The following is a 57,671-nucleotide window of genomic DNA, read 5'->3' as shown; positions in this document are numbered from 1 at the left end:
GCCCAGGAGTCGTGCCAGTTCTGGTCTTCGGTGATCTCGCCGAACTGACCGGCCAGCAGCGGCTGCACGCCGGAGTTCTTGACGGTGATCTTTTCCAGCTGGCTCCAGCGGGTCCAGGTGCTACCGGCGTAAACGTTCCAGCGGTCGTTGATCGCCTGAGTGACCGAGAAGTCCACGGATTCAGGGGTGGTGATCTTCAGCGAAGCGTCGTACTTCTGCTGGGCGCCCAGGCCGACGGCGCCCAATACGCCGTAGTTGACCTTGGTGTTGCCTTCGAGCTTGTAATCGACTTTCGAGTGATAGGTCAGACCCAGACGAGTGGTGTCAGTGGCTTGTACCAGCACGCCGATGTTATAGCCCAGTGCGGTGTCGTCACCCTTGATCTTGACCTTGCCGTCCGGCGCAGCCTGAGTGATCGACAGGTTGGATTCCAGCGTGCCGTCGATGCGGTTGATGGTCGGACCGAAACCGATCGACACCACGTCGTTGAACTTGTAGCTGACAGTCGGCTGGAAGGTGATGACTTGTACTTCGGATTTGCTGCCGAAGTAACGGCCGGCAAAGCCTTTTTCGTAGTCGGTAATCAGGCCGAACGGCACGTATACGCCGAGGCCGAATGCCCAATGCTCGTCGATCGGTTTGACGTAGAAGCCCATAGGTACGGAGGTGAAGGGCACCATGTCGCCTTTGTTGCTGCCGCCGTTAGGGCTGGAGCTGGCGTCGCTGATATCGGTTTTGGCATCGAGGAATGCAACACCACCGGTGACCTGTTCGCGCGTGAGGCGCGACATGCCGGCAGGGTTGCCATAAACAGTGCTTGCATCGTCGGCAGAAGAGGATCGCCCAGCGTAACCAGTGCCCATCCCGCTGATACTGTGTTCGTTGATGGCAAAGCCAGCTGCGAAGATCTGGGTGGATGCCATGGTAACGGCGAGGCTAAGGGTGGTTTTGAGCATGACTTTTTTCATTATTAGAACTCCTGGTGATCACCGGGGCGAAAATTACCAACATTTTCGTTCCAGCGCTATAGTCCCTATGGCTTGAGTTAGAGCGGTTTTGTAGGACAATCCGACCAGATTGGCGACCTGTTGAGCGATCTTCTAAAACTCGCCAGTTAACACGCGACCTGATTCACCGGTGAAACACAGGTTTGCCAGGCGTAGGTGAAGTCGCGCAGACGACCTTGCGGCTGGAAGGTCTGACGCCAGATTCGCGCCATGCCCAGCAGATCGTCGGGTTCGGGGAGGGTGGGGTGTCGTTCTTCCACCAGCAGCCAGGCAATGGCGGTGGCGTAACGCAGGTTGACGGTCAATTCCAGGTGCGGGCCACTGAGAAAGGCATGTTGGCTGGCCAAGCCGCGAACCAGGCTGGCACGCTCCGGATCGAGCGCCAGATAATGATCCCAAAGGGCCTGGTGACGGTGCTCGGCAATCCGGTAGAGGCCGTGGCCACGGCGGTCATGCAAGGCGGAACCGAGGGCGGACTGGCTGGCCGCTATCCCCAGCAGCAGGGATTCGGCGGTTGCGCAGTGACGTCCCAGATAAATCAGTGTGGGACGGATCACGTAGCGACACAGTTCGCTGGCAGCGATACCCATAATGCCCTCGATTCTTGTAATGGGGCGGCGAAACCTGAAGGGGCTTTGGCAGCGGTGATTCGACTCAGGCTCGCCGGAAGCGGATCAAGCTGCTTGAGTTGAAGTGTAGTGTCATATTCGCGACGTAAAGGCCTGTTTTTAAAATATTTCCGCCAGCGAGCCACAAGCGTTATATCCGAAGGTGCTTAGGCGTGAAGGGCTAAAAGCGAAATATCGGGCAATAAAAAACCCCGCATTGTGTGCGGGGCTTTTGCTTTTGCAGCCTTTTCGGCTCTCAGGCAATCAAGGCCTGACGCGTACGATCAATAATGGCCTGCAGCGGTTCGGCGCTGGAGTACTGATCAGGGTACAGACGCTCGCTGTGGCGAGCGATCCCGTGTTCATTGACCACGGTGAAGCTGAAGCAGCCTTTGCGAGCGGCCATGATCAGGCAGTTCATTGGGGCAAAAGCGTTGGTTAGGGTGCGAATGGCATCCTGAGTCTGGATTTGAGTAGACATAGTTATTAGGTGTTCCTACAAATGACACGGATAAGAACCGTGCAACGTTAAAACGTTCCAGTAATGTCGACCACCATTGGTCGAACAAAGAACCCGACTGGAACAAAGCAGCCAGTTTGAAGCGCTGATAAGTTGGCGCGCTTGGGCTGGCAGGTAGGTACTTAGGAGGACAGGCAACACATCGAGGGCAAAGGTTCTGGGCCCGGGGTGAAGATCCTGATCAATTTGCAGGTTGGTTCGGTCAGAGTAAGTGCTCTTCGCAACACCCTTTGCATTCATTCAAAGGCAGTGTCGGCGCAAGATTTACCTGGAAACCATCGAGGGGTCGTTCCCGCTTTTTTCGGTGAAGGGCTTCTGGGAAGAAGGTTGACCGTGGGGATGTGTTCGACCGGAATTGACTTTCAGCTTGGTACTAACGCCGCGGATAGTAACGGAACGTCCTGGGCAATGCAAACCCGGCGGCAAAAAAGTTTCGGTCGGTGGCGCGGATTACGGGTGGCAGGGCTGGCCCCTTCGCGAGCAGGCTCGCACAGTAGGACTGGGGCCGATTGTGGGAGCGAGGCTGATCGCGAAGAAACCATCCGTCGCCACAAAAGCGTGCAGCCATGTCCATCGCCAATCCGCTTGTCCCCAGCTCGAGGCGCAAAACGAGCCAAAAAAGCGCATCGATATAACCGGGTAACAGGTACTTGTGCACATTAGTTGCGCAGGACGTAACCTCACTGTCATATCAATCCTGACCTCGATGGCTGCCTGCATCAAAAGTTTAAGTCAATGAAAAATATCGTCTTTTTTTGTTGGTGAAAAAATCGTCAGTTTGACTGCGAGCCCCATTCCACAAGGCTTTGCGGAGGTTCGGGAGCGGTTGTCCACTGAGTTATCCACAGCTTCTGTGGATTGTCCCTAGCGCTTGCTCTAGGACGGGCGTGCCGGGTTTTTTTCGACTTTACCTGTACGAAAAAGAGAGTAGAGTGGCGCGCCTTCCGATCTGTCCCACAGTGTTTTATGAAGTTTCGCTCAGTATCAGACTCTGTTACCTCCGAACACCCTCGTGTTACCCCTCCCAAGCGATTTTCCGTGCGTGTGGCCGAATGGCTGCTCGACAGCCCGCGCCTGGGCGATAGCCGTAATGCCAAGCATCTGGCGGGGCGTCTGCTCAAGCAACCGGCGCGCGAAGGCGTCGTCGCCGCGCAAAGTCGTCTCGGCCAATTGATGTGCCGCGAGTGCGGCAATGCCCGGGATCGGCGCATCGGGCAGGATCTGCTGCGCCAGGCCGCGCGCGCGGGCGACCGGCGTGCACAACGGGAACTCGGTCTGCTCGAAGACTGAGCTGTCCAACGCCCCACGCCTTGGTTAACCTTCAGGCTTTATCGGATCGGCAGGAGTGGCTATGGCTATGGACTTGACCAGCGTGTTGCTGGGGCTGGCGGGCGCGGGATTGCCGCTGCTGGCGCTGGCCTGGCAACTGCAGCGGCGGGCCAGCGACCGGCAAGCCGAGGTCGCCTTGCTCGAAGAGCGCCTGGCCATGGCGCAACTGGCGCAGGACGGGCTCAACGCCCAGCTTGAGGCCGGCCGCGATGAAATCGTCGACCTCGGCCAGGCCAATGCCGCCAAACAGGCTGAGCTTGCCGCCCTGCGCCGCGAAGTCGAGCTGCTGCAGATCGAGCGCGATGACGCCCGCGACGCTTCCCACGCGTGGAACATCGAGCGCGCCAACAAGGAAGCCGAATTGCGGCGTCTCGACGCCCAGGCTGCGTCACTCAATGCCGAACTGCGCGAGCAACAGGAAAGCCATCAACAACGTCTCAACGACCTGCAAGGCTCGCGCGACGAGCTGCGCGCGCAGTTCGCCGAGCTGGCGGGGAAGATCTTCGATGAGCGTGAACAGCGCTTTGCCGAAACCAGTCAACAGCGCCTCGGGCAGTTGCTCGATCCGCTGAAGGAACGCATCCAGTCCTTCGAAAAACGTGTGGAAGAAAGCTATCAGGCCGAAGCCCGCGAGCGCTTCTCGCTGGCCAAGGAGCTGGAGCGCCTGCAAGCGCTTAACTTGCGCCTGAGTGATGAGGCGACCAACCTGACCCGCGCCCTCAAGGGCCAGAAGACCCAAGGCAACTGGGGTGAACTGATCCTTGAGCGGGTGTTGGAACACGCGGGGCTGGAGAAGGGCCGTGAGTACCAGACTCAGGTCAACCTCAAGGGGCCGGACGGCGAGCGCTTCCAGCCGGATGTGATCATTTACCTGCCGGGCGATAAGCAGGTAGTGGTCGACTCCAAGGTCAGCCTTACGGCATATCAGCAGTACGTCGCCGCTGAAGACGACACCCTCGGCCAGATCGCGATCAAGCAGCACGTGCTGTCGCTGCGCAGCCACGTCAAAGGTCTGGCCGGCAAGGATTACAAACGTCTGGAAGGGTTGCACAGCCTCGATTTCGTCTTGCTGTTCGTGCCGATCGAAGCGGCGTTTTCCGCCGCATTGCAGGCTGAGCCTTCGCTGTTTCAGGAAGCATTCGACCGCAACATCGTGATCGTCAGTCCGACTACGTTGCTGGCAACGTTACGGGTGATCGACAGCCTGTGGAAGCAGGAGCGGCAAAGCCAGAACGCCCGGGAAATCGCCGAGCGGGCCGGGTGGCTGTACGACAAGTTCGTGCTGTTCATTCAGGATCTGGACGAAGTCGGCAATCGCCTGCAACAGCTGGACAAGGCCTACAGTTCGGCGCGCAACAAGCTCACGGAAGGGCGCGGCAACCTGGTCAGCCGCAGTGAGCAGCTCAAGTTGCTCGGGGCACGGGCGAGCAAGAGTCTGCCGGCGGATCTGCTGGAGCGGGCGATGACCGATGTCGATGGGCTGGTCGAACTGCCGGAATAAACTCGATTCTGTGGCGAGGGAGCTTGCTCCCGCTGGGGGGGCGAAGCACCCCTTGAGTCTGAATCCCCGATTGGCTTGATTCACCGTTTCGCGACTGCTGCGCAGTCGAGCGGGAGCAAGCTCCCTCGCCACAGGGGGGATTGTTACAGCGGCACATACCGACTCAACAACGCCCGCAACGCCGCCGGTTTCACCGGTTTGGCCAGATAATCCAGCCCCGCCGCATGCACCTGCGCCACCGTCTCCGGGCGGCCATCGGCACTGATCACCACCCCCGGCACTGGCTCACCCAATTTGGTGCGCAACCACGCCATCAGCTCGGTTCCCGTGTCGCCATGGTCGAGGTGATAGTCGACCAATGCCAGTTGCGGCCGCACGCCCTCGTTCAGCAACGCCGCACATTCCTCACGATTGCGCGCCGTCCACACCTGACAGCCCCAGCGGGTCAGCAGGCTGTTCATGCCAATCAAAATGCTGTCTTCGTTGTCGATGCACAGCACCTGCGCACCGCTGAGCAGCTTGCCGTTCAACTCCACCGCAGCATTCGTCGGCACCGACTGCGCCCGGGCCAGCGGCACACTGACACTGAACACGCTGCCGTGCCCCGGCCACGAACGTACGCGCAGGGTATGGCCGAGCACGCGACATAAACCGTCGGCAATCGCCAGGCCCAGCCCGAGGCCTTTTTCGGCGCGGGTCTGATGGCTGTCGAGGCGTTTGAACTCCTCGAAAATCACTTGTTGTTTGTCTGCCGGAATCCCCGGCCCGCGATCCCACACTTCCAGACACAGTTCGCCGCCACGTCGGCGCACGCCCAGCAACACTGGCCCTTTGGCGTAACGGAAAGCGTTGGTGAGGAAGTTCTGCAGAATCCGTCGCAGCAGCTTGATGTCGCTGTCGATGCGCAACTGGCTACCGCGCACACGGAACCTCAGGCCTTGTTCCTGGGCCAGCGCCTTGAATTCGGCGCCGAGCGTATCGAACAGCTCATTGAGCGCGAACGGCTTGCGATCGGGGTTGATCTTGCCGTTTTCCAGGCGGGAAATATCCAGCAGGTCGCTGATCAGGTCTTCCGCCGAACGCAGCGAGCTGTCGAGGTGTTGCACCAGTTGCTGCGCCTCGCTGCTCAAGCCGTCTTCCTGATGGGAGAGGGCGGCAGAGAACAAGCGAGCGGCGTTCAACGGCTGCATCAGGTCATGACTGACGGCGGCGAGGAAGCGGGTTTTCGACTGGTTGGCGGCCTCGGCATGGCCCTTGGCTTCGGTCAGCGCGACGTTGAGCTGTGACAACTCCTGCGTACGCTCGCTGACCCGTTGCTCCAGACCTTCGTTGGCCTCGGTCAGCGCCTGCTCGGCTTCGCGGAACGCGGTGATGTCGGTGAAACTCATGACGAAACCGCCACCGGGCATCGGGTTGCCGATCAGCTCGATCACCCGGCCATTGGGGAACAGGCGTTCGGACGTGTGCGCGCGGCCCTGACGCATCCAATGCAGACGCCGGGCGACGTGGACTTCTGCCTCACCGGGGCCGCACAGGCCACGTTCGGCGTTGTAGCGAATGATGTCGGCAATCGGTCGGCCGACGCTGATCAAACCGTCCGGGTAGTTGAACAGCTCCAGATAGCGGCGGTTCCAGGCCACCAGTTTCAGCGACTGGTCGACCACGCTGATGCCCTGGGTAATGTTCTCAATCGCGCCTTGCAGCAGGGCACGGTTGAACTGCAGGACTTCCGAGGCTTCGTCAGCGATACGGACGACGTCCTCCAGCTGCATTTCCCGACCTTCAATCGCAGCTTTCACTACCGCGCGCGTCGACGAAGCGCCGAGCACACCGGCCAGCAAGCGTTCGGTGTGGGCGATCCATTCGCCATCGGCGTTCTGGTTCGGGTTGAAGCCTTTGCCTTGGCGGTAGGCGAAACGAATGAAGCTCTGCCGCGCGCGTTCCTCACCGACAAAGCGCGCCGCCAGTTGCAGCAAATCATCGATCTGCACCGCCAGCATCGAACGCGCACTCGGCCGCGCGCTGATTTCCTGACCGATGAAGCGCCCGGCCTGCCAGTGTTCCGAAACCCGCGTGCGCGACAGCACCGAGACCCAGGCGAACAACGTGAAGTTGCCCGCCAGCGACAGCACCACGCCTTGGGTCAGTGGCGTGATCGGCAGGTTCAGCGGGTTGCTGTGCAGCCACGCCAGACCGGGAAAAGTGTTCAGCGACCAGCCGAGGCTGTGAGCGGCAATCGGCAGGATCAGCGTGTAGAACCAAAGGAACGTACCGGCCGCCAAGCCGGCGAACACCCCACGGCGGTTGGCCTGTTTCCAGTACAGCGCGCCGAGCATCGCCGGGGCCAGTTGGGTGACGGCGGCGAAGGCGATCTGGCCGATGGTCGCCAGGCTCGCGGTGGAACCGAGCAAGCGGTAGCTGACGTAGGCCAGCAACAGAATCAGCACGATGCTCACGCGGCGCACCGAGAGCATCCACTGGCGGAACACTTCGAACGGGCGCTCGGCGTTGTTGCGCCGCAGCAGCCACGGCAACAGCATGTCGTTGGAAACCATGGTCGACAGTGCCACGCTGGCCACAATCACCATGCCGGTGGCCGCCGACGCACCGCCGATGAACGCCAGCAACGCCAATGCCGGATGGGCCTGGGCCAACGGCAGGCTGATCACGAACGAGTCGGGCAACACGTGACTCGGCAGCATCATCTGCCCGGCGAGGGCGATCGGCACCACGAACAGCGCGGCCAGCGCCAGATACGCCGGGAACACCCACTTGGCCAGGCGCAGATCCTGCGGGTCGATGTTCTCCACCACGGTGACGTGAAACTGTCGCGGCAGGCAGATGATCGCCATCATCGCCACCCCGGTCTGCACCACCATCGATGGCCAGTTGATGGTTTCTTTCCAGTATTGCTCAAGCCGTGGTGCGAGCATCGCCTGGTTGAACAGGTCGTCGAAACCGTCGTACAGCCCGTAGGTCACGAAGGCGCCAACGGCGAGAAAGGCGAACAGCTTGACCAGCGATTCAAAGGCAATCGCCAGCACCATGCCGCGGTGGTGCTCGGTGGCATCGAGGTTGCGCGTACCGAAGACGATGGTGAACAGCGCCAGTACCAGCGACACGATCAGCGCGGTGTCCTGGGCGCGGGTGCCCATGGCGTCGGCGCCGGCGCCGATCAGCAAGTTCACGCCGAGGACGATGCCTTTGAGTTGCAGGGCGATGTAGGGCAGGACGCCAACCAGACAGATCAGCGCCACCACCACCGCCAGCGATTGCGATTTGCCGTAGCGCGCGGCGATGAAGTCGGCAATCGAGGTGATGTTCTCCTGCTTGCTGATCATCACCATTTTCTGCAGGACCCACGGCGCGCCCAGCAACAACAGGATCGGCCCGAGATAGATCGGCAGGAATGACCACAGCTGTTCCGCCGCCTGACCGACCGCGCCGAAGAACGTCCAGCTGGTGCAATAAACCGCCAGCGACAGGCTGTACACCCACGCGCGCATCCGCGGCGGCAACGGCGTGCTGCGACGGTCGCCGTAGAAGGCGATGGCGAACATGATGGCCATATAGGCGAGGGCGACGGCGGCGATCAGCCCGGTGGACAACGACATGCAACACTCCCGACAAAAGACTCCCCGGCAGTCCTGCCCGGGCGGACAGTCTCGCATGAGTATGGCGGTTAGTCAGTGTCGACCAAGGTCGTGGCGTGGCGGGGTGTCGCAGGTTTGAAACCGGGTGGTTTTTGGGGTGACCGGTCAGGCCCCATCGCTGGCAAGCCAGCTCCCACAAGGATCTCCAGTGGGCACAGATTTTGTGAACACCACAGACCCTGTGGGAGCTGGCTTGCCAGCGATAGCGTCAGTCCTGTTTCAAAGCAATATCGATTAGTCGATGCAGTTCATCCACCTCCAGCGCCGCCGCCGAAAACAGAATCCGGAACACCACCGGCGCCACCACCAGATTGATCAACCGATCAATGCTCGGCGCCGACTCGTCAGGGTGGCGCTCGATGATGGTCTGCAACTGCCCACCAAGAATCGTCACGCAGTACCCCGGCGTGGCGCTGGCCTGCACGTCGCGCATCATGTTGCGCCCCGGTTCTGAACTCATTTCGTCCAGATATTGCTCGGCCCAGGCGCGGATGTCACCGCGCAGGTCACCGGTCACCGCCGGTTCGCTGTCGGGGCGCATGCGGGCGAGGGCGACGTCGGCGAGCAGCGCCGCCAGATCCCCCCAGCGCCGATAGATGGTCGACGGCGTGACCCCGGCCCGCGCCGCAATTTGCGGGACGGTCACCGTGCTGCGCTCCTGTTCTTGCAGAAGCGCGCGGACTGCCGAATGAATCGACTCTTGCACCCGGGCACTGCGGCCGCCGGGGCGTAAACCTTCTTTAATAGCCATGTGTCAGACCTTAACACAAAGAATTTGCTTTAAGCCAAAGCCGAGAGCACACTCCGCAAAAGCAAAAAATTAGCTTTTGCGGAGTGTGCCCATGACCAGCCTTGCTTCCAACCGTGGCAGCCTGATTTTTCTGGCGATCACCTTATTGAGTTTTCTCGCCGCTTCCACAGCGCCGACACCGTTGTATCACCTGTATCAAGATCAACTGCACTTCTCGGCAGCGGTGCTGACCCTGATTTTCGGCGTGTATGCGCTGAGTCTGCTGGCGGCGCTGTTGACGGTCGGATCGCTGTCCGATCACCTGGGACGCAAACCGGTGATTTTCACTGCCGTGCTGCTCAATGCGCTGGCAATGCTGCTGTTTATCAGCGCCGACAGTGTTGCCTGGCTGATCAGCGCCCGCGTGCTGCAGGGTTTTGCCACCGGCATGGCCACCGCTGTTTTGAGCGCGACACTGCTCGACACCGATCGCCAGCAAGGGCCGTTGATCAACAGCGTCGCACCGTTGCTCGGCATGGCGCTGGGCAGCATGGGCTGCGGCTTGCTGGCCGAATTCGCCCCGGCGCCGTTGCAGTTGACCTACTGGCTGCTGCTGGCGCTGTTTGTGTTGCAGGCGGTGTATGTCTGGCGTCTGCCGGAAAGCGTCACTCCACAAGCCGGGGCCTGGGCTTCGCTGCGGCCGACCTTGCATGTGCCGGTTCAGGCGCGTTCGACCTTGTGGCGTGTGCTGCCGCTGAACACCGCAACCTGGGCCCTCGGCGGCTTTTTTGCCTCACTGGCGCCGTCGCTGGTGCGCACCGCCACCGGCTCGACTTCGAACCTGATCGGCGGCGCTACCGTCTCGGCGTTGACCGTGACCGGGGCGCTGATGATCTTCACTTTGCGCAATCGTCCCGCCGGCAAAGCCCTGCAAATCGGCGCCAGTCTGCTGCCTGTCGGCGTGCTGCTGATTCTGCTTGGTGTGCACAGTGCCAGTCTGGCGCTGTTTTTCCTCGGCACACTGGTCGCTGGTTGCGGCTTTGGTTCGGGTTTCCTCGGCGCGGTGCGCAGCCTGGTGCCGTTGGCCCTGGCGCATGAACGGGCCGGTTTGATGTCGGCGTATTACGCGCTGAGTTATCTGGCGTTCTGCTTGCCGGCGTTGCTGGCCGGGCATTTGACCCGCACTTACGGTTTGCTGGTGACCACTGACGGCTACGGTGCCGGATTGATCTTCCTGGCCGTCGCCGCGCTGTTGCTCAGCCTGCGCCCGCAAACGGTCAAGGCTTGCAGCGCTCCATAAACGTCGGGCTTTCAGTTACCTTTGACCGGCATTCTTTTCACGGATCGACAGATGAAGATTATCCGCAGCAAGTCGTTCACCGCCGAGCGTGCCTGGGGGGCGCTGGACATCGCCAACATGAACGGCATCACCACGCGCCTGCACTGGACTGATCAGCCATATAAATGGCACATCAACGACGGCGAGGAAGTGTTTGTGGTGCTCGATGGTCAAGTGCAGATGCACTATCGCGACCAAGGTGAAGTAAAGCAGGTGCTGCTTGCGGTCGGTGACATCTTCTACGCCTCGGTCGGCACCGAGCACGTGGCGCATCCGCAGGGTGCGGCGCGGATTCTGGTGATTGAAAGCGAAGGCAGTGTCTAGACTATTATCTGTAAAGTAGATAACAGATAGAGAAATTACCCGTTATATAGATATTCGATTAGGTTCTACCATGGACTCAACCTCACCTGAGGACAGGAGTTCATGATGACTTGCCCCAACATTGCCAAACCCGGCATCAAGCCGTTCCGCCAACTTCAGCATCCGCGTGAAGTGATCCGTCAATTCACCCCGAACTGGTTCGCCGCGACCATGGGCACTGGCGTGCTTGCCCTGGCGCTGGCGCAATTGCCGGTGGCGATCCCAGGGTTGCACGCGGTGGCCGAAGGTTTGTGGCTGTTCAACATTCTGTTGTTCACCTTGTTTACCTTCGCCTATGCCGCGCGCTGGATTTTATTCTTCGATGAAGCGCGGCGGATCTTCGGTCACTCCACGGTATCGATGTTCTTTGGCACCATTCCCATGGGTTTGGCGACCATCATCAACGGTTTTCTGCTGTTCGGTCTGCCACGCTGGGGCGATGGGGTGATTCATCTTGCCGAGGTGCTGTGGTGGCTCGACGTGGCCATGTCGCTGGCCTGTGGCGTGTTGATTCCGTACATGATGTTTACCCGCCAGGAACACAGCATCGACCAGATGACCGCGGTCTGGCTGCTGCCGGTGGTCGCTGCAGAAGTGGCAGCGGCCAGCGGCGGCTTGCTCGCGCCGCATCTGGTCGATGCCCACGCGCAACTGGTGGTGCTGACCACCAGTTACGTGCTCTGGGCATTTTCCCTGCCGGTGGCGTTCAGCATTCTGACCATCCTGTTGCTGCGCATGGCCCTGCATAAACTGCCCCACGAAAACATGGCCGCCTCAAGCTGGCTGGCCCTTGGCCCGATCGGCACTGGTGCGTTGGGCATGTTGCTGCTGGGCGCTGATGCACCGGCGATCTTCTCCGCCAACGGCCTGCCGGGCATCGGTGAAATCGCTGCGGGCCTGGGGCTGGTCGCCGGTATCACCCTGTGGGGCTTCGGCTTGTGGTGGATGTTGATGGCGCTGCTGATCACCGCGCGTTACCTGCGTGACGGCATCCCGTTCAACCTCGGCTGGTGGGGTTTTACCTTCCCGCTGGGCGTGTATTCACTGGCGACCCTCAAGCTCGCCAGCACGCTGAACCTCGGTTTTTTCAGCGTTGTGGGCTGCGTGCTGGTGACGTTGCTGGCGGTGATGTGGCTGATCGTCGGTAAACGCACCGTGCAAGGCGCTTGGCGCGGCGAGTTGTTTGTCTCACCTTGTATTGCAGGGTTGAAGAAATAACCTGAAAAGTTTAGGTAAGGTGTGGCCTGGATCGCCGATCGAGATTCCAATAAGCAGATCCAGGCCATTCTCTACCGACCTCAGGGAAACACGGAAGATGAGTCACCCCTCACAGTTCAACCTGCTTCGCACTCGGCGCTTTCTGCCGTTTTTCATCACACAGTCGCTGGGCGCGTTCAACGACAACGTGTTCAAGCAGTCGCTGATCCTCGCCATTCTGTATCGGCTGACCATCGAAGGTGACCGTTCGATCTGGGTCAACCTGTGTGCGCTGCTGTTTATCCTGCCATTCTTCCTGTTTTCGGCGCTGGCCGGGCAGTTCGGGGAAAAATTCGCCAAGGACGCGCTTATCCGTCTGATCAAACTCGCGGAAATCGCGATCATGGTCGTAGGATCGATCGGCTTTCTATTCGATCACCTGTCGCTGATGCTGGTGGCGCTGTTTGCCATGGGCACGCATTCAGCGCTGTTCGGGCCGGTGAAGTATTCGATCCTGCCGCAGGCGTTGCGCGAGGATGAACTGGTCGGCGGCAATGGTCTGGTGGAGATGGGCACGTTCCTGGCGATTCTCGCCGGGACCATCGGCGCCGGGATCATCATGTCCTCGACCCATTACGCGCCACTGGTTTCGACCGCGATTGTCGGCATTGCCGTGCTGGGTTATCTCGCCAGTCGCAGCATTCCGCGCGCGGCGGCGGCCTCGCCGGAAATGCGCCTGAACTGGAACATCTTCAGCCAGTCCTGGGCCACGCTGAAACTCGGTCTGGGCCAGACGCCGGCGGTGTCGCGCTCGATTGTCGGCAACTCGTGGTTTTGGTTTGTCGGGGCGATTTACCTGACGCAGATCCCGGCCTACGCCAAGGAGTGGATGCACGGCGACGAAACCGTGGTGACGCTGATTCTCACCGTGTTTTCGGTGGGCATTGCGCTGGGTTCGATGCTTTGCGAGAAGCTCTCGGGGCGCAAGGTCGAGATCGGCCTGGTGCCATTCGGTTCGTTCGGTCTGACCGTGTTTGGCCTGCTGCTGTGGTGGCATTCCGGCGGTATCCCGGAAAGTGTCAGCGGCCACAGCTGGATTGAAGTGCTGGGCTTTGTGCACACCTGGGCGGTGCTGGTGGACATTCTCGGCCTCGGCATTTTTGGCGGCTTCTATATTGTGCCGCTGTACGCCTTGATCCAGTCGCGCACCGCCGAGAACGAGCGGGCGCGGGTGATTGCCGCGAACAACATTCTCAACGCGCTGTTCATGGTGGTCTCGGCGATCGTTTCGATCGTGTTGCTGAGTGTGGTCAAACTGTCGATTCCGCAGCTGTTCCTGGTGGTGTCGCTGCTGAACATCGGCGTCAACGCCTACATCTTCAAGATCGTCCCCGAGTTCAGCATGCGTTTCATGATCTGGCTGCTCAGCCATTCCATGTACCGTGTCGAGCACCGTAATCTCGAAGCGATCCCGGACGAGGGCGCGGCGTTGCTGGTGTGCAACCACGTGTCGTTCGTCGATGCACTGCTGATTGGCGGCGCGGTGCGTCGGCCGATTCGCTTTGTCATGTACTACAAAATCTACAACCTGCCAGTGCTGAACTTTATCTTTCGCACGGCGGGGACGATTCCGATTGCCGGACGCAACGAAGACATCCAGATCTACGAAAAAGCCTTCACCCGGATTGCCCAGTATCTGAAGGACGGTGAGCTGGTGTGCATCTTCCCCGAAGGCAAGTTGACCACCGATGGCGAGATCAACGAGTTCAAGGGCGGACTGACGCGGATTCTCGAAGAAACCCCGGTGCCGGTGATTCCGCTGGCGTTGCAGGGGTTGTGGGGGAGTTTCTTCAGCCGCGATCCGAACAAGGGGCTGTTCAAGCGGTTGTGGTCGCGGGTGACGTTGGTGGCGGGTTCGGCGGTTGAGGTTGACGCGGCGGAACCGGCCAAATTGCAGGGGATGGTGGGGGCGTTGCGCGGGGCCGTCAGATAATCGGTGATAGTGCTGGCCTCATCGCTGGCAAGCCAGCTCCCACAGGTTTTCTGGATTTACACAAGATTTGTGTTCACCGGAGATCCCTGTGGGAGCTGGCTTGCCAGCGATGGGGCCAGTGGCTTAAGCGCTGACCTTCAGACCAATCAACCCGGTAATGATCAACGCCACACTGGCCAGCCGAATCAACGCCATCGACTCGCCAAACAGAATGATCCCGGCAATCACCGTGCCCACGGCACCGACGCCGGTCCAGATCGCATAAGCCGTACCCAGCGGCAATTCCTTCATTGCAAGACCCAGCAGGCCAAGGCTGATGGCCATCGCCGCAACGGTCAGTACGGTGGGGAGCGGGCGGGTGAAGCCGTCGGTGTATTTCAGGCCGACGGCCCAGCCGACTTCGAACAGGCCGGCGAAAAACAGAATGATCCAGGACATAAGAGACCTCCATCGATTGACGGGGCCGTCCCCAGATTGATAACTCGATCGAGCCGCAGGGTCGTCCCCGCGTTGCGCAATATATTGACGAGCATCAATCCGGGGATCAAGTTCGCGCTCAATCGGCAGCCTGTTGAGCTGCCGTTGCGCGGTCTTCTTTCTCGCTCATCCGGCGGAAATATGTCGACAGCAGTGCCCCGGAAATGTTGTGCCAGACGCTGAACAGCGCACTCGGCACTGCCGCCAGCGGCGAGAAGTGCGCACTCGCCAGCGCCGCACCCAGTCCCGAGTTCTGCATGCCGACTTCCAGCGCCAGCGACTTGCGCTGCGCCAAGGGCAAGTTGAACAGGCGTCCGGTGAAGTAACCCAGCAAGTAGCCGAAGCTGTTGTGCAGCATCACCACGGCCATGATCAGCAGCCCGGATTCGGCGATCTTCGCCTGACTGGCGGCCACCACGGCGGTGACGATGATCACGATGCTGACCACCGACACCAGCGGCAACACATCCACCGCGTGGCGCACCTTGTCGCCGAGCAGGCGTTGCGCAACCACGCCGAGCACGATCGGCAGCAGCACCACTTGCAGGATCGACCAGAACAATTCCATGAACGACACCGGCAACCATGCCGAGGCCAGCAGCCAGATCAGCGCCGGGGTCAGCAGCGGGGCGAGGAGGGTGGTGACGGCGGCAATCGCCACCGACAGCGCCAGATCGCCGCGTGCCAGCCAGGTCATGACGTTGGAAGAGGTGCCGCTTGGGCAGCAGCCGACCAGAATCACCCCGACCGCGATTTCCGGCGGCAGGTGGAAGATCTGGCAGAGCAACCACGCCACACCGGGCATGATCACGAAATGTGCGACCACGCCCAAAGCCACGCGCCACGGATGGCGGGCAACGGCGGCGAAGTCGTCGAGTTTGAGGGTCAGGCCCATGCCGAACATCACCAGCCCCAGCAGCGGCACGATCGCGCCTTTGAGACCGAGAACCACGCCGGTTGCAGGAACGCGATCACGGCGAAAATCAGAACCCAGTAAGCGAAGGTGTTGCCGACAAAGCGGCTCAGTGCAGCCAGTGCGCGCATGGCGTGTTCCTTATTATGTGAAAGCGTTAGGAAGCTAAGCATACGGTGCCAGCAAAAAGATCGCAGCCTTCGGCAGCTCCTACAGGAAAACACATTCCAAATGTAGGAGCTGCCGAAGGCTGCGATCTTTGCTTTTCAGGCACCCTCTATAAGAAGAAGGTGCGTGCAAGGGGTTTAGATCCCCTGCGGAGTCTCTTCACCGCCCAACGCTTCCACCAGCGCCGGCAGGAAGTCGCCAAAGGTCAGCATCATCAGGGTGAAGCTGGCGTCCAGTTGGCCCAGAGCTTCGTCGCCGCCGTCCTGTTCCGCCTGATCCTGCAGCAGGTCTTCGAACTTCAGGCGTTTGACGGTCATCTTGTCGTCGAGCATGAACGACAGTTTGTCCTGCCAGGCCAGCGACAACTGGGTGACCACTTTGCCAGTGCTCAGGTGCAACTGGATTTCTTCGCTGGTCAGGTCCTGACGCTTGCAACGCACGATGCCACCGTCTTCGTGGGTGTCGCGCAGTTCGCACTCGTCCAGAACGAAGAAGTCCGGGGCCGCTTGCTGGGTGGTGACCCACTCGGTCATCACCGCGGTCGGCGCGGTTTTCACGGTCAGCGGACGCACGGGCAGGGTGCCTAGCACTTCACGCATTGTGGAGAGCAGGTCTTCGGCGCGTTTCGGGCTGGCCGAGTTCACCAGAATCAAGCCCTGTTTCGGCGCGATGGCGGCGAAGGTCGACGAGCGACGGATAAAGGCGCGCGGCAGGAACGCCTGAATGATTTCATCCTTGATCTGGTCGCGTTCCTTCTTATAGACCTTGCGCATCTGCTCCGCTTCGATCTCTTCGACCTTTTCCTTGACCGCGTCGCGTACGACGCTGCCCGGCAGAATGCGTTCTTCTTTACGTGCAGCGATCAGCAGGAAATCACCGCTGACGTGCACCAGTGGAGCATCTTCGCCTTTGCCGAATGGCGCGACGAAACCGTAGGTGGTCAACTCCTGGCTTGCACATGGACGCGCCAGTTTGGTGGCCAGTGCAGTTTCCAGCGCCTCGGCATCGACAGGCAGGTCTGGGGTCAGGCGATAGATAAGCAGGTTTTTGAACCACATGGGGTGAGTCTCTCCTTTATACAAAGGGGGGCATTATTGTCTTCGCCGGGTCATAGGCCAACCCTTCTCTAAGCCTTTGGAAGGCCTGAGAAAATTAATTAAAAAAGTGCTTGCCAGAGGTTGGGTCGCTCCGTAGAATGCGCGCCACACCGAAGCGAAGGGTGATTAGCTCAGCTGGGAGAGCGTCTGCCTTACAAGCAGAATGTCGGCGGTTCGATCCCGTCATCACCCACCATTCGTTTCAAGCGTTTCGCGCAGCGGTAGTTCAGTCGGTTAGAATACCGGCCTGTCACGCCGGGGGTCGCGGGTTCGAGTCCCGTCCGCTGCGCCATATTCGGTCACCTGGACCCACTGAACGCCAGGTCACCACAGAAAGCCCGCCTAGTGCGGGCTTTTTGCTGTCTGCGATTTGATAATTTCTGCAATGCCTCTGTGGTGAGGGGATTTATCCCCGATATCCTGCGCAGCAGGCCCAAAGTCTTCAAGCTGGGGCTGCTTCGCATCCCATCGGGGATAAATCCCCTCACCACAAATCATCTCCTCGTCTCCTCACTGTTCGGCATTGCGGCTGTGCCGATAGTCGCTCACCGCCTCATACACCGCTTTACGCAAGCGGTTGATCCCGCCAATCGGTCGGTGCGCTTCGATGCCAAACCACGGATTGAACGACAGGTTGTCGCATTCGAGATTCAATGCCGGCGTGTCGAAGTCCTGCGCAGGCAAGGTGATCCGCGCCACGCTTTCAAACGATGAATCCTGCTCGCGCCATTCGATGCTGGTGTCCTCAATGGGCATGTACTTGTTCGCATCCTGACGCTGAATCTGCAGCACAAAACACGCCGGCACCCGGTCCGTGGACAATTGCTGGTTCAACGCACTGCGCAGGAAATTCGGCAGGTCGTGATTTTGTGGGGGCAGGGTGTAGGCCGGGCAGTTGTCCGGATCCGGCGCAACGCGAAACTTGGCATTGGCCTCGCCAAATTTGTAAGGCGATACCGAAAAGTAGGTGGTCGCGGTCGGACTGTTCGGGGGTGGCGACAGGGTTGCCAGGGCGATGAACAAATGGCGGATCTGCCAGCTGCGAGGATCCCAGCCGGGGAAAAACGCCATGATCTTTTTGCCGTCAGCCTGAGCGGCCACATTCTGACGATACTCGGCGACATCGCTGACAAAGAAATTCGGGTGGCTGAACATCACGAAGTCTTGCTCGTGGCGCTCCTGACGGTCGGCGAGCAATGGTTTGCCGGGCACATCGAGCAGTTTGATCGCCATGCCCCGAGCGTCGCGGATGCTGTCGAACTGCGGGTAGGCGTTGCCATTGGACAGGCGAATCATCGCCTGCCAGGTTTTGCCCGGTTCGCTGAACACCCCTTGGCGCAGCGCTGCTGCCAGTTCCGGCAACACTGTCACTTCGGCTTTCACGCAACCATGGGCCTTGGCATGCGCGTCACGCAGGTAGCGAGTGCCTTCGCGGTGTTGATCGACGATGCGTACGGCGGTCTGGATCACGTCCTGGGTCATCGCCGCTTCACCGGCGGGAATCTGTTCCTGCGTCGACACCGGGCCGCGGTGTTGCCAGGCGAACCATGCGCAGGCAAAGGCCCAGCCCAGCAGACCGATCACCAATAAAGCCAGCAGGGTTTTGCCCAGCAGTCGTCCCAGCCACAGCCAGATGCGGGCGAGAAGGGATGGTTTTTTATACGAGTTGATCATCATGGCAATTGCGCCTCCAGCGGTCCGCCCAGCACTTTCAGGTACTCCAGCAAGGCCCAGCGTTCTTCTGGTTGCAGCAGTCGACCGATCACGCCATTACCCCGTTCGCCAGCGCGGAATTCATGGCCGCTGTTGTGGTTGCCGGTGATCCGCGTGTCGAACAAAAAGCCGTTGGTGAAGGCTTCGGTGCGATAGCCCAGATGGCGCGGGTCGTATTCGAACGTGCCTTTATAGAAGGTGGTGGCGCGTTCATCCTGCGGCGACAGCAACTGATAAAGGCTCGGCACCGAACCGTTGTGCAGAAACGGCGCGGTGGCCCAGACACCGGCCAATGGTCTGGCCTTGTAGGCAAGTTTTTCGCGTACGCCGATCGGCAGGCCGAAACCATCGAGTTGCGGTTTCTCCTGCGGGGTAACGCCCGCCTCGCGATAGGCGCGGTTTTCGACGAACGCGGTGACGTAGGCCAGGCCCTTGGCCACCGATAACTGGCTCAGATTCAGTGGTTCGGTGGGCGTCGGATGCAGTTTCACATCCATCTGCTCAAGCTCTTTCAGGTCCCATTGCAGCGGCGTCAGGTCGAAACGGTGGTTGGCAATGTTGGTCGCGGCATTCGGGTCGGTGCCGATCACCTCCACCGGCAGCATGTGCAAATGCTGCACCCAGCGCTCGCCCTCCTGAGTCTGGCGTGGCACGTGGCAACCAGCGCAGTTTTCGGCAAACAGCGCTCGCCCCTTGGCGGCCAGCGGTTTGTCGATAGCACCCAGCACATCCTCCGGCCAGGCGGGTGGTTGCAGGCGTTGCAGGGTTTCTTCGATCTTGTGCAGATCACGCACGCGCACACTGGACGCATATCGTGCATCGCCCTGCAGTGGCTGGCCGTTGCTGTCGAAGAAATTCAACGTGGCGCCGACGCCCAGCGCTTCACCGATGTTGCGCGCCATCGGTTGCTGCGCCGAGCCGTTCCATTGCACCCAGTCGAAGGTCCACATGTCCCACAGCTGCGGGTAGTCCACGGGAGCGTCGGCCACGCGGTAGTTGGCAGGGGAGATCGCGTCGCCGAAGGTGGCGTTGGCGATGCGGCCGAAGGCATCGGTGCGTCCCGGGCCTTCCTCGGTCGGGTAGAGGCCGCGATGAGTGTCGTTCCAGGCGACTTTGAGGAAGGTGTTCAGCGACTCCTTGAAGTCCTTGCGCAGTTGCTCGTGGCGCAGGTCGTAGTCGTTGCCCAGCACAGTGCGAGCGAAACGTTCGAATTTCCACGGGTTGTAGTAGGTCGAGGTCAGACTGGCGACCAAGGCCTGTCCGAAACTGCCACCGCGCAACGTAGGAACGCTGGAAGGCAGAACATGTTGCGCCGAACCGCCGTCAATCCGCACGGCCTGGCCGTTGAAGCGCAATTCGCCGGTGTGGCAGGCGGCGCAGGTGATATCGAGAAATTGTTCGGTGCCGCCGGGGTTCTGATGGCGGGTGAAGCCAACCGGCAGATTGCCCGGGTTGTTGGGCGTGGCTTTGTGTTGAGGATCCACCAGAAAACCGAAGCGTGCGAGGTATTCCGGGGACGCGAAACGCTGCTGTGAGAAGGGCAGTTCCAGCGCCTCGAACCATTCATAACGCAGGCCTTTGACCTGTGTGCCCTGCGGCGTGAAGTAGTAAGTCTGGCGTTCCTCCTCACTCCACTGCTGCAGGTAATGCACCTGTCGGGCCGGGGTATAGAAGGGCAGTTTCGGGTTGGCGACGTAGTACAGAATCACGGCCAGGACCAAGCCCAGCAGTACCACGATCAGAGTCAGCACACGGAATAAGAGGCGCAAGATAAACATCCTTGTCGAGTTGTTGCGCTGTTATGCCTCAGCTGTTGCAGGTGCGGCAAGTGGCCATTACGCCAACTGTCGTAGGAAGTCCCACCAGTCCTTGTCAGCTCCAGATGACAGAAGCTTCATCGTCCCTAGGCCCGAATGCGTTTTAATCCCTGAACTTATCAGACATTTCCTGCTCTCATGCCGGTAGCCATTGGTCGTGGCGGCCTGATAAGCTCGCGGCTTTACTCGATTGCCCTTTCGGCGCATGAACAAGGAAATAGCATGAAACAGCATCGGTTGGCGGCGGCGGTAGCCCTGGTTAGCCTGGTCCTCGCGGGTTGTGATTCGCAGACCAGCGTAGAGCTGAAAACCCCGGCGCAAAAAGCTTCCTACGGTATCGGCCTGAATATGGGCAAGAGCCTTGCTCAGGAAGGCATGGATGATCTGGACTCCAAAGCGGTAGCCCAGGGCATCGAAGATGCCGTCGGCAAGAAAGAACAGAAGCTGAAAGATGAAGAACTGGTCGAAGCCTTCGCCGCACTGCAAAAGCGTGCTGAAGAGCGTATGGCCAAGATGAGCGAAGAGTCGGCAGCCGCTGGCAAGAAATTCCTCGAAGAAAACGGCAAGAAGCCTGGTGTCACCACCACTGCTTCCGGTCTGCAGTACGAAGTGGTCAAGAAAGCCGACGGTCCACAGCCCAAGCCTACCGACGTCGTGACCGTTCACTACACCGGCAAGCTGACCAACGGCACCGTGTTCGACAGCTCGGTTGAACGTGGCAGCCCGATCGATCTGCCGGTCAGCGGCGTGATCCCGGGTTGGGTTGAAGGTCTGCAACTGATGCACGTTGGCGAGAAGTACAAACTGTACATCCCTAGCGATCTGGCTTACGGCGCGCAATCGCCAAGCCCGGCAATCCCGGCCAACTCGGTTCTGGTTTTCGACCTGGAACTGCTGGCCATCAAGGATCCAGCCAAAGAAGACGCTGCCGCCAAGTAATCGGCTGTAGCTTCGAAGACAACGCCTCGCTTATGCGGGGCGTTGTTGCATCTGGACAATGCTGGCGGTAAACAGAGCGAACGGATGGCGCTTACAGCAGTCCTAGAGATTGAGGCCGCCAGCGCTAGACGTCCTGAGCCGCCAAGTCAATGAAATATTGGGGTTTTTTATGTGAGTAAAAAACGCCCGATCTGAGCGCGGCCCTTATAAAACGGGGCTTTCAGCGCTGAAATGCAGCTCTGTTCACAAGGTTATCCACAATTTGTGTGGATAACATTTCAACGGGAGAAATAGATGAAAGCGCCGTGGAATTTCGCCCGATTTCTGCCCCTCGCCGGTCGATTGCTGGCGCGTGGGCGTCTGCCGACCCTGTTGTTCGCCGTGGCGAGCAAAGGAGCGGCGCAAGGCAATCGGCTTGGCAAACTCAAGGATGATCTGCGTTTGCTCCAGGCGTTGTGTCTGGCTTACTGGCGTGGCGAATACCGGACGATCAGCCCGAAAGCCATCGTCTCGGTGGTGGCGGGTCTGATGTACTTCCTCAGCCCGGTGGATGCGATTCCGGATTTCATCCCTGTGTTCGGTATGCTCGATGACATCGCCGTTCTGGCCTGGCTGATGAAAACCCTCGATGATGAGCTCAATGCTTTTCGGCTCTGGCGCAACCGGCAGCAGCCGGAAAAACTCGCGGTGGTCGAGCGCCTGCCCGACACCCCCGAGCAACTTCAGCTTCAGGGCCCGAAAAAGCCCTGATTCACTCCGCCTGCAGACAGATAGATACCCCCCGCGACCTTGGCCGCTGTTAGGATTACACTTCTAGGGAAAAGTGCCGACTCGCTAAGTGTTGTTGTCCTACGGGGTAGTCATGGATATTCAGATAATTGCACGCGATGGCGAACCCGAGTATGCGGTTCTGCCATGGGTCCAGTATCAGGCTCTACTGAAAGCAGCAGGCATCAACGAAACACCGCAGCAGCAGGCGCCAACGCCCGCTGTCGCAACGCCGGACCCGATTCTTCCAGGTCTGGATCAACTACGCAGTTTGCGCGAAGGGAAGGGCATCGCCATTGAGGCGCTGGCCCGCACGGTAGGCATCAGCCCGTCTTATCTGGCCATGATTGAAAGTGGCGAGCGTCAGCCTGACGCCGCGATTCGCCGCAGCCTGGCCTGGGAACTGACGGTGCCCGGTTGGAGGGATGAATCGTGAGCGTACGCATCAGTCGTCAACATTGGGACGGATTGCTGGGGGAGCTGGATCAGGCGCGCAGGCAGCGCCATCTGTTGACCTATCGAGCCTTGCTCGAACGTTTGCAACTGCCGACGCCGGCGATGCAGACGCTGACCGCGGCACTTGAGCATCTGGCCGCACTCGACGCCAAGGCTGAACAGCCATTGCGCAGTTCGCTGGTGATCAGCCAGGGTGCCAGCCGTTTGCCACGTACCGGTTTTTTTGAGTGTGTCGAACGTCTGGGGCGCTTTTCCGGGCCATCCGATGGTGTCGCGGCTGCCTCCTGGCATGCGTCGGAAGTGGTCAGGGTGTTCGAATACGAGTACCCGGAATCGGCGGAAGCCTGAGTGTTCTTACGACTCAAGGCGTCGGCAAATTACTGGTTGGCCCGTAGGCTGTTTCACTGGTCGTGGTTTGTCAGCCAGCCCAGAGGCTGGCGCTGGCTCGAAGGGCAGTTTGCGCGCATGGCCAATCTCGGCGATGTCGGCGCGCAAAGCTTTTATGGGCACATTCTGACGTTTCGCGGGGTTGGCCTGGGTGCCCGCGAAGAGGGTGTGCGGCTGTTGCGTCTGGCGGCGCTCGCCGGTGATGGCAAAGCGGCTTATCAGGTCGGCGTGATCAGCTTGGCCGGTACTCCGAGCAAGGCGCCGGATCCGACCGAAGCGGCGCGCTGGTGGACGCTGGCGGCCAAGGCCGGTCACCCGTTGGCCGAGCTCAAACTCAAAGAGTTGAGCGATCGGGATTAAACCCGGTAAAGCATTTTGTATCGCTCGATAAACGTGGCGTGAGGGAAACCTCACGCCACGTTTGCGTTTATCGGTATACGTTTTGTAGTAATTGGTCTTTTGCAGATTAGTCCTACAGCAAACGCCTACTCGCCTGACTTCTTTCCTGATTGATCCCCCGCAAAGTCCCCGCGCCTAATTTTTGCGCGAGGGAACGCTCATGTTTGACCCGGTTTTTCATTCCACCCCGCATCGTCGCGTGCGCTGATGGAAGCCGTCAGCCGTATCGAGCAGGAACTCGACAGCTTCCCCGACTCCCTCAGCCTCTATCGCCAGCAGCTTGAGTATTGGTTCAGCAAAGCGGCCGACCAGGTCAGCCACGCGGCGGACCTGCCGTCGCTGATGGGCATGGAGCGGGTCATCCGCTTCGGTGATCGCGTCACCGCGGTCAGCACGGGTGACAGTGAGTTTTCCTCCAGCGTCGTGCAGTGCCCGAAAAGCGGGGTGCTGGCGATCGAGAGCAAATTCGAGTCGGTGTATGACATTCCACTGGGCGACATCGTGGTCGATGTGGTGGCGGTGGGTGATGGCCAAATCTCCCCCGTCGCACTTGATGCGCAAGGCCGGGGAACATTCGCCGGTACGCCAGGCAAGTTCTATCGCGTGCAGGTGCACAGCGACGTTACCCCGGAGCAGATCGAGGCGCTGTTCCAGTCCTACGACGGCTTGACTGGAAAGCTGGATGACTGGCTGCGCAGCGAATGGCAGGAGTTCAAGCCGCAGTGGTCACAGTCGGTGGCGACGGCGGCGGGCAACGGCATGCTCGCCGGGAGCTGGGCGGCGATCGAGGGGGTGTGGGACAGCCTCGGCATGCTGTCGGAGATTCTCAAGGATCCAGGGGCATTTGCCGATCGCCTTGGAAGCGGTGCGGCCGATCTGATCCGCCTCGCAGAATCAGCTCCGGACGTCATGCAGAAGCTGCAGTTGCTGGTCAGCGATGAGGCGGCGCTGTGTTTGCTGCTGCGCAGTGCGAGTCTCTGGCTGGAGATGCTGCCACCCAGCCAGATCGCCGGCAAAACCGCTGAAACGGCGTCGATGATGATCGTGCAGGTGCTGATCGATGTGCTGATCGGCGTTGTGTTGACATTCGTCGGGGCCGGCGCCGGGATCGCTTATCTGACGCTACGCCTGGCGGATCGCGCTGCCCAGCTTCTTTCGGTTGTGAAGCGCCTGGTCAAGGCGATGTTCGGCATCGTCAACACGTTCATCCATTACGTCGACCAGTACAAAACTGTCGCCGCGCGGGGCATTGCCGCCGGGGTGAAAAAGGGCCGCATGCAATTGCGCTGGGATGCGAAACGCAATGCCGCCCTGAAGAAAAACGAGCATCACGATAACGCTCCCGATCAAGCGAAAAACCCCAACGGTGACAGCGCCGATTGCGCGCCGCTGACCTGTACCAACGGCTGTCCGGTGTCGATGGTCACCGGTGAAGAATTGCTGACCCTGACGGATGGCACGCTCGATGGGCGCCTGCCGTTCGAGTTCACCCGCTTGTACCGCACCAGCGCGGTGGAGATCGATGTCGGGCTGGGGTTTGGCTGGAGCCATTCACTGGCGCATCGGCTGGAGTTCGATGGCGATGCGGTGATCTGGGTCGATCACGAGAACCGCCGTACGCGGTTTCCGTTGCCCAGTGTGGAGCGGCCGCAGATTCATAACAGCCTGTCGCGGGCGGCGATTTTTCTCGGGGATGAACCGGAAGAACTGATTCTCGCGCTGGCGGGGGATGTGGCGCGGTTTTATCACTTTCGCGCCGGGCGGTTGGTCGCGGTCAGTGATGGGTATGGCAATCGTCTGACGGTGCATCGCGATTTTTCCGAGCGTGTGCAGCGCTTGGACAATGGCGCCGGGCGCTCGCTGTTGTTGCGCTATGACCGGGCGCATCTGGTGGCAGTTGATTACCAGGTGTTCGAGGCTGATGGCTGGCGCACCGAGCAAACGCTGGTCAGTTATTGCTACGACGCCCGTCAGCGTTTGTTGGCCGCGACCAACGCCGTCGGTGACAGCGAACGTTACGACTACGACGACCAGCACGTCATCCTGCAGCGGCAACTGACCGGCGGCGCGAGCTTTTTCTGGGAGTGGCAGCGCTCGGGCAAGGCGGCGCGTTGCGTGCGCCATTGGGCCTCGTTCGCGCAGATGAACACGCGTTACGTCTGGGCCGATGACGGCAGTGTCGCGGTGCACTACGTCGATGGCAGCGAAGAAACCTACGTCCACGATGACAGCGCACGGCTGGTGCGCAAGGTCGAGGCCGATGGCGGTGAGCACCTCAAGGCTTATGACGATCAGGGCCGGCTGATCGCCGAGCAGGATCCGCTGGGCGCGGTCACCGAATACCGTTACGACGACGTCGGACGGCTGATCGCGCTGCTTCCGCCGGACGATGAGCCAACGTCCTACGAGTTCCGCAACGGTTTCCTGCACAGCCGTTCTCGCGGCGAGGCGGTGTGGACGTTCCGACGCAACGCCGAGGGCGATGTCACCGAGGCGGTCGATCCCGACGGTCAGGTCACCCATTACTACTACGACACGCGCGGGCAGTTGCTGTCGATCCGCTACCCGGACAGCAGCCGGCACACGTTGTCGTGGAACGACCTCGGCCAACTGATCGAGGAAACCCTGCCTGACGGTGGAGTGCGGCGCTTTTCCTACGATGCGCTGGGGCGGCGGGCTACGACGCAGGACGAACATGGTGCGATCACCCGCCAGCAGTGGGACGCCGTTGGCCGACTGCTGCAGACGACGTTGCCTGACGGCGCCACCCGCGCCTACAGCTACAGCGCCTACGGCCAGGTCACGGCCGAGCGCGACGAACTCGGGCGCATCACCCGCTACGAGTATGACGACGACCTGCATCGGGTTTCGCGCAAGATCAACCCCGACGGCACGCGGGTGCAGTATCGCTACGACCATGCGCAATTGCTGCTGACGGAAATCGAGAACGAGTCCGGGGAAAAGTATTGCCTGGACTACACGCCCACCGGATTGATCCGACAGGAAACCGGCTTCGACGGCCGGCGCACCGCCTACGTCTACGACCGCAACGGGCACCTGCTGGAGAAGACCGAGTTCGGCGATGACGGCTCGACGCTGGTCACGGCCTACGAGCGTGATGCGGCCGGGCGTCTGCTGCTCAAGACCCTGCCCGACGGGGTGCAGGTGGCTTACACCTACGACCGACTGGGCCGTTTGACCGGGGTCGATGACGGCCAGCAACATCCACTGGCCTTCGAATACGACCGGCAGGATCGGCTGATCACCGAGCACCAGGGCTGGGGCACCCTGCGTTATGCCTATGACGCCTGCGGCCAGCTCAAACGCCAGCGTCTGCCGGACAACAGCAAGCTCGACTATCACTACGTCAAGGGCGGCGCGCTGACGGCCATCGATCTTAATGGCACGCGGCTGAGCAGCCACGTCTATCAATCGGGTCGCGAACAACAACGGCAACAAGGCCTGCTGCGCAGCGACTATGCCTACGACGAGCAGGGCCGTTTGTTGGCCCACGCTGTAGGCCATCAGCACGACTCGCTGTATCGCCGCGATTATGCCTACAGCGCCAACGGCAATCTTGAGCACATTGCCGACAGCCGCCACGGCCAGCGCACCTATGGCTATGACGCCCTCGACCGCTTGATCCGCGTCCGTCACTCGCGCGACGAACTGCCGGAATCCTTCGCCCACGATCCGGCCGGCAACCTGCTGATGCAGGACCGCCCCGGCCCCACGCGGATCAAGGGCAACCGCCTGCTGATGCAGGGCGACCGCCATTACGACTACGACGCCTTCGGCAACCTGATCCGAGAACGTCGTGGCCGCGATCAACTTCTGATCACCGAATACCGCTACGACTGCCAGCACCGCCTGATCGGCCTGACCCGCCCCGACGGCCAAACCGCGTCCTACCAATACGACGCCTTCGGCCGACGCATCCGCAAAACCGTCGACGGCCAGACCACCGAATTTTTCTGGCAAGGCGACCACCTCGTCGCCGAAAGCAGTTCGACGCATTACCGCAGCTACGTATACGAACCCGGCACCTTCCGCCCCCTGGCGCTGCTCGACGGCAAAGGCCCGAAACGCGCTTGCCCGTTCTACTACCAACTCGACCACCTCGGCACCCCGCAGGAACTCACCGACTACAGCGGCGAAATCGTCTGGTCGGCGCAATACGACGCCTACGGCAAGGTCGCGGCGATCACCCTGGCTGGCGAGGACTACCTGGACCAGCCGCTGCGCTTTCAGGGGCAGTATTTCGATGCGGAAAGCGGGCTGCATTACAACCGGCATCGGTATTACGACCCGCGGTTGGGGCGGTATCTGACGCCGGATCCGATCAAGTTGGCGGGTGGACTCAACCAGTACCAGTACACGCCGAATCCGACGGGGTGGGTGGATCCGTTGGGGTTGGCTTGCAATCCGTGTCCGGGGGCAATACAAGCTGATGGGCTTTACAGCGAGATTGTGCCAGGTGGCGGCTTGGCTACGCATGAGGCTCAGGGCGGACACCTGATAATCAAACATATTGGTAGAACGGATGCGCAGTTAGCCCAAAGATTAATGGCGGAGCCACATATTCCAGCAGCTTCTACATTTTCCGATCGCGCCGGAGCAGAGGCCGCTGTTTCAGAGGCTTTGAGGGTGAATACGCAAAAGGTGCAGGATTTTTTAAATAGCAAAAAAGGAAAGACTACTATCACCCATCATCTCAACCAGCCAGTGGGAGTGAGTTTACTCAATGGTGCCACACATCCTCAGTCGGCACTAAAGCTCCTGCTAGTTCTGAAAAAAGACCCTACACTTCCTTTGGGATATTTTTTGCTGACCGGATTTCCAGAGCTATGAATCACGAACTCCCAGAGCTTCACGACTTTTTTGGGGCCTACTTTCATCAAGACTGGCTAATAGAGTACGACACCCCCGATGAAATTATTGCTGACTTCTTACAAACTTCCGATCCGGAAATAATACTTTCTGTCTGTAAAGAGCTGCAATTCTTGCTGAGTCAAAATAAAGATGAGTTGGCGTTAAGGGACTACTTGTTAAGAAAACTCAGTTGCTACTACTGCTATTGGAATGAGTGGGCTTCCGGCCAAGAATGGTTAAATTACGTGCTAGCTGTGCTGCAAAATGGAAAAAATTAGAGTGAAGTGCTCTTGTGATAATTTCTGAAGTTGTATCTAGACAATTTTTGCAGGTTTGGAAAATGGTTGTGTTGTCTTTTCAAGAAAGTTAAGGGCTTAAGAATTAGAGAAATGTCAAAAAAATCTGTATGAGCTAGCTCTAGCTGAATATCAATCCAAAGGTTGTTTTGTGTGGAAAATCAGCGCTGGCCAATCAGTTGCGGCAGTTGCAGGTCAGCGGCAGCAAGGCTATCAATCACATGCACGCTATACCCCGGAACATTCTTCGCATGGTGCTTCGCCTGCGAAGCCATCTCCGCCAGCTGACTCGCGTCCAGTTCTGCGCAGGCTTCTGGATGCAGGTGGACGACGCCGATGGACAGTGACAACAACGGAAATTCCTGGCGCACGCCTTGGCGATTCGGCGCGATGAAGCAGCCGGCCTCCAGGTGTTCCGGGCGATAGAAGCGTCGGCATTGGCTCTGGAAGTCGTCGAGCAGTTGGTTGAGGCGTTTGCGCCAGTCTTCCGGGCCGAGCACCAGCAGGAAGTCGTCGCCGCCGATGTGGCCGACGAAGTCGCGGGACGGGTCGACGCGTTCGTTCAGACATTGCGCCAGGCACAGTAGGACTTCGTCGCCACGGCCGTAGCCGTAGATGTCGTTGAAGGGTTTGAAGCTGTCGATGTCGACGTAGCAGATGATCGATTCGCGGCCCTGTTGCAGCAGGCGGGTCAGGCATTGCTGGATCGGTACGTTGCCGGGCAGCAGGGTCAGCGGGTTGGCGTAGCGCGCCTGCTGGATTTTCAGTTCGGTGATCAGTTTGAGCACGTCGATCACTCGACCGAGGCCTAGATATCCGCCGTTGAGGGTGATGATGAAATCTTCTTCGATGCGCTGCCGGGCGCGGCTGGTGATCAGGCGGCTGACCTGTTGCAGCGACTGGCTCATTTCCACGGCGAGAAAGTCGTCGTTCATCAGGCGGCTGATCGGTTTGCGTGCGAACAGGTCGGTGGCGAATGGTTTGAGCAGTGCGTCGGACAACGAATGCCGGTGGACGATGCCGCACGGCTGGCCCTGCTCGTCGAGCACTGCCAGAGAGTTCAGATTGGCCTGGCGGCGGAAAGCTTCCAGCACCGTGGCGGTCGGTGTGTCGCGATGCACCGCCGGTTGCTCGTTGAGCAGGGCGCTGAGGTCGCTGCCTTCGTCATTCAGCACCACGGTGCTGCTGTCGTGTTTCGGCATCAATGCCCGGGCATCGCGGGGTGGATGCTCCTGAGGGCGGCCGAGCAGGTAACCCTGCACCAGATCGACACCCATCTCGGTCAGCACCGCCAGTTCCTCCGGCAACTCGATACCCTCGGCAATCACCTGCGCCCGCGAAGCCTTGGCGATTTGCAGGATCGAGCCGACGAACTCGCGCTTCAGCGCATCCTGATGAATGCCGTCGATGAAGTGCCGGTCGATCTTCACGTAATCCGGGCGCAGTTCCGACCACAGACGCAAGCTCGAATAACCGGCACCCAAGTCATCCAGCGCAATCGAAAAGCCCATCGCCCGATAGTGATGCAGGGCGGTTTGCAGCAACTGGAAATCGTCGATCGGCGTCTGTTCGGTAAGTTCGATCACCACCTGACTCGGCGGAATGCCGAAGTCCTGCAGCAGTTGCAGAGTTCGTCCCGGTTGGTGCGCGGCTTCGAGCAGGGACTCCGGGGATACGTTGAGAAACAGCTTGCCCGGCAGTTGCTGTTCGTTGAAACGACGGCAGGCAGACTGGCGGCAGGCAATCTCCAGTTCGCTCAAGCGGCCGGCTTGACGCGCCACCGCGAACAGCGCGATAGGCGAATGCAGAGGGCTGTTGGACGGGCCGCGGGTGAGGGCTTCGTAGCCGAGAATGCGACGCTCGGAGAGACAGATGATCGGCTGGAACAGGCTGTGCAAACCGCTTTGAGTCAGGATCGAGCTCAAGGCACTCAGCTGTTCGGTCGTGGTCATGGCAATCTCTGGCGATAAAAAAAGGACTGGGAGCGCTCTTGCTTGAAGAGGCGCTCCCAGTCCTTTATTTCACGACAGAATGATGACTGTTTGATGACGCTCCGGGGAGCGTCACCACTAAATTGCCATCATCTTACTTCTTGGCCACCTGATTGCTCAGCTTCAGGTAATCCAGCAGCACGCGCCCGGTCTCGCTCAGGTAGGCGTCGTCCTCGGGTTTGACCTTGTCCGGCTCGGCCGCCGCCAGCGCGTCTTCATCTTCTTTCTTCAGTTCTTTGAGCGGCTCTTCGCCTTTGGCTTTGCGACGGATGTTTTCCATCGCCAGTTGCTTGGCATCGATGTCCGCGTGCTGGGCACGGCGTTCGGCTTCGTTGAGGCTGACGGTTTTCTCTTCCATCAGCTTCTGCGCGAGGGCCAGCTTGTCGCGGATGAACACGAACTCGGCATCCTTGGAGCTGCGTGCGTCATGCTCGGATTTGAGCTGCGCCAGGTACGGCTTGAACGGATCGACCGCAGGTTTGATCGCCGCCTTGATGGTGTCCCACGGCATGGCTTCCGGCAGGGCGCTCTCGCCGATTTCCTTGGTGTCGATGATCGACGGGTAGTCGATGTCCGGCAGCACGCCCTGATGCTGGGTGCTCTGCCCGGAAACCCGGTAGAACTTGGCCAGGGTCAGTTTCAGCTCGCCATGGTTCAGCGGCTGAATGGTCTGCACGGTGCCTTTGCCGAAGGTCTGGCCACCGATGATCAATGCGCGATGGTAGTCCTGCATGGCGCCGGCGAAAATCTCCGAAGCCGAGGCGGACAGGCGGTTGACCAGCAGGGCCATCGGGCCTTTGTAGAACGCGCCCGGGTTTTTATCTTCAAGCACGTCGACGCGGCCATCGGCGTTACGCACGAGGACGGTCGGGCCCTTGTCGATGAACAGGCTGGTCAGCTCGGTGGCTTCCTGCAGGGACCCGCCGCCGTTGTTGCGCAGGTCGATGACCACGCCGTCGACTTTCTCTTTCTGCAGTTCGGTCAGCAGTTTCTTGACGTCACGGGTGGTGCTCTTGTAGTCCGGATCACCGGCACGGAACGCCTTGAAGTCGAGGTAGAAGGCCGGGATCTCGATGATGCCGAGCTTGTAGTCCTTGCCGTCCTGTTTCAGGTTCAGCACGGATTTTTTCACCGCCTGGTCTTCAAGCTTCACTGCTTCACGGGTGATCGGCACGATCTTGCTGGTCTGGTCATTCGGCGCATTACTGGCCGGAATCACTTCCAGGCGCACCACGGTGCCTTTCGGGCCGCGGATCAGCTTGACCACTTCGTCGAGGCGCCAGCCCACCACATCGACCATCTCTTTGTTGCCCTGGGCAACGCCGATGATCTTGTCGGCCGGTGCGACCTGCTTGGTCTTGTCGGCCGGACCTGCCGGCACCAGACGCACGACTTTCACTTGATCGTTGTCGCTCTGCAACACGGCGCCGATGCCCTCGAGGGACAGGCTCATGTTGATGTCGAAGTTCTCCGCGTTATCCGGCGACAGATAGTTGGTGTGCGGGTCGTAGGACATGGCGAAGGTGTTGATGTACGCCTGGAAGATGTCTTCCGCGCGGGTCTGGTCCAGACGCGCCAGCTGGTTCTTGTAGCGCTTGGTCAGGGTTTCCTGGATCTGCTTGGAATCCTTGCCGGCAATCTTCTGCCGCAGCACTTCGTCCTTGACGCGTTTGCGCCACAGGTCGTCGAGTTCAGCGGTGGATTTGAGCCAAGGGGCGTCCTTGCGATCGATCAGCAGGGTCTCCTTGGTGGTGAAGTCCATCTTGTCGACGCCCTTGTTCAGCTCCGCAATGGCGAAGTCCAGACGCGCCTTGACGCGGTCCAGATAGCGCTTGTAGATGGTGAACCCGGCGTTGAGGTCGCCGCTTTTGAGGAAGTCGTCGAACTGGGTCTTCCACTTGTCGAATTCGGCGATGTCGCTGGCCATGAAGTAGCTGCGCGACGGGTCCAGCAGCTTGATGTAGCTGTCGTAGATGATCACCGAGCGCGCATCGTCGAGCGGCGGCTTGCTGTAGTGGTGACGCTTGAGCAACTCGACGACGTTGAGACTGGCGATCACTTCGTCGCGGTCAGGCTGCAAGTTGTCCCAGCTGTTGGCTGCGAATGTTTTGCCCGACATCGGCAACAGGCCGATACCGATGAAAAGAGCGAGGGCGGTGCTGGGGAGCAAATGCTTCATGCTGATTCGACGCGGGGACAATTGATAACGCATATTAGGCCGTCTTTGAAGTCGCCGGTTCTACGAGAGCCGGTCGCATAATGCAAAAAGCCCGGCGCTACAGCTTCGGGCTCAGTCCAGACTCACTATGGAGGCACTGTGAAGGCATTGCAAGGCGTTGAAGGTCAAGTGGCATGGCTTGAAGAGCCGAGTCCGGCATGTGATGCAGGACAAGTGCGCATTCGCGTGGCGGCGGCGGGCCTGAATCGCGCCGATTTATTACAGAAAGCCGGGCTTTATCCACCACCGCCCGGTGCCAGTCAGGTGCTCGGTCTTGAGTGTTCCGGGGTGATCAGCGAGGTCGGCGCCGGTTCGTCCTGGCAGGTCGGCGACCGCGTCTGCGCCTTGTTGGCCGGGGGCGGGATGGCTGAAGAAGTGGTCGTCGACGGACGGCACGTGCTGCCGGTGCCCGAGGGCGTTTCGTTGATCGAGGCCGCGGCATTACCCGAGGTTTATGCAACGGTCTGGCTGAACGTGTTTCAACTGGCGGCGCTGAAACCCGGCGAAAAGGTTCTCCTGCACGCCGGTGCCAGTGGAATTGGTTCAGCCGCCATTCAGCTGTGCAAGGCGTTCGGCAATCCCTCTTGGGTCAGCGTTGGTTCGGCCGAGCGCTTGGCCTACTGTGAGGCACTGGGCGCCCAGGGCGGCGTGATACGCAGCGATGATCTGGAGAGCCTGCGCGACTTCGGGCCGTTTGACGTGATTCTTGATCCGGTGGGCGGCAACTACGCCGCGCTGAACCTCAAACTGACGGCACTGGACGGACGCTGGGTACTGATCGGTTTGATGGGCGGGCGTGAGGCAAAACTGGACCTGGCGCAGGTGCTGGGCAAGCGCGTGCAGTTGCTCGGTTCGACGTTGCGCAGTCGCGACGATCAGTTCAAGGCCGACCTGCTCAGTGACTTGGGACAGCATGTGTGGCCGCTGTTTGCCGAAGGACGGTTGAGCCCGCAACTGGCGAAAACCTTTGCGGTGAAGGATGCCGAAGCGGCGTTTGCCGAGCTGGCGAGCAATACGGTGGCGGGGAAGGTGGTGCTGGTGATTGACGACAGCCTCACCTGACACCGCAAAACCTGTGGCGAGGGAGCTTGCTCCCGCCGGGTCGCGAAGCGGCCCCAAATCAATCAATGCGGTGAGTCAGATCAAACCGGTTGAATGATTCTGCGACTGCTTCGCAGCCGAGCGGGACGGTGCGGCGATCCGACAAGCTCCCTCGCCACAGTTAAGCGTCCACATTGGATCTTCGGTTATTTCCAGAGATGAATCGGCCAGCGTGCTTTTTCAGCATGCTCCAGCAGCACCGGATCCGGGTTCACCACATGCGGGAAATCCACCTTCAGCAGCAACGGCAAGTCATTGCGTGAGTCGGAATAGAAACTCGCGCCTTCCAGATTCTCTTCTTCGGCATCCAGCCATTCCAGCAGGCGGGTGATTTTGCCTTCGCGGTAGGTCAGCGTGCCGACGGTCTGGCCCGTGTAAACGCCGTGCGCGACTTCCAGTTCGATGCCGAGAATTTCATCGATGCCGAGTCGATCGGCGATCGGTTTGACCAGGTGCGTGCCGGAAGCCGAGATCACCAGAATCCGGTCACCGGCCTTGCGGTGGGCGGCGATGGTTTTGGTCGCGTCGCTGAAGATGATCGGTTCGATGAAGTCTTCGACCCACGGGCCGACCAGATGCTCGACCTCTTCCGGGGTACGGCCGATCATCGGCTCCAGGCTGAAGGCCATGAATTCTTCCATGCGCAATTTGCCATGGCTGTAGGCGTCCATCAGCTCGTTGTTCTTGCGCATGAACGACTCGGGATCGACCCAGCCCAGGCGCCCCATCTGCTCGCTCCAGAGGGTGGCGCAGTCGCCGTGGATCAGGGTTTCGTCCAGATCAAAAATTGCCAGGGCCATCAGTGCAGTTCTCTCTTCAACGTCAGCAAAGTCATCAGGCTACCTCACACAGGGCCGTCGGATCGATGGAAAGCGCCAGACGCTGACCGTCGGGATGCAGATCCGCCGCCGAGCGGTTGAGCACGTCCACCACCAGTTCCACGCCGCGCGCTTCGACCCGGTAGCGGATCACGTTGCCGAGCAGGCTGTGACTGCGGATCTGCGCGTCGAGTTCGCCATTGAGGCTCAGCTCGATGGCTTCCGGGCGAATCGCGATGCGGTGGTTGATCGGCCGTTGCAGCAGCTTCGAGGCGCTGTCGGCGTCGAGCAGGTTGTAGTTGCCGATGAAACCGGCGGCGAACAGATCGACCGGCGCGGTGTAGAGGGTTTCGGCGTCGCCGCTCTGCACGATCTTCCCTTGGTTCATCAGGAAAATCCGGTCGGACATGGTCAGCGCTTCTTCCTGATCGTGGGTGACGAAAATCGTGGTCAGGCCGAGTTCGCGCTGGATCTGCCGGATCTGCTCGCGCAGGTGTTTGCGAATTCGCGCATCCAGCGCCGACAGCGGTTCATCCAGCAGTAACAGGCGTGGACGGGTCACCAGCGAGCGGGCGAGGGCCACGCGCTGGCACTGACCGCCGGAGAGCTGGTGCGGATAACGGCTGGCGAAATCGTTGAGCTCGACCAGTTTCAGTACTTCGGCGACGCGCTTGTGGCTGTCGTCGGCATTGACCTTTTGCATGCGCAGGCCGAAGGCGACGTTCTGTTCGACGGTCATGTTGGGGAACAGCGCGTAGCTCTGGAACACCATGCCGATCCCGCGTTTCTGCGGGCTCAGCGGCACGATGTCGACGCCATCGAGCAGGATCTTGCCGCCATCCACCGGCGTCAGCCCGGCAATGCAGCGCAGCAGCGTGGACTTGCCGCAACCGGACGGGCCGAGCAGGGTGACGAACTCGCCCTTGTTGATCTCGCAGTTGATGTCGCTGAACACCGTGGTGCCCGCGTAGTTTTTCTTCAGGTTCTGGACGCTGACATAGCTCATTCGCTTTTGTCCTTGTTCAAGATGTTGGCGATCCAGGTCAGGACCAGCACGAAAAAGAAGTACGAGATCACCAGCGCACTGGTGAAGTGGCCGCTGCTGTTGCGCATGTTGTTCAGGTACACCTGCAGGGTTTCGTAGCGCGTGCCGACGAGGATGTTGGCGAACACGAACTCACCGAACAGGAACGAGAACGACAGCAGCAACGCGACCATCAGGCCTTTGCGCAGGTTTGGCAGCACCACCAGAAACGCCGCCTGAAAGGTGCTGGCGCCGAGCAGTTGCGCGGCGTCCATCAGGTCGCGCAGGTTGATCGCCTGCAGGTTGTTGGTGATCGCCCGGTACATGAACGGCAGCGCCACGGTGAAGTAGCAACCGATCAGGATCCACGGCGTACCGACCATCGCCAGCGGCCCGGAACCATAGAGTTGCAACAGCCCGACCGACGACACCACTGGCGGCACCGCGAAGGGCAGCAGGATCAGGATGTTCATCAGCGCATCGAGTTTCGGGAAGTGGTAATGCACCACGAACAGCAGCGGCAGGATCAGCACCACCGACAGCACCAGCGCGCCGACGCACACCAGCAGCGACTGGCCGAAGGCATGCAGAAAGCGTGGGTCGCTCCACAACTGGAGATACCACTTGAAGGTGAAACCGCTGGGCAGAATGGTCGCCGACCAACTGCTGGCAATCGAGTAGATCAGCGTACCCACCAGCGGCAGCAGCAGGATCGCGAACAGCAGATAAACCACGACGCGGTGGTAGACGCCGGCCGGGCCGGATTCAGCGCGAGACATGGTAGCTCCTCTTCAGCAGCAGTTGATGCACGACGGTGACGAGGGTCATCAACGCCACCAGCACCACAGCCAGGGCGCTGGCCAGATTCGGATCCAGGGAAATATCCCCGGAAACCATCGCCGCGATGCGGATCGGCAGCACGTTGAAGTTACCGGTGGTCAAGGCGTACACCGTGGCGTAGGCGCCGAGGGCGTTGGCCAGCAGGATCACGAAGGTGCCGAGCAGCGCCGGGGTCAGTACCGGCAGGCCAATGTGGCGCCAGAATTGCCAGCCGTTGGCGCCGAGCAGCGCGGCGGACTCGCGCCAGTCTTCACGCAAGGCGTCGAAGGCCGGGTAGAGCAGCAGCACGCCGAGGGGAATCTGGAAGTAGGTGTAGAGGATGATCAGGCCGGTTTTCGAATACAGGTTGAAGTCCTGAATGATCCCCGCCTGCTTGAGCATGATGGTGATGCTGCCGTTGAACCCGAGCAGGATGATGAATGCGAAGGCCAGCGGCACACCGGCGAAGTTGCTGGTCATGTTGGCGAAGGCATTCACGAAGTTGCGCAGTTTCGAGTCGACCCGGCGCAATGAATACGCACCGAGCACGGCGATGATGATGCCGAATACGCTCGACCAGAAACTGATCTCGAGGCTGTACTGGATCGCCTGCAGGTAGAACTTCGAACTGAAGATCTTACTGAAGTTGGCAAAGCCCCAGCCGAACTCTTCCGACTGCAGGCTGTTGATCATCACCCAGACCAGCGGGGCAATTTCGAACACGATAAAGAACAGCGCGAACGGCACCAGACACAGGGCCGCCAGCCATTTGCCGCGAGTCATGGCATTCACTTGAGCAGCTCCCGGCACACAGGTTTGTCGTGGGGCACACCGAGCAGTTCGCAGACGGTGCCACAGATCTCGGTCTGCTTCGGCGCGGCGTCAGCGTTGAGGCTGAAGGCGTTGCCGAGGACGAACAGCGGCACCTGGCGTTCTTCCGGCAGCAGGCCGTTGTGCGAGCGGTCGTTGTTCATGCCGTGGTCGGCAGTCACCAGCACCTGATAACCGGCGTCGAGCCAGCCTTGCAGGTAATCGGCGAGGATGATGTCCGCCGAGCGCGCGCTGTTGCGGTATTGCGCGGAGTCGAGGCCGTGCTTGTGCCCGGCGTCGTCGATGTTCATCGGGTGGACCAGCAGGAAATTCGGCGCATGGCGCAGGCGCAGGCTTTCCGCGTCGGCGAACAGGTGCGAGTCCGGGTAGTGATCGTTCCAGTAGAAGTGCCCGTGCTGGATCGGTAGTGCAGGATCATCGGTATGCCGGTCGCGGGCCGCCACGAACGGCGAACGGTTGTACAACTCGCTGACCCAGTGATACGCCGCCGCAGCGGTTTTCAGGCCGGCGTCGCGGGCGTAGTGATAGATGCTGCGCTGGTTGGACAGGCGCGCAATGTTGTTGTGGACGATACCGCTGTCGATCGGCGGTACGCCGGTGAGGATGCATTCGTAAAGCGGTCGGGACAGGGCCGGCAACTCGCACTCCAACTGATAGAGCGCGGCGCGTCCTGCGCCAACGTAAGCCTGCAGATGCCCCATGGCGTGCCGCGCGACCTCGTGGTTGAGACCGTCGAGCACGACAAGGATGACGTTGTGCTTCATAGGGGCAAAAACTCCGCGAAAACAGGAAGTGTCAGATTCATTCGGGCGTCCTTGTGGGAGCGAGCTTGCTCGCGAAGGCGTCGTGTCAGCCAACATCAATGTTGAATGAAACACCGCATTCGCGAGCAAGCTCGCTCCCACAGGGATTTCCGGCAATCCCGAAAGTGGGATCTACAGGCTTACTTCATCTCTACGATGACTTCTTCGTTCCACTTCTGCGGCAGGGCCTTGGAGGTTTTTTCCCAGGCGTCAGCGTCCTTGATCGGCGTGACTTTCTTGTACTGCTCGTTCGGCAGCAGCTTGGCTTTCACGTCTTCCGGCAGTTGCAGGTGATCGGCACGGATCGGACGGGCGTTGCCGCGAGCGAGGTTGGTCTGGCCGGCGTCGCTGAAGATGTATTCGCGGGTCAGCTTGGCGGCGTTCGGGTTTTTCGCGTATTTGTTGATGATGGTGGTGTAGCCGGAAATCACCGAGCCATCGGACGGGATCAGCACCACGTAGTCATCCGGGTTGGCCATCTTGGCCTTGTAGCTCAGGCCGTTGAAGTCCCAGACCACGCCGACTTCGATCTCGCCTTTTTCCATGGTGGCGATGGTCGGGTTGGCCATCGACAGGCGACCTTGCTTGGCGATGTCTGCAAACAGCAGCAGGGCCGGCTGGATGTTCTTCTCGTCGCCACCATTGGCCAGGGCAGCGGCCAGTACGCCGTTGGCGGCTTGCGCGGCGGTGCTCACGTCACCAATGGAAACCTTGTATTTGCCGCCCTTGAGATCAGCCCATTTGGTTGGGACTTCGGAGCCGTGCAGCAGCTTCTTGTTGACGATGAAGGCGATGGTGCCGGTGTAGGCCAGTGCCCAGTTGCCGTCCTTGTCCTTGGCCCAGTCCGGGACTTGCTCCCAGGTGCTTGGCTTGTACGGTTGCACCACGCCTTGCTTGACCGCGATCGGGCCGAAGGCGGCACCGACGTCGCCGATGTCGGCAGTGGCATTGTCTTTTTCAGCGGCGAACTTGGCGATTTCCTGGGCCGAGCTCATGTCGGTGTCGATGTGTTTCAGGCCATAGGTCTTGGCCAGATCTTCCCAGGTGCCTTTCCAGTTGGCCCAGTCATCGGGCATGCCGACGCTGTTGACGGCGCCTTCCGCTTTCGCAGCGGCTTCGAGGGTTTTCAAGTCGGTGCCGGCGGCCATGGCCGAGGTGCACATTGCAATGGTCGAGCCTAACAGTGTTGCCAGGAAAAGCTGTTTCATTCCGAAGCTCCTTGGTCGTGTTCAACGCTGCGATTGCGGTTTGTGTTGGTCTAGGTCAGCAATACCTGAGCCAATTTAAGGGGGCTGGATGACACTTTGATGTCGGCGGTCGCCCGGCAGGCCTTTTATTGGCCCGGTTTCGGCGCTTGCCCGGTAAGCGTAGACCAAGGTCAAAGCCCCGGCGGACAAGGGACTTGGCCGATGTATTGCAAGTCATGAGAGCGACCGTCGGGCGGGTTTGTCATCTCTCGGTCATCTGCACTGCCTAGGCTTGCAATACAAGGAAACGGCTTGCAGGCCGTACGGTTTTTGCCCCGAAACAGTGCTGGTCTAGTCCAGATAGGTAACGTTAATGCGCGATGAGGCAACAAAAGCGGTGACAGCGATTGGTCAGGTGCTGCAGGAGCAACTTGATCACGGTCTGCTCGCGCCCGGGAGCAAGTTGCCGGCCGAGCGCAAGCTCAGTGAGTTGTTCGGCACCACACGGATTACGGTGCGCGAGGCGTTGTTGCAACTGGAGGCGCAGGGGCAGATTTATCGCGAGGAGCGCCGTGGCTGGTTCGTTTCGCCGCCACGTCTGGCATACAACCTGATGCAGCGCAGTCACTTTCACGCGATGGTCAGTGCGCAGGGGCGGGTGCCGTCGACCGAGGTGATTTCGGCGCGGTTGCAGCCGGCGTCGGTGGCGGTGTGTGCATTGTTGCAGTTGCCTGCTTTGTCGAGCGTGATTCAGATTTGTCGGTCGCGGCGGATTGACGGGCGGCTGGTGTTGTATGTCGAGCATTATCTGAATCCGCAGTATTTTCCGGGGATTCTCGAGTTTGATCTGAATCAGTCGATCACCGAGTTGTATGCGCGGCATTACGATTTGCACTATGGGCGGGTGCGGTTCGAGATTGTGCCGACGTCATTGTCGGTGGATGCGGCGGCAGCTTTGCGGGTGTCTGTCGGGAGTCCGGGGTTACGGATTGCTCGGGTCAATTATGATCAGCATGAGCGGTTGATTGATTGTGATCTGGAGTTTTGGCGGCATGATGCGATTCACGTTGGTGTAGATGTTGTTTGACCTTGGCGGCCTTTGGGCCGACCAGGTTCTTGGGGTTTTGGGTGTATATCCGTTGCTTCGGGTGCTGCCGCTGACGGTTTCGCTCTTACAGCGAGTCCCTTTGGCAAACGCCCCAAAGGAACCAAAGGTCTTGGCCCCGGCGTACGGCCCTCGCTTAGGCTCGGGTTCCTTCGTTGCGGGGTTCATCCGGGGGCATCGCCTACGGTTTGCTTCGCTGCACCTCCTCTCGATGTGTTTGGCTTCGCCAAACGGTCGCTGCGCTCCTACCCCCGGATAAACCCCTCCACTCAGCCTGCCGAAGGGGCCGGCACGGCAAGATCAAGAGCTGCAGCCGAGCTTGCGCTCATCCTGTTGAGTGGTGAAAAGCGTGCGGTCGGCTTTTGCTTTTCTGTAGGAGCGAGCCTGCTCGCGATGGCGGCCTGACAGCCGACCAATCTCCAACTGCCTGCACTCAATCCAACTGTGGGAGCTGGCTTGCCAGCGATGGTGGCCTGACAGCCGACCAATCTCTCACTGCCTGCACCCAATCTCTCTGTGGGAGCTGGCCTGCCAGTGATGGTGACCTCCCAGCCGACCAATCTCCAACTGCTTGCACTCAATCCAACTGTGGGAGCTGGCTTGCCAGCGATGGCGCCCTGACAGCCGACCAATCTCTAACAGGCTGCACACGGTCAAATGTGGGAGCGAGCCTGCTCGCGAAGGCGCCCACACTGTCACTTCATCTCTACTTGCCCGCCCCGGCATTGGCATACAAATAATCCGTCGCCAGCGACGCCATCGTCCTCACTCCAACCACCAGCGCCGACTCGTCCACAAAGAACCCCGGATTGTGATTCGGCGCCGCCTTGCTCATGTCCTGATCCCGTGGCGTCACCCCGAGGAACACAAACAGCCCCGGCACTTCCTTGGCAAAGAACGAGAAGTCTTCCGCGCCGCCCACCAGCGGAGCATTGACCACGTCATCCTTGGCTGCCCACTTCAACGTCGGCAGCATTTTTTCCGTCAGTGCCGGGTTGTTGATCGTAGGGTCGTATTTTTCGATGATGGTCACGTCGGCTTTCGCGCCGCCGCTTTCGGCGATTTTTTCGATGGTCTGGCGCACGTCGGCGTGGAGTTTCTGACGGATGCCGTAGTCGTAGGAGCGGATGGTGCCGCTCATGTCGACGGACTCGGGAATGATGTTGTAACGGGTGCCGCCGTTGATGGTGCCGATGCTGACCACCGACGGATAGGACGAAATGTCGGTGCGGCGGCTGACCACGGTTTGCAGGCCGACGATGGTTTGTGCGCCGACGGTGATCGGGTCGATGCCGTCCCAGGGGCGGCCGGCGTGGGTTTGTTTGCCGAGGATTTTGATGCGCAGATCGTCGGAGCTGGCCAGGGTGGCGCCTGGACGGTAGGCGATCTGGCCGGCGGGGACGCCGGCCCAGACGTGGAGGCCGAAGACGGCGTCGGGTTTGGGTGATTTCATCACGCCTTCCTGCACCATCATTTTCGCGCCCCAAGTGTTTTTACCGTCGGGGATGAAGTCGCTCGGGCCTTCTTCGGCGGGCTGGAAGTAGAACACCACGGTGCCGGGCAGGGTATCGCGCATACCCGTAAGAATTTTCGCCGTGCTCAGCAGGATCGCGGTGTGGGCGTCGTGGCCGCAGGCGTGCATCACGTCGACTTCTTTGTCCAGATAAGTGCCTTTGGCTTTCGAGGCGAAGGGCAGGTCGGCGACTTCCTTGACCGGCAGCGCGTCCATGTCGGCGCGCAGGGCCACGGTCGGGCCGGGCAGGGCGCCTTTGAGGATGGCGACCACGCCGGTGCGGGCGACGTTGGTTTTGACTTCCAGGCCCATCGCTTTGAGTTGCCTGGCGACCAGCTCCGCGGTGCGTTTCTCGGTGTTGCCCAGTTCCGGATGCGCGTGGATGTCGCGGCGGGTTTCCAGCAGTTGCGGTTCAAGTGCCTTGGCTTGCGTGGCGATCTGTTCGCGGGTGCTGTCCAGGGTGGCGGCGCTGGCGGCGCTGGCGGTGCCGGCCAGCAGGGTGAGCAGAACGGTCTGGGCGATACGTGTCAGCTGCATCGGGTTTCTCCATGGTTATTGTTTTTCTGGCTTCCCTGCCTGTGACCCGAGTGTCTGCGCGAAGTGCTATTCCTTCGGCTGGCCACCGCCGGCAGTGATGACCTGCACGCTCATGCGTGGCGTCGCCAGATCGAGTCCGGCCTCGTCCAGATGGCGCTTGAGCGACAGGTTGAACGCTCGGGAAACTTCCCATTGTTTGATCGGTGCGGTCTTGAACCGAGCGCGAAGAATCGCGCTGCCGGACTCGAAACTTTCCACGCCCTGGATCTCCAGTGGCGACCAGATGTTGCGCCGCTGCAGCGGGTCGGTGCGCATTTTCTGGCCGACTTCGCGCATCAGTTTGATCGCGTCGTCGATTTCCATGTTGTACGGCACCGCCACCCGGAATATCGCGTAGCCGAACTCGCGGGAGTAGTTCTTGATGCTTTTGATTTCGCTGAACGGGATGGTGTGAACGATGCCGTCGATGTCGCGCAGGCGCACGGTGCGGATGGTCAGGCCTTCGACGGTGCCGAGGTGGCCGCCGACGTCCACATAGTCGTCGATCGCCAGCGAGTCTTCGATGATGATGAACAGGCCGGTGATCAGGTCCGCCACCAGCGACTGCGCACCGAAACCGATGGCCAGACCGATCACACCGGCACCGGCCAGCAGTGGCGTGACGTTCATGCCCATGTTCGCCAGGGCGACGATCAGCGCGATGATGAAAATCGCCACGAACAGCACGTTGCGGATCAGCGGCATCATCGTTTGTGCGCGGGCATTCGCCAGGCCTTTGCGCGAGCGGGTGAGGGCGTGGTGCACGGCGGTGTCGGCGAGGATCCAGATCAGCCAGGAGAAAATCAGCGTGCCGATCAGGCTGAACAGTTTGACGCTGACATCGTGCCCTTCGCCCTCGGCAAACCCGATCAGCGACTTGCCCCATACGCGCAGGCCGAGCTCGATGAAGGTCAGCCACACCAGCAGGTGGGCGAGGGTGTAGAAGAAGCTTTTCAGGCGCTCCGAGTACAACGCATGACGCTTCGGCCCGCGCTGCGGTTTGAGTGAATGACGGCGCACAAGGCCGTTGATCACCATGCACATCACCAGCAACACCGTGCAGATCAGCGACTGGCGCAGGGCGGTGCTGGTGTCGCCGGCGGAGACGAAGGTGGCGAACAGCGAGATGCCGACCAGCACCAGCGCCGGCACGTACCAGAAGGTGCCGAGGATATCGATGGTGTCGCTGAGGGCGCGGCGGGTCAGGCGGCGGGACAATGGCTGGTTGCGGATCAGGTGCGCGATCGGCCGGCGGAAACGCAGGATGAACAGCCCGGTGAACAGCGCCGCGAGCACGTTGGTAATGGTCGCGGTGGTGTGCGCCAGGTGCACGCCGAGGCCTTCGACCAGGCGCGGGTCACTCAGCGCTTCACCGAATGCGGCGAAGCTGCCGATCAGCCACAACGGACGGAACGCCTGATGGCGCAGGATGTACAGCGCCCGGTGCCGGTGCGGACCGTCGAGCAGCGAGAAGGCGATCACGCAGATCGCCGAGAAACAGGTGCCGACCACCAAGGCATAAGCCAGCACCATCGCCAGGCTTTTACCCAGCGACGATGGCAGCGCGTAGCTCATGTACACGGTGATGACCAACGCAATCAGCCACGGCCCGAGCTTGCGCAGGGCGAAGCGCAGCATGTCGAGGGCCTTGGGATGCTGCGGCAGTTCTTCGGTCAGACCGAAGCGCATGCGCACCCGGTGACCGAGCCAGATCAGCGCGGCGGCGAGCAGGCTCCAGACCATCAGGATCACCGCGAAGCCGAAGATGATCGGCAGCCATTCGCTGGCCGGCAGCATCAGGTTATCGAGTTCGTCCCTGGCCAGATCGAACTCGTCGGACCAGCGGGTCAGCGGGCTGTCGTCACCGGAGAACTGCTTCTCGAAACTGGCCAGGGTGCCGCCGATCAGGCCCAGCACGCCTTCTTCCGGTGAGGCCTGGGCTTTCTTGGTGGCGTCGCGCAGCTTTTTCAGGTCGCTCAGCAACTGTGCGCGTTGCTTGTCGTTTTCCAGCGACTTGATGACTTCATCCAGCGACTGGCCCAGCGGCTCCTGCGCCTCCGGCTGCGTCTTGGTGGAGTTGAGCAGCCCCGGCAAGCCGACCGCATGGGCAGGGGCCAGCGGCAGCAGCGTCATCAGGCAGACAAGGAACAGGCAGGGCAGTGCAAACAGACGAGCGAACACTAGGCGGTCAACCTCGCAAAGGGGCGAATTGAGCGAGTGTACGAGGCAGCCGGAATCAATGCGAGCCGGGCGCCGATTTATTCGTTGAGTTTGGCGAGGATCTTGTAGACCACGGTCGCCAGGATCATCAGCATGCCGATCCACATGGCGAAGACACCGGCGTTCTTGTCGCGGAAGTTGAAGCCGATGGCGAGCAGGATCATCCCGGACAGGATCGGGACGAGCATGGCGTGGAAGGAGGACATCGAAATCATGGAGACTGCCTTGTCATAGGGGATGATTTAAGTCTAGGTCGCTTTCGACCTGTAGGAGCTGCCGAAGGCTGCGATCTTTGCTTTTGATCTACCAAAACACAAGATCAAAAGATCGCAGCCTGCGGCAGCTCCTACAGGGGGGCGATCAGCTTACGGTAGTTCGCGGCTGGCGTAGAACGCGCTCAGCACTTTGACCAGGTGCGCCAGGTCGTGGCTGCCGCACAGTTCGCGGATCGAGTGCATGGCGAAGGTCGGCAGGCCGATGTCGACGGTGCGCACGCCCAGGTGGCTGGCGGTGATCGGGCCGATGGTCGAGCCGCAGCCCATGTCGCTGCGCACCACGAAGCTCTGCACCGGCACTTCTTCGGCCATGCACAGGTGGCGGAAGAACCCGGCGGTTTCGCTGTTGGTGGCGTAGCGCTGGTTGCTGTTGACCTTGATCACCGGGCCGGCGTTGAGTTTCGGGCCGTGGTTGGCGTCGTGCTTCTCGGCGTAGTTCGGGTGCACGCCATGGGCGTTGTCAGCCGAGACCAGCAGCGATTTCTGGATGGTGCGGACGAACTCGTCACCTTCCGGCAGCAGACGGCGCAGGGTCTGTTCGAGCATCGGGCCATCAGCACCGCACGCCGAGCAGGAGCCGACTTCTTCGTGGTCGTTGCACACCAGCACGCAGGTTTCTTCGGTGTCGGCAGTGAGCAGCGCTTGCAGGCCGGCGTAGCAGGACAACAGGTTGTCGAGGCGTGCGCCGGCAATGAAGTCGCCATGCAGGCCGATGATTGCCGCGCTCTGGGTGTCGTAGAAACTCAGCTCGTAATCCAGCACCACGTCGGCGTTCAGACCATGTTCGCGAGCCAGTTGATCGGTGAGTACCGCGCGGAAGTCGACACGTTCGTCACCGGCGAACTGCGCGAGGATCGGCGGTAACTCAGTCTGCGCGTTGATCGCCCAGCCCTGATTGGCTTCACGATTGAGGTGAATCGCCAGGTTGGGAATGATTGCAATCGGTGCCTTGAAGTCGATCAGCTGGCTTTCGACCTTGCCGTCGCGGCGGAAGGTGACGCGGCCGGCCAGCGACAGGTCGCGGTCGAACCACGGCGCCAACAGCGCGCCGCCGTAGACTTCCACGCCCAGTTGCCAGAAGCCCTGACGTTGCAGTTCCGGTTGCGGCTTGACCCGCAGGCACGGGCTGTCGGTATGGGCGCCGACCAGACGGATGCCGTCGTGCAGCGGCGAGTTGCGGCCCATTTTGATCGCGACGATCGAGGAGTCGTTACGGGTGACGTAGTAGCGGCCGTTGGCCTCGGTGGTCCACGGCTCGCGCTCGTCGAGGCGCACGTAACCGGCGGCCTCCAGACGCTGAACAAGGCTGGCGGTGGCGTGGAACGGGGTAGGGGAGGCCTTGAGGAAGTCGATCAGGCCTTGGTTCAACTCTTCGCGCATAAGAAGCTCCAGACAGCAATGGGCGGGAGTTTAACGCATCGGCCGGGGAATTGAATCTGAACCGGATTCCTGTCGGGGCTGCGATACGCTGCGATCTTTTGATTCGGTTTGTTGAAATCAAAATCAAAAGATCGCAGCGTGCCGCAGCTCCTACAGGATGGTGGTGTTCAGCGGGCGGCGGCTACGCGTTTTTTCAGGTAGCTCATGATGACTTTTTCGTCCTCGGGTTTATCCGGACGCGGCAGCTGTTGCGGCCAGGGCTTCTGGCTCAGCAGTTTTTTCTGCCGGCTTTCGTCCCAACGGAGTATTTCCCGCGAAGCACATTCCCACCATTCATGGCGGCAGGCGCTGTAGTACGGATCTTCCGGCGCCGCGCTGCCGTACAGCAGGTCGCGACCGACCTTGCGCAGCGTGCCGCTCTGGTGACGCAGCTTCCATTTGATTTTCAATCGGCGCCAGGCCGACGGGAACGGTTTGACCCGTGGCACATCGCTGCACAGATCCACCAGGCGCTGGCTGAACTGCTCGCCGTGCTGGGAGAAGAAGTACGTCTGCATCGCGTGGAAAAAACGTTTTTCTGCGAAGTAGTGGTAGACGTGTTTGCGCGCTTCCACCACTTGCCGCTCACGCATGGCGTACGACAGGGCGATCTGTTCGATGGTGTGGATTTCGAAGCCGCCGAGTGTCCACTCATCAATCAACCGGATCGACTCTTCGAACAGCGCCGAGTCGCTGTCGGTCACGCCGCACAAACCGCTGTTGTAGAGCTTGAAACCGTTATCCGGTGTCACGCCGTGGCGGCGCAGGTCGCGACCGAGTTTTTGATAGTCGGGACGCTGGTGCACATCTTTCCAGTCGTACTCGAAGCGATCCATCACCGAGCGGTTCGGCTCGATGAATTTGAACAGTTGACTCGGGTGGCGGGTAAACAGGGTGTCGGTGTCGACGAACAGGGTCTTTTCCGCCCACTGCATGCCCGCGGCGATGGCGCAGGCCTTGCGACGGTGGTGATAGCCGTGGGTGCCTTGCCAGCGGGTCAGGGTCGCGTCGTCCAGCAGCACCGTGTCGACCGGCCAGCCCGCATAGTCATCGGGGCGATCGGTGAGAATGCGAATGGCCGGTCGCTCGCCGTTTTTGGCTTGGGACAGCGCGGTCAGGATGCTGAACTTGGCTTCGCGCCGGTACACATCCTGATTGCCGTAAATCAGGTAAAGCAGTTGATGACGAACTTTCGAGAGGGGTGTTACCAGGGAATCAATACAACTCATCCGAAAACAAAATCCTTGTACAAAAAAAACGCGCTGCCGCTCAGGCAACGCTTAAAACGGTGCCGGGCATTCGAAGCGCAGACGCTCGCCGGTTTGCGGGTGGGTGAAGCTCAGCATGCTGGCGTGCAGGCACAGACGCGGCCAGGCGGCCAGGGCCTGTTCGTGGGCGTAGAGCCCGTCGCCCAGCAGCGGGTGACCGATGGACAGCATGTGCACACGCAACTGGTGCGAGCGCCCGGTGATCGGCGTCAGTTCGACGCGGCACCAATCGCCGCAACGTTCCAGTACGCGCCAGAAGGTCAGCGCATGCTTGCCGAATTCGTGGTCAACCACGTGCCGCGGTTTGGTCGGCGGGTCGTAGCGCAGCGGCAGGTCGATGCTGCCGCTGTCCAGTTCCGGCTGACCCCAGGCCAGGGCGGTGTAGGCCTTTTCGGTTTCACGGTCGTGAAACTGCCGCGACAGTTCGCGGTGGGTGTGGGCGTCGCGGGCCAGCAGAATGATGCCGGAGGTTTCCCAGTCCAGGCGATGGACGATGCGTGCTTCCGGGTAGCCGTTTTCCTGCAGGCGGGTGATCAGGCAGTCCTTGTTGTCGTCGGCGCGACCGGGCACCGAGAGCAGCAAGGTCGGTTTGTCGACCACCAGTACGGCGGCGTCCTGATGAATGATGCGGATGTTGGACAACGGCATTAAAACAGCCTCGTAACAAATGCCAACGGCGGCTCAGACTGTTGATAACCCTGTAGGAGCTGCCGAAGGCTGCGATCTTTTGTCGTTGAAGATCAAAAGATCGCAGCCTTCGGCAGCTCCTACACGAGCATCAACAGCCCGAGCCGCCGTAGCGACTGCCGGATCGACTCAGCGATCGGGCAGGGTGATGTTGAGTTCCAGAATCGAGCAACTGCCCTGGCTTTCCAGTGCAACATGTACGTCGTCGTTGCCGATATTGACGTACTTGCGGATCACGTCGACCAGTTCCTTCTGCAAGGCTGGCAGGTAATCCGGCGTGCTGCGCTGGCCGCGCTCATGCGCCACGATGATCTGTAGACGCTCTTTCGCTACCGAGGCGGTACTTGGCTTTTTGTTGGCACGAAAGAAGTCAAAAAGGTTCATTACCTACCTCCAAACAGGCGCTCGAAGAATCCCTTCTTCGTAACATCGAGGAAACGATGTTCTTTTTCTTTGCCCAGCAGACGATCAACGGCATCGCTGTAGGCCTGACCGGCATCGCTCTGGTCGTCGAGAATCACAGGGACGCCCGAGTTGGAAGCCTTCAGGACCGCCTGCGACTCAGGGATGACGCCCAGCAGGGTCACGGCCAGAATTTCCTTCACGTCTTCGACGCCCAGCATTTCGCCATCGCTGACGCGCTGCGGGTTGTAACGGGTCAGCAGAAGGTGTTCCTTGATCGGCTCTTCGCCGAGTTCGGCACGACGCGATTTGCTGGCCAGCAGGCCGAGCATGCGGTCCGAATCTCGTACCGAGGACACTTCCGGGTTGGTCACGATGATCGCTTCGTCGGCGAAGTACATGGCCAGGTGCGCACCTTTCTCGATGCCAGCCGGGGAGTCGCAGACCACGAAGTCGAAGTCTTCCTTCAACTGCATCAGGACTTTTTCCACGCCTTCCTGGGTCAGCGCGTCTTTGTCACGGGTCTGGCTGGCGGCCAGCACGTAGAGGTTTTCCAGGCGCTTGTCTTTGATCAGGGCCTGTTGCAGGTTGGCTTCGCCGTTGACCACGTTGACGAAGTCATACACCACGCGACGCTCGCAACCCATGATCAGGTCGAGGTTACGCAGGCCCACGTCGAAGTCGACGATCACTGTTTTGTGGCCGCGCAGAGCGAGGCCGGTACCGATAGCGGCGCTGGTGGTGGTCTTACCCACACCACCCTTGCCGGATGTAACCACGAGAATCTTGGCCAAGGTGTTTCACCCCTAAGGAAGAAGGACTTTTTAGCCCCTGAAAAACATCTCTTGAAAACTACTGCAGTCGGACAGCCTTGGCTGGAATTCGGCGCAAGTCGCAATTGCCGGGGGCAAACGCTCCTTGATCCTTTTTCCTACTTCGTTTGAGCCGTTTTCGCTACGTTTTAGAGATGCTTGGAAAATGCGGCAGTATCCGTTAAAGCCGAATGATGTTCAACACGTCGGCCGACAGGCTGACCTGTACGCCGGAGCCCCACAGTGGATCGCGGCGCAAATCTTCGGAAACCTTGTAATGCCCGGCGATGGAGATCAGTTCAGCGCTCAATTGCTGACAGAAAATCCGGGCCTTGGTGTCGCCTTTGACGCCGGCCAGTGCGCGACCGCGCATCGGGCCGTATACATGGATGTTGCCATCGGCCAGAAGTTCCGCCCCTGGACTGACCGAGGAAACCACCACCAGATCGCCACCCTGGGCATATATCTGTTGGCCACCACGTACTGGCGTAGTGATGACGCGGGTCGCTTTGACGGTCGGCTCCGGCGGCTTTTCCGGCTTCTTTTTGACTTCCGGTTCCGGCGCTTCCAGCGGTCGCTCACGAGCGCCGGACGGCGGCAGCACCGGGATGTCGATGGCGATGGCGGCGGCGATATCTTCGATACGGCTGGCGCGGATCGCCAGGGTGCGCAGGCCATGCTGGCGGCACACGCGCATCAGGCCGGGCAGATCGACCGCACCTTCGCCGGGCGGCAGTTTGTCCAGCGCCAGGACCAACGGTGCATTGCTGAAGAAATTCGGCGCCTGGGCGACTTTGGCGGCCAGTTGCCGATCAAGGCTGTCGAGGTCGTTGCGGGACAGTTCCAGCACCGTGATGGCCAGCATGCTGCCCTTCAACTGGAACACGGGATCTCGGTCTGGCGATTCGTTTTGGCTCATATCGGCATACAACGGCTTGTCACTAAAAGTGCCGAGACTTATAACGAGAACGCCCGCGAGCCGCAAGCCGGGTCGAACGATGTAGAATGCGCGGCCACTGAATTTACGGAAGCTTTAATGGATCGCCCGCGTTTTCGAAGAGCCTATCTTTCTCCCCGCTTCTGGCCGCTCTGGTGCGGTCTGGGGCTGTTGTGGCTGGTCGTGCAGTTGCCGTATGCGGTTTTACTGACGATCGGTCGTCTGCTGGGCGCATTGATGTATCGCGTAGCCGGCGACCGGCGGCGTATCGCCAAGCGTAATCTCGAGCTGTGCTTCCCGGAAAAATCCGCTGCCGAGCGCAAACGCCTGCTCAAGGAAAACTTCGCCTCCACCGGCATCGCGTTTTTTGAAATGGCGATGAGCTGGTGGTGGTCGCGCGAGCGTCTGGCGAAACTGGCGCATGTCGAAGGCCTGGAGCATCTGCAAAACGCCCAGCGCGAGGGCAAGGGCGTGATCCTGATGGCTGCGCACTTCACCACCCTGGAAATCGGCGCCGCGTTGCTCGGTCAGCAGCACACCATCGACGGCATGTACCGCGAGCACAAAAACCCGTTATTCGACTTCGTCCAGCGTCGGGGCCGCGAGCGGCACAACCTCGATTCGCTGGCGGTGGAGCGTGACGACGTGCGCGGCATGCTCAAGCTGCTGCGTTCAGGCCGGGCGATCTGGTATGCACCGGATCAGGACTACGGCGCCAAGCAGAGCATCTTTGTGCCGCTGTTCGGCATTCAGGCGGCGACCGTGACCGCGACCACCAAATTCGCCCGTCTGGGTAAAGCGCTGGTGGTGCCGTTCACTCAGGAGCGTCTGGCCGACGGCAGTGGTTACAAACTGGTGATTCATCCGCCGCTGGAAGATTTCCCCGGTGAAACCGAAGAGGCCGACTGCATCCGCATCAACCAGTGGGTGGAAAGTGCGCTGCGCGCCTGCCCTGAGCAATACTTGTGGGCGCACCGCCGCTTCAAGAGCCGTCCACCGGGCGAGCCGAAGCTTTACCCGAAACGGCGTGGCTGATTCACTCACCCTTTCAAGCACCATGGAGCGTTGCGATGAGCCCAGCTGAACCGGTCACAGGTTTGATTCTTTCCGGCGGCGGGGCTCGGGCGGCGTATCAGGTGGGGGTGCTGGCGGCGATTGCCGAATTGCTGCCGCTGGGTGCGGACAACCCGTTTCCGGTGATCGTCGGCACCTCGGCCGGGGCGATCAACGCGGTCAGTCTGGCCAGTGGCGCCAGCGATTTTCGCGCGGCCATCGAACGCCTGACCCTGTTCTGGCAGGGCTTTCGCAGCCATCGAGTGTTGCGCAGCGACTGGCCGGGGGTGATCCGGCAGGCCAGCCGCTTTGTCAGTCACAGCCTGCTCGGCATGGGCCGGCACCTTCCGGTGGCGCTGCTCAACAGTTCGCCGCTACGCGACCTGCTCAATGAAAAACTGCACATGCCCGGCATCGCCGAATCCATCGCGCGCAAGCAATTGCATGCGGTGGCGGTGACCGCGTTCGGCTACGAGTCGGGACAAGCGGTGACCTTCTATCAGGGCGGCGGCAAGATCGATGCGTGGTTGCGCCATCGACGCATCGGCGTGCCGGCGCAATTGTCGGTGGACCATTTGCTGGCCAGTTCGGCGATCCCGTTGCTGTTTGCCCCGGTGAAAATCGGCGAGGAATATTTCGGTGACGGCGCAGTGCGGCAATCGGCACCGATCAGCCCGGCGCTGCACCTGGGCGCGAGTCGGGTGCTGGTGGTGGGTGTCAGCGGCAACCCGCGTGGTGTCGATCCGCAGCAGCCGCTGGAGCGCGCCTACACCGGCCAGCAACCCACCCTGGCGCAGATCGGCGGGCACATGCTCAACAGCACGTTCATTGACAGTCTGGAGAGCGACATCGAGTTGCTGCAGCGCCTCAACCAGTTCAGCCACCTGATGCCCGAGGGCACGCCGACCCGCGAGCTGGGCGTGGCGCCGGTGGAGGTGCTGGTGATTTCGCCGAGCCAGCCGATCGATGAAATCGCGGCGCGGCATCGTCAGGAATTGCCGGCGGCGTTGCGTCTGTTTTTGCGTGGGCCGGGAGCGACCAAGACCAGTGGGGCAGGGGTGCTGAGTTATCTGCTGTTCGAGGCGGGGTATTGCAGCGAGCTGATCGATTTGGGGCGGCGCGATGCGTTGGCCAAGCGTGAGGAGCTGTGCCGGTTTCTCGGGATCAGCGAAGCGGTCGTTCCCACATGAAGTCTGCGGTGCGGCAAATCGCTGGCAAGCCAGCTTCCACAGGTTTTTGGGTGGGCACAAAAAAGTGAACGACACATAACCCTGTGGGAGCTGGCTTGCCAGCGATGGCGTCCTCGCAGACGCCATCTACACCCGTCATCAGAAGTGGAACTTCACCAGGAAGCTGGTCACGTTCTGATTGGTGGTAAAGCCACGGGTGTCGTCGATCCCGTACTTGTCTTTCCAGTAGTCGTATTCAACACCGACGTACAGCTGCTTCTCGCCGAAATGCAGCGCCTTGCCCAGGTCGTATTTGACCTGTGGGTTGAAGTGCAGGTTGGCGTGGTATTCGCCTTTGCTGTTGACGTCGTTGTCGACCACCCAGTCCATGTAACCGTCGATCAGCACGTTCGAGCTGCCGACCGGGATGGTGTAGGACCAGACCGGGGTGATCTGCCAGACGTTGTCACCCGGACGCGAGCCGTCGGTGTGACGCTGGTAGAAGTTCAGCTGGAAGTAGTCGAAGCCCGGGATCGCCAGGTCAAAACCTGGACCGATCAGGTACGACTCGACGTCGCCTTCACCGAACTCGTAGGTCATCGCCAGCAGCACGTCCTTGATCGGGCCGAACTCGAGCTTCTGGTCCAGTACCTTGCCCAGCGAGATGCGCGGCTGGAACTCACCGTAATAGGTGTTGTTGCCGACGCCGCCATCCGGCTTGCCGTTGTAGAAGATCTTGTCGATGAACAGGAAGTTATCCCCGTACTTCCAGGCATCGGCGTGCTCGAAGGTGACGGTCTGCTGGATCGCCGGATTGACCTTGAAGTCTTTGCCGTAGAGGTAGGTCAGGCTGTTGTTCTGCCATTGCAGCAGGCCATCGGCCATGGCCTGGCCGCCGGCCAGCATCGATCCCGCGAGCATCAGGCTGGTGCACATGCGTTTCATTCGGTTGCTCCCAAAGTAGGTGTTCCACGTTTATTTTTTTAAGATCGGCGCTCTGGTGTGGCGCCTTTTTTCGTTGCTGCAAAAGTCATCCGACCGGTCAGCTTTGATGCTGTTAGCAAGAGCTGAGCCAAGGCTTTCGAAAAGCAAAAAAACGCCCGTTCGGCTGCTGAAAAACAGTCGATTGAGCGTGTTTTCGGGATGCCTCGGTACTGACCGGGGCCGGGATAAGTTGGCCCGTTGGTCAGGAATTAAATCCGGGCTTTTTTTTAGACCGAATTCAAGAGGCCGCGGAGAATACTGACTCCTCGGCCAGGTCTCAAGTGCCCCGCAACAGAGCACCGACGACAGGTATGGGGCACGGTTGCGGGCCATCTTAGAAATGCACCTTCACCAGCAGGCTGGCGGTGTTCTGATTGGTGTCGAAGCTGTGGGTGCTTTCGATCCCGTATTTGTTTTTCCAGTAACTGTATTCGGTGCCGACATACAGCTGCTTCTGACTCCAGCCCAGGGCTTTGCCGAGGTCGTATTTGATCTGCGGGTTGATGTGCAGGTTGGCGTGGTAGGTGCCGCGCGAGTTCTGATCGTTGTCGACCACCCAGTCCAGATAGCCGTCGATCAACAGGTCGGAATTACCCAGCGGCACGCTGTAAGACCAGCCCGGGGTGATCTGCCAGACGCCATCGCCGGGGCGCGGGCCTTCGGTCTGGCGGCGGAAAATGTTCAGGGTCACGTAGTTGAAGCCCGGCACCTTGAGGTCGAAGCCGGGGCCGATCAGGTAGGCCTCGCTGTCGCCTTCGCCGTACTCGTAGGTCATTGCCAGCAGCACATCCTTGATCGGGCCGAACTCGAGCTTGCGATCGAAGATCTTGCCGAACGAGAAGCGTGGGGTGAATTCGCCGTAGAAAGTGTGCGGGCCTTTGTTCGCGTCTTCTTTGCCGTTGTAGAAGATCTTGTCGACGAACAGGAAGTTGTCGCCGTACTTCCACTTGTCGGCGTGCTCGAACGTCACCGTCTGCTGGATCGACGGGTTGATCGCGAAGTTCTTGCCGTACAGGTAGCTCAGGCTGTTGGTCTGCCACAGCAGTAAATCGCCGGCCATGGCCTGACTCGCGGCCAGCAGGCCGCCACTCAACAGAACGTTGGTTTGCGTGCGAATCATTGGTTGCTCCCTCTTGTTTTTATTGTTGAGGCAGGGTGTTGCACAGTCCCTGTGGGAGCGAGCTTGCTCGCGAAAGCGGTGTGTCATTCAACAGTGATGTTGACTGACATGGCCTCTTCGCGAGCAAGCTCGCTCCCACAGGGATAATCGGTAATGCTGTTAATGCGCGTGGCAGTCGTTGATCGCTGCGCGTTCAGCGCCGCCAAGAATGTTGAACAACAGGTTCAGCGTCAGCGCGCTGAGGGTGGCCATGGCGATGCCGCTGTGGGTGATCGGGCTCATCCACATTGGCAGATGCGCGAAGAACTCCGGACGCACCACCGGGATCAGGCCCATGCCGATGCTCACCGCCACCAGCAACTGGTTGCGGCGGTCACCGATGTCCGCCTCCTGCAGGATCTTGATCCCGGTGGCGGCGACCATGCCGAACATCGCAATCGCCGCACCGCCCAGCACTGCTGGCGGAATCGACGCGACAAGAAATGCCGCTTTTGGCAGCAGGCTCAGCACGATCAGCAGACCACCGGCAACGATGGTCACCGAACGGCAGCGCACGCCGGTCATCTGCACCAGGCCGATGTTCTGCGCGAAGGAGGAGTGGGTGAAGGTGTTGAAGAAACCGGCCACGAACGAGGCGCCGGCATCGCACAGCAGGCCGCGACGCAGCATGCGTGGGCAGACTTCCTGACCGGTGATCTTGCCCAGTGCAAGGAACATCCCGGTGGACTCGACGAAGATGATCACCACCACCAGACACATCGACAGGATCGGCGCCAGTTCGAATTTCGGCATGCCGAAGTGCAGCGGGGTGACGAACTGAACCCACGGCGCGTTAGCCATGCCGCTCAGGTCCACCATGCCGATCGCGCCGCACAGCACGTAGCCGAAACACATGCCGATCAGTACGGAAATATTGACCCAGAAGCCGCGCATGAAGCGGTGGATCAGCAGAATGGTCGCCAGCACCAGAGCGGCGATGGCCAGATAAACCGGCGAACCGAATTGCGCAGCGGCGGCACCGCCACCGGCCCAGTTCACGGCCACGGGGAACAGCGACAGACCGATCGAGGTGATGACCGTGCCGGTCACCAAAGGCGGAAAGAAGCGCACGACCTTGGACATGAACGGCGCGATGAGCATGCCGAAGAAACCGGCGGCGATGGTCGCGCCGAAGATCCCTTGCAGACCGATACCGGGCATGCCGGCCATGGCAACCATGCTGCCGACCGCCGCGAAACTGGCGCCCATCATCACCGGCATGCGGATGCCCATCGGGCCGATGCCGAGCGACTGGACGATGGTGGCGATACCGGCGACCAGCAGGTCGGCGTTGATCAGGAAGGCGATTTCTTCACGACTCAGGCCAGCGGCCTGTCCGATGATCAACGGCACCGCGATGGCACCGCCGTACATCAGCAGAACATGTTGCAAACCGACCAGGATCAGTTGCAAAAGGGGCAAACGCTGAATGGCGGGTGCGTCGGGGATGCGCGCTTTGGACAGCTCGGACATGCAACACCTCGGATCTTTTTTATTCTTGTGATTGAACAGCTGCCGGGTGGCTCACAGCTGTCCTTTTGCATCATTCATATTTGTGGCTGCAGAGATTTTTTGTGGCGAGGGAGCTTGCTCCCGCTGGACTGCGCAGCAGTCCCTGCTCTTCAGGCAAAGAGAGGGGCCGCTTCGCGACCCAGCGGGAGCAAGCTCCCTCGCCACAAAAGCCTGCTTTTACACAGGCTTTTGTCTGGCTCAGTTGGTCTGCGCTCCCTGGGCGATCCATGCACCGATCAGGTCACGTTCCTGCTGGGTCATCTGAGTGATGTTGCCCAGCGGCATGATCTGCGTGGTGATGGCTTGCGCCTGGATCCGCGCCGCGTTCTGGCGGATCTGCTCGGGGGTGTCGAACATCACACCGGCGGGCGCCGCGCTGAACAACGGGCTGGTCGGTTTGGCCGAATGGCAGACCGCGCAGCGTTCCTGGATCACGTTGTGCACCTTGTCGAACGCAGGACCGGCGTTGGACGCTTGCGCCGGTGCCGCAGCAGGGGCAGCCGGAGCGGCTGGCGCTGCAGGTGCCGCCGCTTCAGCCGGTTTCGCGCCACCGCCCAGTGCCGTTTCCGGCAGTGGCTGGTACTCGATTTTCGCGGGTGCCTTGGCCACGTCCGGTGCGGTCGGCATCGGCGCAGGGCCGGTGACGTACGCCAGGGTGATCATGCCCACCGCTGCCACGGGCAGGGTCCAGGCAAACTTGTGGCTGTCGTGACGGGTGTTGAAGTAGTGACGCACCAACACCGCCAACACTGCGATCCCGGCCAGGATCAACCAGTTGTACTGGCTGCCATAAGTGCTCGGGAAGTGGTTGCTGATCATGATGAACAGCACCGGCAGGGTGAAGTAGTTGTTGTGACGCGAACGCAGCAAGCCCTTGGCTGGCAGCGCCGGGTCCGGCGTGCGGTTCTCGGCAATCGCCGCGACCAGTGCACGCTGCGCTGGCATGATGATGCGGAACACGTTGCCGACCATGATGGTGCCGATGATCGCGCCGACGTGCAGGTACGCACCACGACCGCTGAACACCTTGCTGAAGCCATACGCCGCGCCGATGATCAGCACGAACAGGATGAAGCCGAGCAGGGCGGGTTTCTTGCCAAGGGCCGAATCGCAGAGGAAGTCGTAGATGAACCAGCCGGCGATCAGCGAACCGATGCCGATGGCCACGCCTTCAGGGCCGGTCAGGCCGCTTCCGGGTGCCACGAGGTAGAGCACGGGGTTGGAGTAGAACACCACGCACAGCAGC

Annotated in this window: 47 protein-coding genes, 2 tRNA genes and 1 pseudogene (1 of these 50 running past the window's edge); 19 read left to right on the top strand and 31 right to left on the bottom strand. The window is 60.4% G+C overall.

Annotated elements, in window-relative coordinates:
- The 3 genes from ACIP8I_RS18560 to ACIP8I_RS18550 all read right to left on the bottom strand — a co-directional run.
- Positions 1 to 968: the 5' portion of an outer membrane protein transport protein gene (locus ACIP8I_RS18560; RefSeq protein ID WP_367083904.1), read on the bottom strand. Its footprint begins 304 nt before the window's first position; the window shows 968 of its 1,272 coding nt (coding positions 1–968); its start codon is at positions 966 to 968; its stop codon lies beyond the left edge, outside the window.
- Between the two features lie 146 nt (positions 969 to 1,114).
- Entirely contained in the window at positions 1,115 to 1,597 is a 483-nt protein-coding gene (locus ACIP8I_RS18555) for a hypothetical protein (RefSeq protein WP_400762905.1), read from the bottom strand.
- A 274-nt stretch (positions 1,598 to 1,871) separates the two neighbouring features.
- Positions 1,872 to 2,096, bottom strand: coding sequence for a hypothetical protein (locus tag ACIP8I_RS18550; RefSeq protein ID WP_007962908.1), 225 nt, complete (start codon positions 2,094 to 2,096; stop codon positions 1,872 to 1,874).
- Between the two features lie 1,005 nt (positions 2,097 to 3,101).
- On the opposite strand from ACIP8I_RS18550, the gene ACIP8I_RS18545 reads away from it, so the two are divergent.
- Both ACIP8I_RS18545 and rmuC read left to right on the top strand, forming a co-directional pair.
- Positions 3,102 to 3,425 carry a sel1 repeat family protein gene (locus ACIP8I_RS18545; protein WP_081730279.1) on the top strand — a complete coding sequence of 108 codons (324 nt, stop codon included), beginning with the start codon at positions 3,102 to 3,104 and terminating at the stop codon, positions 3,423 to 3,425.
- A 175-nt stretch (positions 3,426 to 3,600) separates the two neighbouring features.
- Positions 3,601 to 4,965: a DNA recombination protein RmuC gene (gene rmuC, locus ACIP8I_RS18540; protein ID WP_177325716.1), complete on the top strand. Its 1,365-nt coding sequence runs from the start codon at positions 3,601 to 3,603 to the stop codon at positions 4,963 to 4,965.
- A 143-nt stretch (positions 4,966 to 5,108) separates the two neighbouring features.
- Here rmuC and ACIP8I_RS18535 read toward each other — a convergent pair whose 3' ends face one another.
- A complete protein-coding gene (locus ACIP8I_RS18535; RefSeq protein ID WP_400762902.1) occupies positions 5,109 to 8,579 on the bottom strand; it encodes a NahK/ErcS family hybrid sensor histidine kinase/response regulator in 3,471 nt (1,156 codons plus the stop codon).
- Between the two features lie 247 nt (positions 8,580 to 8,826).
- Complete coding sequence (locus ACIP8I_RS18530; protein WP_367083907.1) at positions 8,827 to 9,369, bottom strand: TetR/AcrR family transcriptional regulator; 543 nt, start codon at positions 9,367 to 9,369, stop codon at positions 8,827 to 8,829.
- A 91-nt stretch (positions 9,370 to 9,460) separates the two neighbouring features.
- Here ACIP8I_RS18530 and ACIP8I_RS18525 point away from each other — a divergent pair, with 91 nt between their 5' ends.
- The 4 genes from ACIP8I_RS18525 (at position 9,461) to ACIP8I_RS18510 (ending at position 14,240) form a co-directional block, all read left to right on the top strand.
- A complete protein-coding gene (locus tag ACIP8I_RS18525; RefSeq protein ID WP_400762900.1) occupies positions 9,461 to 10,648 on the top strand; it encodes an MFS transporter in 1,188 nt (395 codons plus the stop codon).
- Between the two features lie 51 nt (positions 10,649 to 10,699).
- Positions 10,700 to 11,011, top strand: a complete 312-nt coding sequence (locus tag ACIP8I_RS18520) for a cupin domain-containing protein (protein ID WP_007962922.1) — start codon at positions 10,700 to 10,702, stop codon at positions 11,009 to 11,011.
- Positions 11,012 to 11,116: 105 nt separating this feature from the next.
- Entirely contained in the window at positions 11,117 to 12,268 is a 1,152-nt protein-coding gene (locus ACIP8I_RS18515) for a TDT family transporter (RefSeq protein WP_400762898.1), read from the top strand.
- A 97-nt stretch (positions 12,269 to 12,365) separates the two neighbouring features.
- Positions 12,366 to 14,240, top strand: coding sequence for an MFS transporter (locus ACIP8I_RS18510; protein WP_400762896.1), 1,875 nt, complete (start codon positions 12,366 to 12,368; stop codon positions 14,238 to 14,240).
- 123 nt (positions 14,241 to 14,363) lie between these two features.
- On the opposite strand, the gene sugE is transcribed toward ACIP8I_RS18510, so the two are convergent.
- The 3 genes and pseudogenes from sugE to rdgC all read right to left on the bottom strand — a co-directional run bounded on the left by sugE (position 14,364) and on the right by rdgC (position 16,856).
- Positions 14,364 to 14,678, bottom strand: a complete 315-nt coding sequence (sugE, locus tag ACIP8I_RS18505) for a quaternary ammonium compound efflux SMR transporter SugE (RefSeq protein ID WP_003223093.1) — start codon at positions 14,676 to 14,678, stop codon at positions 14,364 to 14,366.
- Positions 14,679 to 14,796: 118 nt separating this feature from the next.
- Positions 14,797 to 15,761: pseudogene (locus tag ACIP8I_RS18500) on the bottom strand (bile acid:sodium symporter family protein).
- Between the two features lie 174 nt (positions 15,762 to 15,935).
- On the bottom strand, positions 15,936 to 16,856 hold the full coding sequence (gene rdgC / locus ACIP8I_RS18495) for a recombination-associated protein RdgC (RefSeq protein ID WP_400762894.1): 921 nt from the start codon (positions 16,854 to 16,856) through the stop codon (positions 15,936 to 15,938).
- A gap of 159 nt (positions 16,857 to 17,015) precedes the next feature.
- Between rdgC and ACIP8I_RS18490 the strand changes: the two genes are divergently transcribed.
- Together ACIP8I_RS18490 and ACIP8I_RS18485 are read left to right on the top strand one after the other, a co-directional pair.
- Positions 17,016 to 17,091: transfer RNA gene (locus ACIP8I_RS18490), tRNA-Val, on the top strand.
- Positions 17,092 to 17,110: 19 nt separating this feature from the next.
- A tRNA-Asp gene (locus ACIP8I_RS18485) sits at positions 17,111 to 17,187 on the top strand.
- 218 nt (positions 17,188 to 17,405) lie between these two features.
- Here the strand turns inward: ACIP8I_RS18485 and ACIP8I_RS18480 are convergent.
- Together ACIP8I_RS18480 and ACIP8I_RS18475 are read right to left on the bottom strand one after the other, a co-directional pair.
- On the bottom strand, positions 17,406 to 18,572 hold the full coding sequence (locus ACIP8I_RS18480) for a catalase family protein (protein WP_400762893.1): 1,167 nt from the start codon (positions 18,570 to 18,572) through the stop codon (positions 17,406 to 17,408).
- Entirely contained in the window at positions 18,569 to 20,377 is a 1,809-nt protein-coding gene (locus ACIP8I_RS18475; RefSeq protein WP_400762891.1) for a di-heme-cytochrome C peroxidase, read from the bottom strand. Before ACIP8I_RS18475 ends, ACIP8I_RS18480 begins: the two co-directional genes overlap by 4 nt.
- A 270-nt stretch (positions 20,378 to 20,647) precedes the next feature.
- Between ACIP8I_RS18475 and ACIP8I_RS18470 the strand changes: the two genes are divergently transcribed.
- The 7 genes from ACIP8I_RS18470 to ACIP8I_RS18440 all read left to right on the top strand — a co-directional run bounded on the left by ACIP8I_RS18470 (position 20,648) and on the right by ACIP8I_RS18440 (position 28,524).
- On the top strand, positions 20,648 to 21,364 hold the full coding sequence (locus ACIP8I_RS18470; RefSeq protein ID WP_007966725.1) for an FKBP-type peptidyl-prolyl cis-trans isomerase: 717 nt from the start codon (positions 20,648 to 20,650) through the stop codon (positions 21,362 to 21,364).
- A gap of 294 nt (positions 21,365 to 21,658) precedes the next feature.
- Entirely contained in the window at positions 21,659 to 22,114 is a 456-nt protein-coding gene (locus ACIP8I_RS18465; RefSeq protein ID WP_007966726.1) for a YkvA family protein, read from the top strand.
- 112 nt (positions 22,115 to 22,226) lie between these two features.
- Positions 22,227 to 22,568, top strand: coding sequence for a helix-turn-helix domain-containing protein (locus ACIP8I_RS18460; protein WP_007966727.1), 342 nt, complete (start codon positions 22,227 to 22,229; stop codon positions 22,566 to 22,568).
- Entirely contained in the window at positions 22,565 to 22,936 is a 372-nt protein-coding gene (locus ACIP8I_RS18455) for a hypothetical protein (protein WP_003223109.1), read from the top strand. Before ACIP8I_RS18460 ends, ACIP8I_RS18455 begins: the two co-directional genes overlap by 4 nt.
- Positions 22,937 to 23,335: a sel1 repeat family protein gene (locus tag ACIP8I_RS18450; protein WP_400762888.1), complete on the top strand. Its 399-nt coding sequence runs from the start codon at positions 22,937 to 22,939 to the stop codon at positions 23,333 to 23,335.
- A 246-nt stretch (positions 23,336 to 23,581) separates the two neighbouring features.
- Positions 23,582 to 28,225, top strand: coding sequence for an RHS repeat-associated core domain-containing protein (locus ACIP8I_RS18445; RefSeq protein WP_400762886.1), 4,644 nt, complete (start codon positions 23,582 to 23,584; stop codon positions 28,223 to 28,225).
- Positions 28,222 to 28,524: a contact-dependent growth inhibition system immunity protein gene (locus ACIP8I_RS18440; protein WP_400762884.1), complete on the top strand. Its 303-nt coding sequence runs from the start codon at positions 28,222 to 28,224 to the stop codon at positions 28,522 to 28,524. Before ACIP8I_RS18445 ends, ACIP8I_RS18440 begins: the two co-directional genes overlap by 4 nt.
- A gap of 179 nt (positions 28,525 to 28,703) precedes the next feature.
- On the opposite strand, the gene ACIP8I_RS18435 is transcribed toward ACIP8I_RS18440, so the two are convergent.
- Together ACIP8I_RS18435 and ACIP8I_RS18430 are read right to left on the bottom strand one after the other, a co-directional pair.
- A complete protein-coding gene (locus tag ACIP8I_RS18435; RefSeq protein ID WP_400762882.1) occupies positions 28,704 to 30,494 on the bottom strand; it encodes a bifunctional diguanylate cyclase/phosphodiesterase in 1,791 nt (596 codons plus the stop codon).
- Between the two features lie 133 nt (positions 30,495 to 30,627).
- Positions 30,628 to 32,712 carry a carboxy terminal-processing peptidase gene (locus ACIP8I_RS18430; RefSeq protein ID WP_400762880.1) on the bottom strand — a complete coding sequence of 695 codons (2,085 nt, stop codon included), beginning with the start codon at positions 32,710 to 32,712 and terminating at the stop codon, positions 30,628 to 30,630.
- Positions 32,713 to 32,850: 138 nt separating this feature from the next.
- On the opposite strand from ACIP8I_RS18430, the gene ACIP8I_RS18425 reads away from it, so the two are divergent.
- Positions 32,851 to 33,813 carry a zinc-binding dehydrogenase gene (locus ACIP8I_RS18425; protein WP_007965342.1) on the top strand — a complete coding sequence of 321 codons (963 nt, stop codon included), beginning with the start codon at positions 32,851 to 32,853 and terminating at the stop codon, positions 33,811 to 33,813.
- Positions 33,814 to 33,998: 185 nt separating this feature from the next.
- On the opposite strand, the gene ACIP8I_RS18420 is transcribed toward ACIP8I_RS18425, so the two are convergent.
- The 6 genes from ACIP8I_RS18420 to ACIP8I_RS18395 all read right to left on the bottom strand — a co-directional run bounded on the left by ACIP8I_RS18420 (position 33,999) and on the right by ACIP8I_RS18395 (position 39,355).
- Positions 33,999 to 34,652, bottom strand: coding sequence for an HAD family hydrolase (locus ACIP8I_RS18420; protein ID WP_400762878.1), 654 nt, complete (start codon positions 34,650 to 34,652; stop codon positions 33,999 to 34,001).
- Positions 34,653 to 34,686: 34 nt separating this feature from the next.
- Positions 34,687 to 35,676: an ABC transporter ATP-binding protein gene (locus tag ACIP8I_RS18415; protein ID WP_252144357.1), complete on the bottom strand. Its 990-nt coding sequence runs from the start codon at positions 35,674 to 35,676 to the stop codon at positions 34,687 to 34,689.
- A complete protein-coding gene (locus tag ACIP8I_RS18410; protein WP_007965346.1) occupies positions 35,673 to 36,473 on the bottom strand; it encodes an ABC transporter permease in 801 nt (266 codons plus the stop codon). Before ACIP8I_RS18410 ends, ACIP8I_RS18415 begins: the two co-directional genes overlap by 4 nt.
- A complete protein-coding gene (locus ACIP8I_RS18405) occupies positions 36,460 to 37,296 on the bottom strand; it encodes an ABC transporter permease subunit (protein WP_161794911.1) in 837 nt (278 codons plus the stop codon). The genes ACIP8I_RS18410 and ACIP8I_RS18405 overlap by 14 nt, the downstream gene beginning before the upstream one ends.
- 5 nt (positions 37,297 to 37,301) lie before the next feature.
- Complete coding sequence (locus tag ACIP8I_RS18400) at positions 37,302 to 38,108, bottom strand: alkaline phosphatase family protein (RefSeq protein WP_400762876.1); 807 nt, start codon at positions 38,106 to 38,108, stop codon at positions 37,302 to 37,304.
- 179 nt (positions 38,109 to 38,287) lie between these two features.
- On the bottom strand, positions 38,288 to 39,355 hold the full coding sequence (locus tag ACIP8I_RS18395; protein WP_400762874.1) for an ABC transporter substrate-binding protein: 1,068 nt from the start codon (positions 39,353 to 39,355) through the stop codon (positions 38,288 to 38,290).
- Positions 39,356 to 39,707: 352 nt separating this feature from the next.
- On the opposite strand from ACIP8I_RS18395, the gene ACIP8I_RS18390 reads away from it, so the two are divergent.
- Positions 39,708 to 40,421, top strand: coding sequence for a UTRA domain-containing protein (locus ACIP8I_RS18390; RefSeq protein ID WP_400762872.1), 714 nt, complete (start codon positions 39,708 to 39,710; stop codon positions 40,419 to 40,421).
- A 724-nt stretch (positions 40,422 to 41,145) separates the two neighbouring features.
- Here the strand turns inward: ACIP8I_RS18390 and ACIP8I_RS18385 are convergent.
- The 9 genes from ACIP8I_RS18385 to minC all read right to left on the bottom strand — a co-directional run bounded on the left by ACIP8I_RS18385 (position 41,146) and on the right by minC (position 50,530).
- Entirely contained in the window at positions 41,146 to 42,489 is a 1,344-nt protein-coding gene (locus ACIP8I_RS18385) for an amidohydrolase (RefSeq protein ID WP_400762870.1), read from the bottom strand.
- A gap of 66 nt (positions 42,490 to 42,555) precedes the next feature.
- Positions 42,556 to 44,709 (bottom strand): mechanosensitive ion channel family protein, encoded by a 2,154-nt coding sequence (locus ACIP8I_RS18380; RefSeq protein WP_367083923.1) that lies wholly within the window; start codon positions 44,707 to 44,709, stop codon positions 42,556 to 42,558.
- 77 nt (positions 44,710 to 44,786) lie between these two features.
- Positions 44,787 to 44,963 (bottom strand): hypothetical protein, encoded by a 177-nt coding sequence (locus tag ACIP8I_RS18375; protein ID WP_177327380.1) that lies wholly within the window; start codon positions 44,961 to 44,963, stop codon positions 44,787 to 44,789.
- Positions 44,964 to 45,113: 150 nt separating this feature from the next.
- Positions 45,114 to 46,403 (bottom strand): M18 family aminopeptidase, encoded by a 1,290-nt coding sequence (locus ACIP8I_RS18370; RefSeq protein ID WP_003223140.1) that lies wholly within the window; start codon positions 46,401 to 46,403, stop codon positions 45,114 to 45,116.
- Positions 46,404 to 46,570: 167 nt separating this feature from the next.
- Positions 46,571 to 47,671 carry a hypothetical protein gene (locus ACIP8I_RS18365; protein ID WP_400762867.1) on the bottom strand — a complete coding sequence of 367 codons (1,101 nt, stop codon included), beginning with the start codon at positions 47,669 to 47,671 and terminating at the stop codon, positions 46,571 to 46,573.
- 51 nt (positions 47,672 to 47,722) lie between these two features.
- Entirely contained in the window at positions 47,723 to 48,358 is a 636-nt protein-coding gene (locus tag ACIP8I_RS18360) for an RluA family pseudouridine synthase (protein WP_400762865.1), read from the bottom strand.
- A gap of 168 nt (positions 48,359 to 48,526) precedes the next feature.
- On the bottom strand, positions 48,527 to 48,781 hold the full coding sequence (gene minE, locus ACIP8I_RS18355) for a cell division topological specificity factor MinE (RefSeq protein WP_003223146.1): 255 nt from the start codon (positions 48,779 to 48,781) through the stop codon (positions 48,527 to 48,529).
- Positions 48,781 to 49,593, bottom strand: a complete 813-nt coding sequence (gene minD / locus ACIP8I_RS18350) for a septum site-determining protein MinD (protein ID WP_007960626.1) — start codon at positions 49,591 to 49,593, stop codon at positions 48,781 to 48,783. The genes minE and minD overlap by 1 nt, the downstream gene beginning before the upstream one ends.
- 199 nt (positions 49,594 to 49,792) lie before the next feature.
- The gene (gene minC / locus ACIP8I_RS18345; protein ID WP_045121954.1) at positions 49,793 to 50,530 is read right to left on the bottom strand and encodes a septum site-determining protein MinC; all 738 of its coding nucleotides are present in this window, start codon (positions 50,528 to 50,530) and stop codon (positions 49,793 to 49,795) included.
- A gap of 117 nt (positions 50,531 to 50,647) precedes the next feature.
- Here minC and ACIP8I_RS18340 point away from each other — a divergent pair, with 117 nt between their 5' ends.
- Both ACIP8I_RS18340 and ACIP8I_RS18335 read left to right on the top strand, forming a co-directional pair.
- On the top strand, positions 50,648 to 51,583 hold the full coding sequence (locus tag ACIP8I_RS18340; protein WP_400762863.1) for a lipid A biosynthesis lauroyl acyltransferase: 936 nt from the start codon (positions 50,648 to 50,650) through the stop codon (positions 51,581 to 51,583).
- Positions 51,584 to 51,618: 35 nt separating this feature from the next.
- Entirely contained in the window at positions 51,619 to 52,791 is a 1,173-nt protein-coding gene (locus ACIP8I_RS18335; protein ID WP_400762861.1) for a patatin-like phospholipase family protein, read from the top strand.
- A gap of 138 nt (positions 52,792 to 52,929) precedes the next feature.
- On the opposite strand, the gene ACIP8I_RS18330 is transcribed toward ACIP8I_RS18335, so the two are convergent.
- The 4 genes from ACIP8I_RS18330 to ACIP8I_RS18315 all read right to left on the bottom strand — a co-directional run.
- The gene (locus tag ACIP8I_RS18330) at positions 52,930 to 53,715 is read right to left on the bottom strand and encodes an outer membrane protein OmpK (RefSeq protein WP_041068818.1); all 786 of its coding nucleotides are present in this window, start codon (positions 53,713 to 53,715) and stop codon (positions 52,930 to 52,932) included.
- Between the two features lie 373 nt (positions 53,716 to 54,088).
- Positions 54,089 to 54,874 (bottom strand): outer membrane protein OmpK, encoded by a 786-nt coding sequence (locus tag ACIP8I_RS18325; RefSeq protein WP_367083928.1) that lies wholly within the window; start codon positions 54,872 to 54,874, stop codon positions 54,089 to 54,091.
- 159 nt (positions 54,875 to 55,033) lie between these two features.
- Positions 55,034 to 56,386 carry a nucleobase:cation symporter-2 family protein gene (locus ACIP8I_RS18320; RefSeq protein ID WP_400762859.1) on the bottom strand — a complete coding sequence of 451 codons (1,353 nt, stop codon included), beginning with the start codon at positions 56,384 to 56,386 and terminating at the stop codon, positions 55,034 to 55,036.
- A gap of 237 nt (positions 56,387 to 56,623) precedes the next feature.
- On the bottom strand, positions 56,624 to 57,671 hold a 1,048-nt coding region (locus ACIP8I_RS18315), incomplete at its 5' end, for a urate hydroxylase PuuD (protein WP_400762857.1).

The organism is Pseudomonas sp. NPDC088414, from assembly GCF_044753325.1.
Lineage (GTDB): Bacteria > Pseudomonadota > Gammaproteobacteria > Pseudomonadales > Pseudomonadaceae > Aquipseudomonas.
Note: the sequence above shows the minus strand (reverse complement) of the source record. Positions and strands in the feature narration are given on the sequence as shown.

Coding starts and splice junctions, on each gene's coding strand:
- ACIP8I_RS18395 (WP_400762874.1), bottom strand. CDS start 39,355: ATGAAACAGCTTTTCCTGGCAACACTGTTAGGCTCGACCATTGCAATG.
- ACIP8I_RS18460 (WP_007966727.1), top strand. CDS start 22,227: ATGGATATTCAGATAATTGCACGCGATGGCGAACCCGAGTATGCGGTT.
- ACIP8I_RS18410 (WP_007965346.1), bottom strand. CDS start 36,473: ATGTCTCGCGCTGAATCCGGCCCGGCCGGCGTCTACCACCGCGTCGTG.
- rdgC (WP_400762894.1), bottom strand. CDS start 16,856: ATGTGGTTCAAAAACCTGCTTATCTATCGCCTGACCCCAGACCTGCCT.
- ACIP8I_RS18405 (WP_161794911.1), bottom strand. CDS start 37,296: ATGACTCGCGGCAAATGGCTGGCGGCCCTGTGTCTGGTGCCGTTCGCG.
- ACIP8I_RS18360 (WP_400762865.1), bottom strand. CDS start 48,358: ATGCCGTTGTCCAACATCCGCATCATTCATCAGGACGCCGCCGTACTG.
- minE (WP_003223146.1), bottom strand. CDS start 48,781: ATGAACCTTTTTGACTTCTTTCGTGCCAACAAAAAGCCAAGTACCGCC.
- ACIP8I_RS18325 (WP_367083928.1), bottom strand. CDS start 54,874: ATGATTCGCACGCAAACCAACGTTCTGTTGAGTGGCGGCCTGCTGGCC.
- ACIP8I_RS18415 (WP_252144357.1), bottom strand. CDS start 35,676: ATGAGCTATGTCAGCGTCCAGAACCTGAAGAAAAACTACGCGGGCACC.
- ACIP8I_RS18440 (WP_400762884.1), top strand. CDS start 28,222: ATGAATCACGAACTCCCAGAGCTTCACGACTTTTTTGGGGCCTACTTT.
- minC (WP_045121954.1), bottom strand. CDS start 50,530: ATGAGCCAAAACGAATCGCCAGACCGAGATCCCGTGTTCCAGTTGAAG.
- ACIP8I_RS18535 (WP_400762902.1), bottom strand. CDS start 8,579: ATGTCGTTGTCCACCGGGCTGATCGCCGCCGTCGCCCTCGCCTATATG.
- sugE (WP_003223093.1), bottom strand. CDS start 14,678: ATGTCCTGGATCATTCTGTTTTTCGCCGGCCTGTTCGAAGTCGGCTGG.
- ACIP8I_RS18335 (WP_400762861.1), top strand. CDS start 51,619: ATGAGCCCAGCTGAACCGGTCACAGGTTTGATTCTTTCCGGCGGCGGG.
- ACIP8I_RS18510 (WP_400762896.1), top strand. CDS start 12,366: ATGAGTCACCCCTCACAGTTCAACCTGCTTCGCACTCGGCGCTTTCTG.
- ACIP8I_RS18385 (WP_400762870.1), bottom strand. CDS start 42,489: ATGCAGCTGACACGTATCGCCCAGACCGTTCTGCTCACCCTGCTGGCC.
- ACIP8I_RS18365 (WP_400762867.1), bottom strand. CDS start 47,671: ATGAGTTGTATTGATTCCCTGGTAACACCCCTCTCGAAAGTTCGTCAT.
- ACIP8I_RS18400 (WP_400762876.1), bottom strand. CDS start 38,108: ATGAAGCACAACGTCATCCTTGTCGTGCTCGACGGTCTCAACCACGAG.
- ACIP8I_RS18555 (WP_400762905.1), bottom strand. CDS start 1,597: ATGGGTATCGCTGCCAGCGAACTGTGTCGCTACGTGATCCGTCCCACA.
- ACIP8I_RS18390 (WP_400762872.1), top strand. CDS start 39,708: ATGCGCGATGAGGCAACAAAAGCGGTGACAGCGATTGGTCAGGTGCTG.
- ACIP8I_RS18465 (WP_007966726.1), top strand. CDS start 21,659: ATGAAAGCGCCGTGGAATTTCGCCCGATTTCTGCCCCTCGCCGGTCGA.
- ACIP8I_RS18370 (WP_003223140.1), bottom strand. CDS start 46,403: ATGCGCGAAGAGTTGAACCAAGGCCTGATCGACTTCCTCAAGGCCTCC.
- ACIP8I_RS18525 (WP_400762900.1), top strand. CDS start 9,461: ATGACCAGCCTTGCTTCCAACCGTGGCAGCCTGATTTTTCTGGCGATC.
- ACIP8I_RS18480 (WP_400762893.1), bottom strand. CDS start 18,572: ATGATGATCAACTCGTATAAAAAACCATCCCTTCTCGCCCGCATCTGG.
- ACIP8I_RS18520 (WP_007962922.1), top strand. CDS start 10,700: ATGAAGATTATCCGCAGCAAGTCGTTCACCGCCGAGCGTGCCTGGGGG.
- ACIP8I_RS18445 (WP_400762886.1), top strand. CDS start 23,582: ATGGAAGCCGTCAGCCGTATCGAGCAGGAACTCGACAGCTTCCCCGAC.
- ACIP8I_RS18430 (WP_400762880.1), bottom strand. CDS start 32,712: ATGAAGCATTTGCTCCCCAGCACCGCCCTCGCTCTTTTCATCGGTATC.
- ACIP8I_RS18420 (WP_400762878.1), bottom strand. CDS start 34,652: ATGGCCCTGGCAATTTTTGATCTGGACGAAACCCTGATCCACGGCGAC.
- ACIP8I_RS18470 (WP_007966725.1), top strand. CDS start 20,648: ATGAAACAGCATCGGTTGGCGGCGGCGGTAGCCCTGGTTAGCCTGGTC.
- ACIP8I_RS18550 (WP_007962908.1), bottom strand. CDS start 2,096: ATGTCTACTCAAATCCAGACTCAGGATGCCATTCGCACCCTAACCAAC.
- ACIP8I_RS18515 (WP_400762898.1), top strand. CDS start 11,117: ATGACTTGCCCCAACATTGCCAAACCCGGCATCAAGCCGTTCCGCCAA.
- ACIP8I_RS18330 (WP_041068818.1), bottom strand. CDS start 53,715: ATGAAACGCATGTGCACCAGCCTGATGCTCGCGGGATCGATGCTGGCC.
- ACIP8I_RS18320 (WP_400762859.1), bottom strand. CDS start 56,386: ATGTCCGAGCTGTCCAAAGCGCGCATCCCCGACGCACCCGCCATTCAG.
- ACIP8I_RS18375 (WP_177327380.1), bottom strand. CDS start 44,963: ATGATTTCGATGTCCTCCTTCCACGCCATGCTCGTCCCGATCCTGTCC.
- ACIP8I_RS18435 (WP_400762882.1), bottom strand. CDS start 30,494: ATGACCACGACCGAACAGCTGAGTGCCTTGAGCTCGATCCTGACTCAA.
- ACIP8I_RS18545 (WP_081730279.1), top strand. CDS start 3,102: ATGAAGTTTCGCTCAGTATCAGACTCTGTTACCTCCGAACACCCTCGT.
- ACIP8I_RS18530 (WP_367083907.1), bottom strand. CDS start 9,369: ATGGCTATTAAAGAAGGTTTACGCCCCGGCGGCCGCAGTGCCCGGGTG.
- ACIP8I_RS18340 (WP_400762863.1), top strand. CDS start 50,648: ATGGATCGCCCGCGTTTTCGAAGAGCCTATCTTTCTCCCCGCTTCTGG.